Origin of the sequence: Chryseobacterium vietnamense (assembly GCF_031454475.1) — a bacterium.
GTDB classification, from domain to species: domain Bacteria; phylum Bacteroidota; class Bacteroidia; order Flavobacteriales; family Weeksellaceae; genus Chryseobacterium; species Chryseobacterium vietnamense.
On the sequence record NZ_JAVDQX010000002.1, the window covers coordinates 173,015 to 230,685 of the forward strand.

At 34.8% G+C, this 57,671-nt stretch carries 44 protein-coding genes, 7 tRNA genes and 1 other RNA gene (2 of these 52 running past the window's edge); 34 read left to right on the forward strand and 18 right to left on the reverse strand.

All coding sequences use genetic code 11. The annotated features are described in order from the left end of the window. The 8 genes from J2786_RS10055 to J2786_RS10090 form a co-directional block, all read left to right on the forward strand. On the forward strand, positions 1-955 hold the end of the coding sequence (locus J2786_RS10055) for a fumarate reductase/succinate dehydrogenase flavoprotein subunit (protein WP_047435492.1). 1,058 nt of this gene lie to the left of the window's left edge; 955 of the gene's 2,013 nt are visible here — the last part of the coding sequence; its start codon lies beyond the left edge, outside the window; the stop codon is at positions 953-955. A 23-nt stretch (positions 956-978) separates the two neighbouring features. Further along, positions 979-1,746 carry a succinate dehydrogenase/fumarate reductase iron-sulfur subunit gene (locus tag J2786_RS10060; RefSeq protein ID WP_034693080.1) on the forward strand — a complete coding sequence of 256 codons (768 nt, stop codon included), beginning with the start codon at positions 979-981 and terminating at the stop codon, positions 1,744-1,746. A gap of 306 nt (positions 1,747-2,052) precedes the next feature. Continuing rightward, entirely contained in the window at positions 2,053-3,594 is a 1,542-nt protein-coding gene (locus J2786_RS10065) for a TlpA family protein disulfide reductase (protein WP_142018009.1), read from the forward strand. A 108-nt stretch (positions 3,595-3,702) separates the two neighbouring features. After that, positions 3,703-5,115: a 23S rRNA (uracil(1939)-C(5))-methyltransferase RlmD gene (gene rlmD / locus J2786_RS10070; RefSeq protein WP_047435486.1), complete on the forward strand. Its 1,413-nt coding sequence runs from the start codon at positions 3,703-3,705 to the stop codon at positions 5,113-5,115. Positions 5,116-5,146: 31 nt separating this feature from the next. Then, positions 5,147-5,623, forward strand: coding sequence for a DUF6452 family protein (locus tag J2786_RS10075; protein ID WP_047435482.1), 477 nt, complete (start codon positions 5,147-5,149; stop codon positions 5,621-5,623). Then, positions 5,589-6,254, forward strand: a complete 666-nt coding sequence (locus J2786_RS10080; protein WP_047435480.1) for a DUF6048 family protein — start codon at positions 5,589-5,591, stop codon at positions 6,252-6,254. The genes J2786_RS10075 and J2786_RS10080 overlap by 35 nt, the downstream gene beginning before the upstream one ends. Before the next feature lie 180 nt (positions 6,255-6,434). Beyond that, entirely contained in the window at positions 6,435-9,470 is a 3,036-nt protein-coding gene (locus tag J2786_RS10085; RefSeq protein WP_047435478.1) for a reprolysin-like metallopeptidase, read from the forward strand. 167 nt (positions 9,471-9,637) lie between these two features. After that, entirely contained in the window at positions 9,638-14,068 is a 4,431-nt protein-coding gene (locus J2786_RS10090; protein WP_047435475.1) for a GEVED domain-containing protein, read from the forward strand. 135 nt (positions 14,069-14,203) lie between these two features. Here J2786_RS10090 and coaE read toward each other — a convergent pair whose 3' ends face one another. Genes coaE through ruvB form a run of 4 tightly spaced genes read right to left on the reverse strand, consistent with a single transcriptional unit; the run spans position 14,204 to position 17,413 of the window. After that, a complete protein-coding gene (gene coaE, locus J2786_RS10095; protein ID WP_047435472.1) occupies positions 14,204-14,833 on the reverse strand; it encodes a dephospho-CoA kinase in 630 nt (209 codons plus the stop codon). Positions 14,834-14,842: 9 nt separating this feature from the next. Beyond that, positions 14,843-15,709: an MBL fold metallo-hydrolase gene (locus J2786_RS10100; protein ID WP_047435469.1), complete on the reverse strand. Its 867-nt coding sequence runs from the start codon at positions 15,707-15,709 to the stop codon at positions 14,843-14,845. A 13-nt stretch (positions 15,710-15,722) separates the two neighbouring features. Further along, the gene (locus J2786_RS10105) at positions 15,723-16,334 is read right to left on the reverse strand and encodes an FMN-binding negative transcriptional regulator (protein WP_047435466.1); all 612 of its coding nucleotides are present in this window, start codon (positions 16,332-16,334) and stop codon (positions 15,723-15,725) included. Positions 16,335-16,390: 56 nt separating this feature from the next. After that, on the reverse strand, positions 16,391-17,413 hold the full coding sequence (ruvB, locus tag J2786_RS10110; protein WP_047435462.1) for a Holliday junction branch migration DNA helicase RuvB: 1,023 nt from the start codon (positions 17,411-17,413) through the stop codon (positions 16,391-16,393). Positions 17,414-17,672: 259 nt separating this feature from the next. Here ruvB and hutI point away from each other — a divergent pair, with 259 nt between their 5' ends. From hutI to J2786_RS10125, 3 genes are all read left to right on the forward strand, one after another. Beyond that, positions 17,673-18,896, forward strand: coding sequence for an imidazolonepropionase (gene hutI, locus J2786_RS10115; protein WP_310025018.1), 1,224 nt, complete (start codon positions 17,673-17,675; stop codon positions 18,894-18,896). Positions 18,897-19,230: 334 nt separating this feature from the next. Next, positions 19,231-20,151: a formimidoylglutamase gene (gene hutG, locus J2786_RS10120; RefSeq protein WP_047435456.1), complete on the forward strand. Its 921-nt coding sequence runs from the start codon at positions 19,231-19,233 to the stop codon at positions 20,149-20,151. Between the two features lie 138 nt (positions 20,152-20,289). Continuing rightward, positions 20,290-21,582, forward strand: coding sequence for an aldehyde dehydrogenase family protein (locus J2786_RS10125; RefSeq protein WP_047435452.1), 1,293 nt, complete (start codon positions 20,290-20,292; stop codon positions 21,580-21,582). A gap of 162 nt (positions 21,583-21,744) precedes the next feature. Here the strand turns inward: J2786_RS10125 and pyk are convergent, their stop codons facing one another. From pyk to J2786_RS10165, 8 genes are all read right to left on the reverse strand, one after another. After that, the gene (pyk, locus tag J2786_RS10130; RefSeq protein ID WP_047435450.1) at positions 21,745-23,190 is read right to left on the reverse strand and encodes a pyruvate kinase; all 1,446 of its coding nucleotides are present in this window, start codon (positions 23,188-23,190) and stop codon (positions 21,745-21,747) included. Continuing rightward, positions 23,183-23,656: an IPExxxVDY family protein gene (locus J2786_RS10135; protein ID WP_047435448.1), complete on the reverse strand. Its 474-nt coding sequence runs from the start codon at positions 23,654-23,656 to the stop codon at positions 23,183-23,185. Before J2786_RS10135 ends, pyk begins: the two co-directional genes overlap by 8 nt. After that, on the reverse strand, positions 23,634-24,398 hold the full coding sequence (rnc, locus tag J2786_RS10140; protein ID WP_047435446.1) for a ribonuclease III: 765 nt from the start codon (positions 24,396-24,398) through the stop codon (positions 23,634-23,636). The genes J2786_RS10135 and rnc overlap by 23 nt, the downstream gene beginning before the upstream one ends. 9 nt (positions 24,399-24,407) lie before the next feature. Next, positions 24,408-25,652: a beta-ketoacyl-ACP synthase II gene (gene fabF / locus J2786_RS10145; RefSeq protein WP_047435444.1), complete on the reverse strand. Its 1,245-nt coding sequence runs from the start codon at positions 25,650-25,652 to the stop codon at positions 24,408-24,410. A gap of 34 nt (positions 25,653-25,686) precedes the next feature. Next, positions 25,687-25,926 carry an acyl carrier protein gene (locus tag J2786_RS10150; protein WP_002976354.1) on the reverse strand — a complete coding sequence of 80 codons (240 nt, stop codon included), beginning with the start codon at positions 25,924-25,926 and terminating at the stop codon, positions 25,687-25,689. A 471-nt stretch (positions 25,927-26,397) separates the two neighbouring features. Then, complete coding sequence (locus J2786_RS10155; RefSeq protein WP_047435442.1) at positions 26,398-26,973, reverse strand: DUF6705 family protein; 576 nt, start codon at positions 26,971-26,973, stop codon at positions 26,398-26,400. 45 nt (positions 26,974-27,018) lie between these two features. Beyond that, positions 27,019-27,597 (reverse strand): DUF6705 family protein, encoded by a 579-nt coding sequence (locus J2786_RS10160; protein WP_047435439.1) that lies wholly within the window; start codon positions 27,595-27,597, stop codon positions 27,019-27,021. Between the two features lie 24 nt (positions 27,598-27,621). Then, on the reverse strand, positions 27,622-29,361 hold the full coding sequence (locus J2786_RS10165) for a hypothetical protein (protein WP_047435436.1): 1,740 nt from the start codon (positions 29,359-29,361) through the stop codon (positions 27,622-27,624). A gap of 785 nt (positions 29,362-30,146) precedes the next feature. On the opposite strand from J2786_RS10165, the gene J2786_RS10170 reads away from it, so the two are divergent. The 6 genes from J2786_RS10170 (at position 30,147) to J2786_RS10195 (ending at position 38,058) form a co-directional block, all read left to right on the forward strand. Beyond that, the gene (locus J2786_RS10170; RefSeq protein ID WP_310025035.1) at positions 30,147-31,478 is read left to right on the forward strand and encodes a phage integrase SAM-like domain-containing protein; all 1,332 of its coding nucleotides are present in this window, start codon (positions 30,147-30,149) and stop codon (positions 31,476-31,478) included. Continuing rightward, complete coding sequence (locus J2786_RS10175) at positions 31,475-32,677, forward strand: hypothetical protein (RefSeq protein ID WP_310025039.1); 1,203 nt, start codon at positions 31,475-31,477, stop codon at positions 32,675-32,677. The genes J2786_RS10170 and J2786_RS10175 overlap by 4 nt, the downstream gene beginning before the upstream one ends. 124 nt (positions 32,678-32,801) lie before the next feature. After that, on the forward strand, positions 32,802-33,071 hold the full coding sequence (locus J2786_RS10180) for a helix-turn-helix domain-containing protein (protein ID WP_310025040.1): 270 nt from the start codon (positions 32,802-32,804) through the stop codon (positions 33,069-33,071). A 9-nt stretch (positions 33,072-33,080) separates the two neighbouring features. Continuing rightward, positions 33,081-34,700 (forward strand): BT4734/BF3469 family protein, encoded by a 1,620-nt coding sequence (locus tag J2786_RS10185; RefSeq protein WP_310025043.1) that lies wholly within the window; start codon positions 33,081-33,083, stop codon positions 34,698-34,700. 180 nt (positions 34,701-34,880) lie between these two features. Further along, positions 34,881-35,711, forward strand: coding sequence for a DNA adenine methylase (locus tag J2786_RS10190; protein ID WP_310025045.1), 831 nt, complete (start codon positions 34,881-34,883; stop codon positions 35,709-35,711). Between the two features lies 1 nt (position 35,712). Then, positions 35,713-38,058 carry a DGQHR domain-containing protein gene (locus J2786_RS10195; RefSeq protein WP_310025047.1) on the forward strand — a complete coding sequence of 782 codons (2,346 nt, stop codon included), beginning with the start codon at positions 35,713-35,715 and terminating at the stop codon, positions 38,056-38,058. Positions 38,059-38,187: 129 nt separating this feature from the next. Here J2786_RS10195 and J2786_RS10200 read toward each other — a convergent pair whose 3' ends face one another. The 4 genes from J2786_RS10200 to J2786_RS10215 form a co-directional block, all read right to left on the reverse strand. Further along, the gene (locus J2786_RS10200; protein WP_310025049.1) at positions 38,188-38,955 is read right to left on the reverse strand and encodes a hypothetical protein; all 768 of its coding nucleotides are present in this window, start codon (positions 38,953-38,955) and stop codon (positions 38,188-38,190) included. A 537-nt stretch (positions 38,956-39,492) separates the two neighbouring features. Further along, the gene (locus J2786_RS10205) at positions 39,493-40,530 is read right to left on the reverse strand and encodes a phospholipase D-like domain-containing protein (protein ID WP_310025052.1); all 1,038 of its coding nucleotides are present in this window, start codon (positions 40,528-40,530) and stop codon (positions 39,493-39,495) included. A 131-nt stretch (positions 40,531-40,661) separates the two neighbouring features. Continuing rightward, a complete protein-coding gene (locus tag J2786_RS10210) occupies positions 40,662-41,144 on the reverse strand; it encodes a HEPN family nuclease (RefSeq protein ID WP_310025053.1) in 483 nt (160 codons plus the stop codon). Between the two features lie 70 nt (positions 41,145-41,214). Next, the gene (locus tag J2786_RS10215; protein ID WP_310025054.1) at positions 41,215-42,519 is read right to left on the reverse strand and encodes a hypothetical protein; all 1,305 of its coding nucleotides are present in this window, start codon (positions 42,517-42,519) and stop codon (positions 41,215-41,217) included. 1,150 nt (positions 42,520-43,669) lie between these two features. Here J2786_RS10215 and J2786_RS10220 point away from each other — a divergent pair. Continuing rightward, positions 43,670-44,194, forward strand: a complete 525-nt coding sequence (locus J2786_RS10220) for an antirestriction protein ArdA (protein WP_310025057.1) — start codon at positions 43,670-43,672, stop codon at positions 44,192-44,194. A gap of 178 nt (positions 44,195-44,372) precedes the next feature. On the opposite strand, the gene ssrA is transcribed toward J2786_RS10220, so the two are convergent. Continuing rightward, positions 44,373-44,774, reverse strand: a transfer-messenger RNA (tmRNA) gene (gene ssrA / locus J2786_RS10225). Positions 44,775-45,044: 270 nt separating this feature from the next. On the opposite strand from ssrA, the gene rpsU reads away from it, so the two are divergent. From rpsU to J2786_RS10300, 15 genes are all read left to right on the forward strand, one after another. Beyond that, positions 45,045-45,242, forward strand: a complete 198-nt coding sequence (gene rpsU, locus J2786_RS10230) for a 30S ribosomal protein S21 (protein WP_034693154.1) — start codon at positions 45,045-45,047, stop codon at positions 45,240-45,242. Positions 45,243-45,320: 78 nt separating this feature from the next. Then, entirely contained in the window at positions 45,321-46,208 is an 888-nt protein-coding gene (locus J2786_RS10235) for a phage lytic cycle repressor MrpR family protein (protein WP_047435431.1), read from the forward strand. Further along, positions 46,205-46,495 (forward strand): HPF/RaiA family ribosome-associated protein, encoded by a 291-nt coding sequence (locus J2786_RS10240; RefSeq protein ID WP_047435429.1) that lies wholly within the window; start codon positions 46,205-46,207, stop codon positions 46,493-46,495. The genes J2786_RS10235 and J2786_RS10240 overlap by 4 nt, the downstream gene beginning before the upstream one ends. A gap of 109 nt (positions 46,496-46,604) precedes the next feature. Further along, positions 46,605-46,678, forward strand: a tRNA-Thr gene (locus J2786_RS10245). Between the two features lie 18 nt (positions 46,679-46,696). Further along, positions 46,697-46,777 (forward strand) — tRNA-Tyr (locus tag J2786_RS10250). Positions 46,778-46,865: 88 nt separating this feature from the next. Then, a tRNA-Gly gene (locus tag J2786_RS10255) sits at positions 46,866-46,938 on the forward strand. 91 nt (positions 46,939-47,029) lie between these two features. Beyond that, positions 47,030-47,103, forward strand: a tRNA-Thr gene (locus J2786_RS10260). Between the two features lie 20 nt (positions 47,104-47,123). Next, positions 47,124-47,204: transfer RNA gene (locus J2786_RS10265), tRNA-Tyr, on the forward strand. Positions 47,205-47,291: 87 nt separating this feature from the next. Then, positions 47,292-47,364 (forward strand) — tRNA-Gly (locus J2786_RS10270). Positions 47,365-47,406: 42 nt separating this feature from the next. Continuing rightward, positions 47,407-47,478, forward strand: a tRNA-Thr gene (locus J2786_RS10275). 248 nt (positions 47,479-47,726) lie between these two features. After that, complete coding sequence (locus J2786_RS10280; protein ID WP_047435426.1) at positions 47,727-48,407, forward strand: response regulator transcription factor; 681 nt, start codon at positions 47,727-47,729, stop codon at positions 48,405-48,407. Beyond that, complete coding sequence (locus J2786_RS10285) at positions 48,408-49,772, forward strand: sensor histidine kinase (protein ID WP_047435423.1); 1,365 nt, start codon at positions 48,408-48,410, stop codon at positions 49,770-49,772. A 215-nt stretch (positions 49,773-49,987) separates the two neighbouring features. Further along, positions 49,988-51,229 (forward strand): TolC family protein, encoded by a 1,242-nt coding sequence (locus J2786_RS10290; RefSeq protein ID WP_082002038.1) that lies wholly within the window; start codon positions 49,988-49,990, stop codon positions 51,227-51,229. A gap of 4 nt (positions 51,230-51,233) precedes the next feature. Further along, entirely contained in the window at positions 51,234-52,319 is a 1,086-nt protein-coding gene (locus tag J2786_RS10295; RefSeq protein WP_047435915.1) for an efflux RND transporter periplasmic adaptor subunit, read from the forward strand. 69 nt (positions 52,320-52,388) lie between these two features. Further along, entirely contained in the window at positions 52,389-55,487 is a 3,099-nt protein-coding gene (locus J2786_RS10300) for an efflux RND transporter permease subunit (protein WP_047435419.1), read from the forward strand. 80 nt (positions 55,488-55,567) lie between these two features. On the opposite strand, the gene J2786_RS10305 is transcribed toward J2786_RS10300, so the two are convergent. Beyond that, entirely contained in the window at positions 55,568-57,067 is a 1,500-nt protein-coding gene (locus J2786_RS10305) for a DUF4394 domain-containing protein (protein ID WP_047435416.1), read from the reverse strand. Between the two features lie 321 nt (positions 57,068-57,388). Here J2786_RS10305 and tuf point away from each other — a divergent pair, with 321 nt between their 5' ends. Further along, positions 57,389-57,671: the 5' end (the start) of an elongation factor Tu gene (gene tuf / locus J2786_RS10310; RefSeq protein WP_034693176.1), read on the forward strand. Its footprint extends 905 nt past the window's final position; 283 of the gene's 1,188 nt are visible here — the first part of the coding sequence; the start codon lies at positions 57,389-57,391; its stop codon lies beyond the right edge, outside the window.

Here is a 57,671-nt window from a genome sequence, read left to right on the forward strand (position 1 = left end):
CGGAATTGAAAATAATGATACTCAGGAAGGTGTTTACCTGGATTTCTCTACTGAGATCATGAAAAAAGGTAAAGAAGCCGCTATCGAAAAACATATTCATAATCCTACAGATCAGCAGATCTATGATTTAGGTAAGAGCTGGGTAGAGGAGAAATACGGTAACTTATTCGTGATGTACGAAAAAATTACTGCTGATGATCCTTACAAAACTCCAATGAAGATCTATCCTGCAGTTCACTATACCATGGGTGGTGTATGGGTTGATTATAACCTTCAGTCTACAATCCCTGGATGTTTCGTAATCGGTGAGGCTAACTTCTCAGATCACGGAGCCAACAGACTTGGGGCTTCTGCATTGATGCAGGGTCTTGCTGACGGATATTTCGTACTTCCTTATACTATTGCGGATTATCTTTCTGCAGATATCAGAACAGGAACTATTCCTACTAATTCAGGAGCGTTTGACGAGGCTGAAAAAGGAATTAAAGATAAAATTGATTTCTTCTTAAACAATAAAGGAACTCATTCTGTAGATTATTTCCACAAACAATTGGGGAACATTATGTGGAATAAAGTGGGGATGGGAAGAACTCCTGAAGGATTAAGAGAAGCAATCAAGGAAATTGAAGAAGTAAGAAACAATTTCTGGAAAAATGTAAAAGTACCGGGAGAAGGAGAAGGTATGAACACTGAACTTGAAAAAGCATTCAGAGTAGCAGACTTCCTTGAACTTGGACAATTAATGGCTATCGATGCACTACACAGAAATGAATCTTGTGGTGGACATTTCCGTGAAGACCATTCAACTCCGGACGGAGAAGCGGAAAGAGATGACGTAAACTACAAATACGTCGGAGCTTGGGAATATCAGGGTGACGATATCAACGCTGAAGTGTTGCATAAAGAAGAGCTGATATATGACAACATCGAGGTTAAAACTAGAAGTTATAAATAATCTCCAACCTAAAATATAACATTATGAGTGCAAAAAAAGGCTTACATCTTACGCTGAAAATTTGGAGACAAAAAAATAGTAAAACTAAAGGTCAGTTTGAGACCTATAAAATATCAGATGTATCTACAGACTCTTCATTTTTGGAGATGTTGGATATCCTGAACGAAAACTTAATTAACGAAGGAAAAGAACCTATTGCTTTCGACCACGACTGTCGTGAAGGAATCTGCGGTATGTGTTCTCTTTACATCAATGGTAGAGCTCACGGGCCTGATACGGGTATTACAACTTGTCAGCTTCACATGAGAATGTTCAAAGATGGCGAGACAATCGTTATTGAACCTTGGAGAAGTGCTGCTTTCCCTGTAATCAAGGATTTGATGGTAGACAGAAGCGCATTCGACAGAGTAATGGCAGCTGGAGGGTTTATTTCTGTGAATACTTCCGGTAATACGCTGGATGCTAACGCAATCCCTGTTCCTAAAGAAGATGCAGATAAAGCAATGGATGCTGCTGCTTGTATCGGTTGTGGAGCTTGTGTGGCTACCTGTAAAAACGGATCTGCAATGTTATTCGTTGGAGCAAAAGTTTCTCAGTATGCATTACTTCCACAAGGTAGAGTAGAAGCTAAGAGAAGAGTTCTGAATATGGTGAAAGCTATGGATGAAGAAGGATTCGGAAACTGTTCAAACACCGGAGCATGTGAAGTAGAATGTCCTAAAGGTATTTCTCTTGAAAACATCGCAAGAATGAACAGAGAATATATGGCTGCTCTTGCAGATCAAGGATAGAATTGATTCAAATACATAAAAAATCGCCTTCATTTCTGGAGGCGATTTTTTTATGTGAAAGATGATCCTGTTAAAGTTTGTTAACTTATTAGCTGATCTTCGTTATTCTTTATTTATTAAGTATATATTTGGAAGGTAATTGAATCGTTTCTGAAAAAACTTTCAATACTTTTTACCTTCAGAAAGATGGTCTTCAATAATTGGAATATCCCTTTTGAATGGTAATAAGAAAATTTTTAAAAAAAATAATTAGAGTGAATTAACAAGCCCTAAAAAGCGTATTTTTGTGTAATATTAAAAATTGAAATGAAAAAATATCTTTTATTGTTTATCATCACATTCTTTGTGATGTCTTGTTCAAAAAAAGTAGAAGTAAAAGGAAAAATTACTGGAAGCTCACCATTAGAAAGAATTGAATTTGTAGAAGCTTCAGGAGTAGGAACCCTGCCTTTGATTAATATAGGTCTTGATAAAGACGGAAACTTTTCAGGAAATTTTGATGCTCCTAAAGATGGAATGTACGTAATCAATTACGCTGGCAGACAAAGCCTGATCTATCTTGAAGGTGGGCAAAAAGTGAATATCTCAGGAAACGGAGCTACCTTCCCAAATGAATATGTGATTACCGGAGATGCTAAAAAGAATAATGATTTCCTTACGGCAAGCATGAAGTTTCTTGCAGAATATGGGGGTAAAGTTAATCTGCCTGTATTAATGAGTGGAGATGAAGCTGCATTTTTGAAAGGAATGCATAAAATTGAAGCAGATATTAATAAAAATGTAGATGACCTTGCAAAGAAAAATAATCCAAGTAAAGGATTGTTGGAATGGAAGAAAAACGATGTGAAAGTAACCATTCTTAACTTGCTTGCGAACTATGAAATGTCTCACGGTCCAATGTCTGGAAATCCTTCTTTCAAAGCTTCTAAGGCTTTCAAAGATTACGAAACTCAGCTAGAAACAGACAAAGATGCAATGGTGAAAACCATTCCTCTTTACAGACAATACCTTCTTGTAAAAATGACTCCTGATTTCCAGAAATATGCTGAAGCAAACAGCAAAGGAAAAACAGGGATTACAACTTCTGAGATGTTCGCTCAGTATTTAAAAACAAAAAAAGATTTATCGCAAACTGCAAAAGATTATCTTCTTGCCTTTGTAATGGCTCAGGCTGATATTCATCCAACGACTCCGGCTGCCAATATTGACAAGATTAAAAAGATCATCGATTCAGATATTAAAGATGCTACTATTAAAAGTGATCTTTTAAAAATGCAGGTTGCCATTACAGGACTTAAAATAGGGGATGCAGCTCCTGAAGCATCATTAGCAAAACAAGACGGAAAATCATATCAGCTTTCTGAAAACAAAGGAAAACCTTATATGTTATTCTTCTATGCTTCATGGAATCCTTACATCAGCGAAGCTACAGTTCCTGTATTAAAAGAAGTAGTAAACTTTTATAAATCTAAAATGAATTTTGTGTTTGTAAACGTTGATGATACAAAAGACCAATTCATTAAAACAAGTAATTCTTTATTAAAAGGAATTCAGGGAGTAAATGTATATGGAGAAGGAGGATTGAACTCAGATATTGCTAAGAAATATGGAGTATACGGATTCAAATTACCTTGCTTTGTAATTATTGATAAAGATGGTAAAATTGCCAGCAGATCTTTCGTAAACCTTGGTGAGCAGGAATTGGTAACGATTCTTGACAAGCAGACAGGCCTTTCGGCTCCGAAAGTAGATCCTAATGCACAAATGCAGCCGCAACTGCAGCTTGATCCATCTGCAATGCAGCAAGCGCCACAGCCAGCAAATCCACAGCCGGCGCCAACAAAATAATAAACTTTAACACAGTATAGAAACCTTATCTTCGGATAAGGTTTTTTTTATTGTATTTTTGCAAACTGGAACGTAAAGGTTTCAATTAGGAAAATAGAAAATTTTAGAATGAGTAGGAAGAAAAAAAGAGATCTGACTCTTGAAAATATAAAATTGTTGACTGCCGGAGCAAAAGGCGTAGCAATAGGAAAAACAGAGGAAGGTAAAACGGTCATGGTGACAGGAGCAATTCCAGGAGATATTGTGAATGTGAGAGTGAAAAAAGCGAAGTCAAAATACTATGAAGGCGAAGCGATTGAAATTCTTGAAAAATCACCGTACAGAGTAGAGCCTAAATGTATTCACTTCGGTACTTGCGGAGGGTGCAAATGGCAGAATATGAGCTATGAAAAACAGCTTGATTTTAAACAGGAAGAAGTATATAACAATATTAAAAGAATCGGAGGAATTGATGAGTTTGAAACCGTGCCAATTCTAGGATCTGAAGAACAGTATTTTTATAGAAACAAAATGGAGTTTTCTTTCTCCAATGCAAGATGGCTTACTCAATATGAAATCAGTTCCGAAGAGAATTTCGGGAGCAAGGACGCTTTAGGTTTCCATATTCCGGGAATGTGGAGCAAAATTCTTGATTTGAAAGAGTGTTTCCTTCAGGAAGATCCTTCCAATGCTATCAGATTGGCTGTAAAAGAATATGGCGTTAACACTGGCCTGGATTTCTTTGATGTGAGAAATCAGGAAGGTTTCCTAAGAACCTTAATGATGAGACAGAACTCAAAAGGAGAGTGGATGGTTCTTTTTCAGCTTTATAGAGAAGAAAAAGAAAACAGAGAAAAGCTTTTCGAATTCTTATTGGAAAAATTCCCTCAGATTAAAACGTTGGTATATGCCATCAATCCTAAACAGAATGACTCTATCTATGATTTAAATATCAATGTGTATTTCGGAGAAGGTTACCTTATGGAAGAAATGGACGGGCTGAAGTTTAAGATAGGACCGAAATCATTCTTCCAGACCAACTACAAACAAGCGTTGGAACTGTATAGAAAAACATTGGAATTTGCAGATCTGAAAGGTGATGAAGTAGTGTACGACCTTTATACAGGAACAGGGACAATTGCTCAGTATGTAGCAAGAAATGCAAAACAGGTAATCGGAATAGAATCTGTACAGGAAGCAATAGATGCGGCAATAGAACATGCTGCATTGAACGGTTTAACAAACACAACATTCTACTGTGGGGATATGAAAGATATTTTCAATGATGAATTCATGGCCAACCACCCTAAAGCAGATGTATTAATTACAGATCCACCAAGAGACGGAATGCATCAGAAGGTTGTAGAACAGATCCTTAAGCTTTCACCGGAAAAAGTAGTTTATGTAAGCTGTAATTCAGCAACACAGGCCAGAGACCTTGCTTTGATGAAAGATCATTATACTTTAGTAAAAATATTACCGGTTGATATGTTCCCGCAGACACACCATGTAGAGAACATTGCATTACTGATTAAAAAATAAATTTATTTAAATTTGAATTTCAAATCTTAATATGAAGTACTTTAAATTTCTCATAGCAATCTGCTTTTTAGGAATGCTTGTTTCCTGTGGAGGCGACGATGATATTTGTGAAAGTGGAGAAGGAACTCCCAGAATGAAGGTGGCTTTCAGATCTATGGATAGTGGAAAAGAGAAGACACTGGATACCCTTTATGTAGCCGTAGACTATGGTGCCGGAAAAGTACAGTTGGGTAAACTTGCAAAAATTGATTCCAGACTCATTCCTTTGCGGGTAGACAATTCGCCTTATACAGATGTTTATTTCAAACTTACATATGATGGTGCAGAGTCTAAAGTAAGGATTAAGTATACTACAAAGTCAACTTATGTATCTCCGGGATGTGGAATCAAAAAGTCATATGAGAATTTAAGTTCAGAATTATTAACTCCTAATCCGGTACTAAAACTGGAGGCCGGGCAAAATCAAATAGAGAATGAAGACAAGACTAATCTTTACCTTTCTTTTTAGTTTATTTGGAATAATAAGCTGGGCACAAGACAAAAAAAAGGAAGCAGAGAAGAAGGTTCACGAAAAATATGAGCCTAATTTTATGGTTGGCCTTGATGTATTGAATACCGGAGCCGGATTTTTTTCGGATAGAAAACTGTATCAGGGATTTATCTCTTCAAAGATCAGGGGAAATGTTCATGCCATTGCAGAAGCGGGTTTTGAGAAAAACGTATATCAGAAGAATGGATATGATGCTAAAGCAAACGGTCCTTTTGTTAAGTTAGGAGCATTCTATATGCTTGCAAAAGATGCTGAAAATGAATTCAATGGATTTTATGCCGGAGGAAAAGTGGCAGGATCATTTTATAATCAGGAATATATGGCGGTTCCCGTTCGTGGATTTGGGGGAAGTAACTCCTCCGAAGCATTTCCTTCATCCTCTCAGTCTTCTTTCTGGCTGGAAGGAACTATAGGAGGAAGGGTGCAGTTATTCAGTTCCAATTTTTATATAGATGTAAATCTTCAGCCAAGATATATGGTATATACTTCCAAGCAGGATGACATCTCTCCCATGATTGTTCCCGGTTTTGGAAAAAGCTCTTCAAAGTTTAATATGGGATTTGCATGGAATATCGCTTATAAGTTCTAGAAATATTATTCCTAAACTTTTACAATAGATAAAATACAAACTTTAGAATATTCTAAAGTTTGTATTTTTTTTAATGAATATGCTTGTTGGATGTATAATATTAAAAAATATTAAGTTATTTTATCTCTGTGAGTTGTAAAATAGTTATATTTGGCGGAAATTATAATTGTGTTTTAATTTATGAAAAGAGTATTTACTGCTTTAATGTTTACTTTTATAGGAGGGGCAGTGTTCGGGCAATGGACACCCACTTCTCTTAAAAAAGGAGACGATAACAAAAGAAGTACAGGATTTAGAGTAGATCAATCTAATGTAAGAGGTAACGGGTACTATAAATTGGACCTGAACTTACTGAGATCTCAGCTGAAGAATGCACAGGAAATGGGAACAAATGCCACTCCTGTAGTAATTTCTCTTCCTACCATGAGTGGGAAGATTGAAAGGTTTAATGTATACAGTTTTCCAGTAGTTGTAAAAGAACTGGCAGATAAGTATGAATTAGGATCTTATGTTGGAACAAGTGTAGATGACCCTACCAAATACTTAAGATTCAGTATCGCTCCTAATGATTTTCAGTCAATGATTATCCATGGAGATAAATATGAATTTATAGACCCTACATCCGCAGATAAAACAGTGTATGCTGTTCATCCTAAAACAAAAAAGGAAAAGAACGGTTTCTTATGTTCTACAGATGAATCTCCTGCTGCTAAAAAGGAAATAGATGCTCTATTGAAAAATGGACAGTCGTTCTCTAATCAGCCAACAACTTTTAACAAAAGTTCTGACAAGAAATACAGAACAATGAGACTGGCAATGTCTGTTACAGGTGAGTATACGCAATACTTTATGACCCTTGCCGGGGTACCTGCTACTGCTACCGATGATCAGAAAAGAGCTCCTGCGCTTGTTGCCATCAATAATACTCTGACCAGAGTAAATGGAGTTTTCGAGAAAGATTTTGCATTGCATTTGAATTTACAGAATTTTCCGGGTGTAATTTATATTGATCCGAATAACGATCCATATGCAGCTGCTGCAACGGGATCACAGGGAGCCTGGAACACACAGCTGCAAGCAGCTTTGACAGCCAATGTTGGAAATGAAAACTATGATATCGGACACTTATTCGGTAAATCCGGAGGCGGAGGAAACGCAGGATGTATCGGATGTGTATGTATTAATCCTACATCTTCAGTTCCTAAAGGAAAAGGTTCAGGATTTACTTCTCCGGCAAACGGAATTCCATCAGGAGATAGCTTTGATATCGACTATGTAGCTCACGAAATGGGTCACCAGTTAGGAGCTAACCATACTTTCTCTCATAATCTTGAAGGAAGCGGGGTAAATATGGAACCTGGTTCTGGATCTACCATTATGGGATATGCTGGTATTACGGGTCCTGATACAGATATTCAGGCTAACTCTGATCCTTATTTCCATAAAGCAAGTATCGGTCAGGTTCAGGCTAACTTAATTGCAAAAACCTGTGATGTAGAAACTACCGTTACCAATAATCCACCGGTAATTACTGATCTGCCAACATATACGATACCTAAAGGAACTGCTTTTGCATTAACAGGTACTGCTACAGATCCTGAAAATGATCCAATGACTTATTCCTGGGAAGAAGTAGATGATGCTGCAGTTTCTATTGATAAGTATAATTTAGGAAATACAATCTCGGGAGCTTCATTCAGATCTGCTGCTCCAAGTACAAGCCCTACAAGATACTTCCCGAAATTTACATCTGTAATGAACGGAGTACTAAATAATGCAAACAATACCTGGGAAGCGGTATCTACTACTGCAAGAACTACAAATTTTGCATTAACTGTAAGAGATAATAATTCCAATGTAGCTCAACAGCAATCTGCTTTTAAAGTTCAGACTATTGTTGTAGGAGATAATGGTCCTTTCAGATTAGCGAACCAATATGCTGATGTGAATACCCCAACTCCGGTTCAATGGATTGTTGCAAATACTAATGCAGCACCTTATAATGTTACAAACGTAAAGATTGACTATACTACAGATAACGGAACAACCTGGACTGTACTATCTGCTTCAACACCTAACGACGGATCTGAAAACTTTACTTTCCCTTCTTCATTGAATGGTCAGACTATTAAAGTAAGAGTTTCTTCAATAGGAAATGTTTTCTATGCAGTAGGACCTGTTACTATTGCACCTCTATCTGCTTGTAGCAGTGCTGCACCAACTAACGTTGTGGTAAGTAACATCACGGTGTCTTCAGGAAGTGTATCTTGGATGTCTTATACCGGAGCAACTTATAAGGTACGTTACAGAAAAGTAGGAACAACAGTTTGGACTGAAGCTGATACAGCGGTTCCTTCTATCAACCTGAGTAATCTGATTGATGGTACAACCTATGAAGTTCAGGTAGCCTTAGTTTGTGGAACAACAGTAGGTACATATTCTACTTCTGTAAACTTCAGTACACCAGCACTTACTTATTGTACAGCTGCTACAGCTAATGCAAACTATGAGTATATTGCAAATGTAACCCTTGCCAACGTAAATAATACTTCTTTAAATAGTACCTATACAAACTATACAACGAATTCAGCTCTTCAGATTAACTTAACAAAAGGAAATACTTATCCTATGTCTGTTACTGTAGGTAATCCTGATGTTGCAGATTATGACGCTGTAGCAGCATTTATTGACTTTAATAAGGACGGAGTTTTCAGTGATTCAGAAAGAGTATTGAATTATCCGGTGACTTTAACACAGCCATCAACTGTAGTAAGCGGAAACGTAACGATTCCAAGTAATGCAGTGGAAGGACAGCCATTAAGAATGAGAGTGGTAGCATTTTTCGTAGGTGCTGGTACTGGAAACGGAAATGTTGGTCTGTCATTACCTGCAGAATATGTATGTGATGTTAATTTCCAATATGGAGAAGTTGAAGACTATAACGTAGTGATAACAGGTAACCTTGCTACTTCTGAAAATGCTGTTAAAAATAATGGTATTCAGATTTATCCAAACCCTGCAACTGATGTTCTAAACATTACTAAAGTTTCAGATAAAGCAACATATAAAATCTATAGTGCTGCCGGACAATTAGTAGATAGAGGAAATATCAATAATGGAAAGGTTAATGTTTCAGCTTTAGTTAAAGGTGGTTACATTATTACAATAGATGATAAAGGAATTGAACAATTCAAATCTAAATTTATCAAAAAATAAAGATAACCTTTAAATATTAGTAAATCCCCGGGAAGTCCCGGGGATTTCTTTATTTAGAGCATAAGTAATGAATTTGTTATTTTTTTCTAAAAAAAACATAAATGTACTTATAAATTAATAATAAAAAATGATTAGATTTGTGTGATTAATATTATAATGAAAACATTATGAAGAAATTCTTTACCTCTTTAATTCTGTTTCTCTGTTTGATTTGCACAGGCTTTGCATCCAAAGTCTCGGCTCAGGCAGGCCAGATCGGGACAGGAACGGGTACCTCAGTGTATCTCCCCATACGTTCCTATTATGGGTATAGTTATTCTCAGCAGATTTATACTGCTGCTGAACTTACGACTGCTATAGGTACGTCGAACTATATCACGGCTATAAAGTTTTATTCCACCACCGTTGCAGCCTCTCAGGCTGTATATAAGGATTGGGTGGTATACATGGGAAACACAACCCAGAATAACTTTGCCTCCAATACAAGCTGGATTCCGGTAAGTTCCATGACTCAGGTGTTTGACGGAGTTTTGCCTAACTTAACTAACGGAAGCTGGGTAACTCTTCAGCTGGCTACACCATTTTTATGGAATGGAACAGACAATCTGGTAGTAGCTGTCAATGAAAAAACTCCGGATTATGCATCTTCTCCAGGTACCGCTTGGGGATCTTATAATGCTGGAGCAAACAGGGGGATCATCTATTATGAAGATACTGCAAATCCAGACCCTGCAGCACCTCCTTCTGCAAAAGACAGACTTGCAGATATTCCCAGAATACAGTTGGAAAGCCACCCGCTTCCAGCCTGTTCAACAGCTCCACCTACCAATATTACAGTTTCAAACCTGACAACAACTTCTGCTAATATAGGCTGGTACCTTTCTGCAGGTGCCACTTATGTGGTAAGATACAGACCTGTATCAGGAGGACCTTGGGTTACAATCAATGTGACAACTCCTTTGGTCGGAAACCAGGTTATTACCGGATTAACTGAGCAGACTCAGTATGAAGTTCAGGTAGCCACTATCTGTGGTGGTACACAGGGAGCATTCTCTTCCAGTGTCAACTTTACAACTCCTGCACTTACTTATTGTAACTCCGGTGCTACAAGTACCTTTGTTGATGGATATATCAATCAGGTTTCTGTTAATGCACAAGGAGCTCCGTCTATGTACAGTAACTCTGGTCAGAGTGGCTATACAGATTACAGTACGGATCCTACAAGAGTGGTTACTTTGGTAAGAGGAGGTACTGCTTCCGTTTCAGTTTCAAAAACGTGGCCTGGCTATCAATACGGCTTCTTAACAGGAGTTTGGATTGACTTTAACCGTAATGGTGTTTTTGAAGCAACAGAAAGAGTGCTTACTTCACCAAGTAATACAACTACTCCGGTTACCGCTACATTTACAGTACCCAATGGAGGTGGTGTATACACAGGAAACCTGACTACAAAAATGCGTGTTGTATTAAATGAATACAGCCCTATTAGTGCTTGTGGAACCTATTATTATGGTGAAACTGAAGACTATGCAGTAAAACTTATTGATTTGGCAGGATGTTCTACAGCACCGCCATCTAATATCATGGTTAATAACGTAACTCCTTCTTCAGCGAATGTTACTTGGACATCTACTACAGGAGCTACTTATATCGTAAGATACAGAGTTTCTCCTTCCGGAGCATGGCAACAGATAGCAGTAAATACACCATTAATCAGTAACCAGCTACTTACAGGATTATTGGAGCAGACTGCATATGATGTACAGGTAGCTACTGTTTGTGGAGGAGCAACAGGTGCATTCTCACCAACGGTTACCTTTACAACACCGGCGCTGACTTACTGTACAGCAGGCCCTACAAGTAATACTGCAACAAGCGGATATATTAATAATGTAACTGTTACTCCTACGAATACTCCTATTATGATGAGTAATTCAGGATCTGACAATTATAAAGATTATACAGCGGATGCTACAAGAGTAGTAATCTTTGAAAGAGGTTCAGCAAATAATAAAATTTCTGTAAACAAATACTGGCCAGGTTCTCCTACTTCATATGGAGTTTCAGCCTGGGTAGACTTTAACAGAAACGGAACGTTTGAAACCAGCGAGAGAATTCTTAATACTACCTATAATACAACTACTCCGGTAACAGCTACATTTGCAGTGCCTACCGTTGCAAGTGGTAACGTATATACAGGAACACTTCCTACCCGTATGCGTGTAGTAATGAGATATTTTGATAATGCTAATCCTTGCGGTACATTCACCCAGGGAGAAGTAGAAGATTATGCAGTAAAATTTGTAGATGCTCAACCTTGTTCTACAGCTGCTCCAACAAATATTACCGTGAACAATATCGGTGCTACTACAGCAACGGTATCATGGGTTGCTACTACCGGAGCTACTTACAACATCAGATGGAGAGTTTCTCCAAGTGGAGTTTGGCAAACAGCTACAGTTCCTGCCGGTCAGAACTTCTATGGAATCACTGGTCTTACAGAGCAGACCAATTATGATGTTCAGGTTTCTACAACTTGTAACGGTTCTACAGGATCTTACTCACCAACAGTAACATTCACAACACCTCCATTATCTTATTGTCCAATGACAGGTACCGGTACGAATGATCATATTTCGAATGTAACAGTTACCTCTTCGAACCTTGGAGTTCCGCCAATGAATAATACTTCGGTACAGACAAATTATATCAGCTATACTACTCCGGAGACTCTTATTACACTAGATGTAGATTCTCAGAATAATAAAATCTCTGTAGCAAAAGGCTGGACAGGTGCAACAGGTAACGATGCTGTAACTGCTTGGATCGACTTTGACAGAAACGGACAGTTTACTGATGCCGAAAGAATTTTAGTTTCTCCAGCTAATACAACGACTCCGGTTACTGCTACTTTTGCAGTTCCTTCAACAGCTTACACAGGACCATTAACAACTACAATGAGAGTTGTACTGAAACGTACAAGTGCTCCTGTAATGTGCCAGAACGCAGTAGATGGTGAAGTAGAAGACTATAGAGTAAGAATCAGACCTTGTAGCAATGCAACTCCTAATGCTCCAACATTTACAACAACACATACAACAGCTACTGTAACAATCACAGGAGCAGGAGTAAGCTATGTGGTAAGATACAGAGTTCAGGGAACATCAGCATGGACTCAGGTATACGCTTCTGCACAATTGGGTAACCTTCCGTTAGTAATTAGTGGATTGACGCCAGCTACTACTTATGAAGTAGAGGTAGCAGCTATTTGTGGAGATATCGTTGGAACAGCAACGCCAATCAAGACATTCACAACAAGATGTGATCCTACTCCTCCGAATGTAACGATAAGTAACATTACTCCAACAACAGCATTGATTACTTGGTCTCCGCTTGCAGCAAGTTCTACGTATACAATGAGATGGAGAAAAGTAGGTAGCACAGGTCCATGGAATATTGTCAGCTTACCGGCAGCTCCTGCGAATACTTATGTATTAGGAAGTGCAACTCCTTTGGAGCCATATACAACTTATGAAGTACAGATTGCTAACCAGTGTAACGGTGAGTCAACGCTGAACCCATATTCAAATCCTAAAGTATTTACTACAGAAAGAATATGCCAGATTCCGCCTCCAGGATTAACAATTACTCAATTGCTTCCTACATCAGCGGCCATCCAGTGGGATCCGTTCCCGGGAGCAACATATGTTCTTAGATATAGAAAAGTAGGTATTCCGAGCTGGACAGAAGTACCGTCGTTAGTTAATAACCTTGTATTGACAGGTCTTACAGAATTAACGAAATATGAAATGCAGGTAGTTAATATCTGTAGCGGTACACCAGGAAATTACACTCCTCCATATTACTTTACGACTCCTACAGTAATTTACTGTAAGATGAAAGCTGAAAATTCTACAGGTGAGCATATTTCCAAAGTTACAGTGAAGCCTACAGGTAAGAAAACAATGGAGAATGAATCCGGAGCATCTACTTATACAGATTATACAGGAGTTCCTAAAACATTTATCGAGATGATCCAGGGTTCAACTGACAATGAGATCATCATTGAGAAAAAATGGACAGGAACTACTTACAACGAAGGAATCGCAGTTTGGATTGACTTCAACAGAAACGGAGAGTTTGACATCAACGAAAGAGTATTTACTTCTTCACCAAATTCAAACAGCCCTGTTTCAGGTAAATTCAACGTACCGGCAGATGCTTTTGTAAGTATGACAGACTATAAGTATGTAGTGATGAGAGTAGCCATGTCGAGAGATGGTATCCCTGTAAACTGTGCTGACTTCAAAAACGGAGAAGTAGAAGATTACACGGTAAGAATCTCTAAACCGACTGTTGCTAATCCAATTGATCAGACAAGTGTCATGATTTATCCTAACCCGGTAAGCTCAGTATTGTTTGTGAAAAATGTTAGCAAGAGAGCTAAATATAAGATCTACAATGCTGCAGGACAGGTTATCGCTGACGGTATCTTACTTAACAACCAGATCAACGTAAGTAGATTGATTAATGGTGTTTATGTAATTGATATTGATGATAACGGTACTACTACCCAAAAGAAATTTATCAAAGAATAAATTATTTAAATTTCAAATAGAATAAGCCTCCATCTGGAGGCTTATTTTTTGTAAAAGATCCCGGATGAATCCATCCCTTCAGGAAATATTTTTGCAGAAAAAAACTCGTTAGAAAAGGTTCTAACGAGTTTTTATTTATTCAATATTGAAGATCACTTTTTCAGTTTCTTCTTTTAATTCTTCCAGATTGGTATTATTGTAGATGATGCAGTCTGCCATTTTAATTTTATCCCTTTCAGGCATTTGTTTTTCCATGACAGCTTCTACCTCACGGTAGGTTTTATTATCCCTGTCCATTACTCTTTTGATCCTGATGTTATCCTCGGCTGTTACCAGAAGAGATTTATAACATTGCCTGTTAAGCTTTAGTTCAAACAATAAAGCTGTTTCTTTAAAAACTAGATACTTGCTCTGTTTCTTAAGCCAGTTTTCAAAATCAATTTTTACAGCAGGATGAATAATTTCGTTCAACTGCTGAAGCAGATCTCTGTTATTAAAAACCTTATCTGCTACAAATTTTCTGTCATACAATCCGTTTCCATCATAAGCATCTTCACCAAGAAGTTCTTTGATTTTTATTTTCAGATCTTCACTCTCATTAACTATAGCTTTCGCTCTGTCATCGGAATAATAAACCGGAAAACCGAATTCCTCTATAAAGCGCGCTACTGTGGTTTTACCGGAACCTATTCCTCCTGTTAAACCAATGATCTTGGGTGCTGGTTCCGGTTCTGTCTGCTGTGTTTCTGAATGTAATTCTTCCATAATTAAAAATTAATATCCAAAAACATCATTAAAGCTAAACGTTTCATCAAGTCTTACCCCTTTATCGGTCATTTTAAGGCTGGCAAGCTCGTTATGGGCGTCATGTTCAAAGAACAATAAATATTCGTTGTCTACACACTGCTTAAGGAATTTTCCTTTTTCTTCCAGTGTTAAAAGAGGTCTTGTATCATAACCCATCACATATACCTGGTTGATATGTCCCGCTGTTGGAATAAGATCCGCAGCAAAAACAACTGTTTTTTCCTGATACTGGATTACCGGAAGCATTTGTTTTTCGGTATGTCCGTCTACGAAGATAACATCCATTTTCAGATCAGGTGCAAAACCGTAGTTCCCGGTAGTAGGAAGCGGTAGAAAGTTAAGTTGCCCACTTTCCTGCATGGGCATAATATTTTCCTTCAGGAAACTTGCTTTTTCTCTTGCATTAGGCTCTGTCGCCCACTGCCAGTGATTTTCATTCGTCCAGAAGTTGGCATTTTTAAAGGCTGGTCTGTATCCGGTTTTATCGTCATTCCATTCTATAGCTCCACCACAGTGATCAAAGTGAAGGTGAGTAAGGAATACATCCGTAATATCCTCCTTTATAAAGCCATATTTTTTAAGATTTTTATCAAGCGTATCATCTCCCCAAAGAGAGTAGTGACCAAAGAATTTATCATCCTGTTTGTTGCCAAGACCACAGTCTACCAGGATCAGTTTTTTTCCATCTTCAATAAGCAGAGAACGGGTTCCCAGCTCGATCAGGTTTTTTTCGTCTGCAGGGTTCGTTTTTTCCCACAGACTCTTCGGGACGACTCCGAACATAGCACCGCCGTCCAGTTTAAATTTTCCACATTGTATTGGATATAACTTCATATGTATATTTTGATTATTTCTTTATTAATTTCATTTTCTCCGCAATTTTTCTTGCATTGTCATCAGATTGTTCAAGTTGGCTGATAATATTATTAAAATCAGTCTCTTTTCTGTTCTGGGAAAGTTTTTGTTTAATAAATATTTCGGTAGGAAGTATTTTAATTCCAAAGGCCCCCTTCATTTCCTTTTCCACAAATTCCCTTCCCATATCCTTCACCATCATCGGACATTGCTGAAAACTTTCGTATTTGGACGTTAATTTGTCCAAATGAGCATAGAGCTCATCATGATTCATTATTTCAACTTTTCCGTGAATCTGTACTGCCTCATAATTCCATGTAGAAACATTAATATGATCATACCAGCTGCTGGAAATATAAGTATGGGCTCCCAAAAAGTCACAAAGAACTTCATCACCATCTTTTAAAGTTTTTGCCTGAGGATTAGCTCTTGAAATATGAGTTTCAATATAGGCTTTTTCAGGATCATCTTCATTAAGCATCATCATAGAATGAGTTGCCCGTATCTTATCAACGGAAGAAATCAGTAATGCAAAAGAATTTTCTTTGATAATCTCTCTCATCAAATCATAATCTTCACTTCTGTATAATTTAGGTATAAACATAAACTAATCAATTCTCATTAACCTTAACCTTTGAACTTTGAACTCAAAACTTTGAATTAAAATAGCTCTCCCGGGTTTTTAGGTCTTGTAATATTCAAATGTTTGTAAGCCTTATCGGTAACTTCCCGTCCTCTCGGAGTTCTGATAATAAATCCTTCCTGGATCAGAAACGGTTCATAAACTTCTTCCAGTGTTTCAGGATTTTCAGCAATAGATGTAGCCAGAGCAGAAATACCAACCGGTTTTCCTTTGAAGTTTTCAATCATGACACGCATGATTTTATTATCCATTTCGTCCAACCCAAATTCATCCACATTTAAAGAATCCAGAGCATATTTGGTAATCTTGATCTCAATCTCACCATTTCCTTTGATCTCTGCAAAATCACGTACTCTTCTCAGCAATGCATTGGCAATCCTCGGTGTTCCCCGGCTTCTTCTTGCAATTTCTATCGCCGCATCTTCATAAATAACAACTCCTAAAACCCTTGCACTTCTCTGAATAATGGTTGACAAAAGTTCAATAGAATAATATTCCAGCCTGCTTTGAATCCCAAATCGCGCAAGCATTGGTTTGGTAAGCATACCACTTCTTGTAGTAGCACCTACAAGAGTAAAAGGATTCAGACCAATCTGTACACTTCTGGCATTAGGACCTGTTTCCAGCATGATATCAATCTTGTAATCTTCCATTGCAGAATACAGATATTCCTCTACAACAGGAGAAAGCCGATGGATTTCATCAATGAAAAGAACATCATTTTCTTCCAGATTGGTTAGTAAACCAGCTAAACTTCCGGGTTTGTCCAATACAGGGCCAGAAGTAACCTTGCAGTTTACCCCAAGCTCATTAGCGATAATATTGGCTAAAGTAGTTTTACCAAGTCCTGGCGGACCGTGTAATAAAACATGGTCCAGTGCTCCGCCACGTCTTTTCGCAGCGGTAACAAAAACCTCAAGGTTCTCCAGCGTTTTTCTCTGTCCCGCAAAATCTTTAAAGCTCTGCGGACGGATCTGTTCTTCCTGCATCAGCTCCTCTCGTGAGTAGTTTTCCTTATCTGGATGTAAAAAATCTGGCATTAATTCATTTCATTTACTTCAAAGATAGCAAATTTAGACAAAGGTTGAAGGGCAGATTGAGAAAACGTTGAGATTGATAGAGAGGTTTAAGCCAGCGTTGAAAATGAGAACAGCTAAGATTTAAATAATTGGGATATTTTAAGTATTTTTGAGAGAAGAAATTATTAATAAAAATTAATGAAATTTTGAATGTTTGGAAAAAGGAGATTGATATAAAATGGATCAGCATATATCTAAACATCGCATTAACTTTAAACTAATGAAATTAATAGGACCATTCAAGCAGGTGGTAACACTTGCTAACTTACCGTTAAGAGGAAAGCTTTCCGATGAGCAGCTGGAAATTATTGTAGACGGAGGAATTGTATTAGATCAGAACACCATCCGGAAAGTTGGAAATTTTGAAACTTTAAAAACAGAAAATCCTACGATAGAAATTGAACACATTGAAGGAGAACAGGTTGTTCTTCCGGCCTTTGTAGATTCACATACCCACATTTGTTTCGGAGGAAACCGTGCTAATGATTTTGCCATGCGAAATGCAGGGAAAACTTATCTTGAGATCGCGGAAAGCGGCGGCGGAATCTGGAGTTCTGTACAGCATACAAGAAATGCTTCAGAAGAAGAATTATTAAAAACATTAGTTGAAAGAATCAATTTTTTGGTTGATCTGGGAATTACAACTATTGAAGTGAAGAGCGGTTACGGTCTGGATGTGGAAAACGAGCTGAAAATGCTTAGAATAATAAAAAAAGCACAGAATGAGACTAAAGCCACTTTAGTTCCTACCTGTCTTTCAGCTCACTTAAAACCTAGAGATTTTGAAGGAACCAATCCCGAATATCTTGAATATATCATCACCGAAATTTTACCAAAAGTAAAAGAAGAAGAATTGGCGGGCAGAGTTGATATCTTTATTGAAAAGTCTGCTTTTCAGCCGGAAGAAAGTAAAGAATTCTTACTTAAAGCAAAGGAACTAGGCTTTGAAATTACCGTTCACGCAGATCAGTTTACCCCGGGAAGCTCAAGAATTGCAGTAGAAGTAGGAGCGAAGTCAGCGGATCATTTGGAAGCAACAATCGATGAGGATATTCAGTTTTTGGCTGATTCTGATACCGTAGCAACTGCACTTCCGGGAGCGAGCTTAGGGCTAGGTGAGAAATTTACTCCAGCAAGAAAATTATTAGATGCTGGCGCTATAGTAGCCATTGCAAGTGACTGGAATCCGGGATCGGCACCCATGGGAAATTTAATTACCCAGGCGTCTATTTTAGCAACCTTCCAAAAGCTTACAACCGCTGAAGTGTTGGCAGGAATGACTTTCCGTGCTGCTTTTGCATTGAATCTTGAAGACAGAGGACAATTGGAAGCAGGGAAAAAAGCAGATTTTGTCACTTTCAAAACTAATAATTTCCAGAATATTCTGTATAATCAGGGAAGCTTGAAAGCTGAACTTGTTTATATTGATGGAAATCCAACATAAAAGTATTGTTTTGAAGGCAATTAAAAATTTTATAATTTATTTGGTATTACTTGTAGTATCTTTAAATATAACTGTTTTTTTGCAATCCCTTTGGAATAATGGTGAAGTAATAAAAGAAGTGAAGGTCTCAGGAATATTTTATTCTGGATTGATTTTTATATCTTTTCTATTAACAGCTCTGTTATCTTTTTATTTTTTTATCAGAGCCATATTTTGTATTTTACAGATAACAAAAAGTGCATTCGTTATCTTGACGGGTAAAAACGAACAATTAAAGAAATAGTTTAATTTGATTGCACTTTAAAAGCAACCTACAAATTGGAATTATTTAATAATGAATAATATTTGGCAAGGCAGATTGGATGGAGAAGAACTTCTCTATCACAGATTATTTCAAAGAGTTAAAGAAGAACGTAATTACGACAATATTGCTGCAGGAGATTTTGCATTGCATGGTTTTGCTGTAGATGAAGGAGTAAGGAGAAACAAAGGCCGTCAGGGAGCGAAAGATGCTCCGGATGTGATCAGGAAAAATATGTCCAATTTTCCGGTAATTCTTCCTGACTTTTCAATGCTTGACTTTGGAAATGTTACCTGTGAAGACGGTAATCTGGAAAATACTCAGAACAATCTTGCCAAAAATGTTTCAAAAGTTCTTTTAAAAGGCGGAAAGTCACTTGTACTTGGCGGAGGTCATGAAGTGACATATGCTCATTATTTAGGTGTTAAAACAGCCTTTCCGGAACAGAAGATTGGTATTATTAATATCGATGCTCATTTTGATAACCGACAGCCGGAAAATGGAGTAGGACCAAGCTCAGGAACAGGATTCTGGCAGATTGCTCAGGAAGGTCCAATCAATTCTCTGCATATAGGAATTCAAAGAAACTCCAATACGTTGAAGCTTTTTGATACCGCTCATCAGTATGGGATGAAATATATCCTGGCAGATGAACTGTTTTTTGAAAATCTTAGCTCCATCTACCAGCGCATTGATGAACTGCTGGAGAGTGTAGATTATGCCTATCTTACCATTTGCATGGACGTCTTCAATGCATCAGTGGCTCCCGGAGTTTCTGCTGCAGCATATAATGGTATCTTTGCAGATACAGCCTTTATGCATTTTTACAGACATATCTTAAAAAATAAAAAATTGGTGGCGCTGGATGTGGCGGAAGTAAACCCTTCTTTCGATATCCAGGACAGAACAGCAAGGCTTGCAGCATGTCTTGTGAATGAATGGCTAATGATGTAAGATAAAGTTATATTCTTCCGATAGAGAAAATCATTATTTTATTGACCCTTAAGGAATGGAATTTGCTAATTTCACCGTGCTTTTAAAATAAAAGCGCTCATAAATTCATTAGCTGAATTTAAAACAGAAATTTATATTATGGAACAATTAATTGAAAGCAAGCTTATTAAAGCAGATAAAGCGTTTTCAGTGTGGAGAAAAGTGCCGTTTGAGGAAAGGCAGAAGTTAATTGCAAAAGCAGCGGAAATTTTAAAGAATAATTCGGAGAAATTTGGGAAAATAATTACTACAGAAATGAATAAACCCATTTCAGAATCTATTGCTGAAGTGGAAAAGTGTGCTTTAATGATGAATTATTATGCCACTGCTGAAAATATATTAAAACCAGAAAAAGTTGAATCCGAGTTTGCTTATTCTGAAGTTCATTATGCCCCGAAAGGAGTAATCTTAGGGGTTATGCCATGGAACTTTCCTTTCTGGCAGGTATTGAGATTTGCTACTCCTGCCATTTTAGCTGGAAATACAATTGTTTTGAAACATGCTTCAATTTGTTTCGGAAGTGGAAATGCCATTGAAGAAGTTCTTCTACAGGCAGGTTTTCCGGAAGGTATTTTTCAGAATCTTGAAGTAGGGCATAAAGCTGTAAAGGAAATTCTTGAACATGATGCTGTAAAAGGAGTAAGCCTTACAGGCAGTGGAAAAGCCGGAGGAGAAGTAGCTTCCATCGCGGGTTTAAATATTAAAAAATCTTTACTTGAATTAGGCGGAAGTGATGCTTTTATCATTTTTGATGATGCAGATCTTGAAGCAGCCGCAAAAGCAGGAGCAAAATCCAGACTTCAAAACTGCGGACAAACCTGTACTGCAGCAAAAAGATTTATCATTGATGAAAAAATTGAAGACCAATTTTTACCCGTTTTCATTGAAGAATACAAAAAATATGAAATTGGTGATCCATTAGATAAAGAAACTAAACTGGCAGGAATGGCAAGACCAGATCTTGCTGATGAATTGGAAGCGCAGTTCAACAGAGCATTGGAAAACGGTGCTGAAATCATCATTCCTCTGGAAAGAATTTCTGAAAATGAATTTAAACCTGGTTTAATAAGAGTTCAGGAAGGAAATCCTATTTTAAAAGAAGAGCTTTTCGGGCCTCTGGGTATGGTTATGATTGCAAAAAATGAGGAAGAAGCTTTACAGATGGCCAATGATATTCCTTTCGGGCTTTCCAATTCGGTATGGACTAAAAATAAAGACCGTCAGCTATTCTTCATTGCAAACCTTGAATCAGGAACAGTTAATATCAACCGCATGACGAGCTCTGATCCACGCTTTCCATTCGGAGGATCAAAAGCTTCCGGATATGGAACAGAACTATCCTTATTAGCTTTAAAAGAGTTTGTAACGGCAAAGACCATTGTTGGTAACTAAGATCTGTACAATGTCATTCCGGGGAACCGAGGAATCTCAGAGATTCTTCACTTCACTCCGTTTCATTCAGAATGACAAATTATCACATATAAAAATGAAAATCCCGGAAATTAATTTCCGGGATTTTTTTATGCTTTTGCAAAAAGTAATTTTGCTTATTGCTTATACCGTAGTCAGTCTCAATGTATTTGTTTTTCCACCTTCATACGATGGAGTAGCATTGATGTTGATTACAAAGTCTCCGGTCTCGATATAACCATAGTTGTGCGTTAACATATTTACCTGAATGATCGTTTCATCCGTAGATTTCTTCATATCATAGTAATAAGCATGAACACCCCAAAGAAGGTTCAGCATCGTAATGACTCTTCTGTTACCACTGTATACGATGATGTGAGAATTTGGTCTGTGGGCTGCAAGCTGGAATGCGGTGTACCCGGAGTGAGTAAGTGTTACAATTGCAGAAACGTTTGTTGTTTTAGCGATTCTTACTGCTGCAAGACAAACCCTGTTGGTAATGAATCTTTCATCGATACAGTTATAATCTTTCTCGATAGGCTCATTTTTGTGTTGGTAGAAATGAGTTGTTTCGATATTCTTTACAATTTTAGCCATGTTTTCCACAACCTGTACCGGATATCTACCTACTGAAGTTTCTCCGGAAAGCATTACAGCATCAGCTCCATCCAATACAGAGTTGGCTACGTCATTTACTTCCGCTCTTGTTGGCGTTAAGCTGTTGATCATTGTTTCCATCATCTGAGTGGCAATGATTACCGGCTTGGAGTAAAATCTTGCTTTTTCTACCAGGTTTTTCTGGATCGCAGGAACTTCTTCCATTGGAACTTCTACTCCAAGATCTCCACGAGCTACCATTAATCCGTCACATTCAAGAAGGATTTCCTCAATATTTTTTACCCCTTCAGGTTTTTCAATCTTCGCAATAATCGGAGTTTTGAATTTACCGTTTGGATGGGCTTTGATAAGCTCCTTCAAGTCGATAATATCCTGAGCATGGCGCACGAATGATAAAGCAATCCAGTCAACTTCCATGTCAAGCATGAAATTAGCATCCTGAATATCTTTTTCTGTTAATGCAGGAAGAGAAACATTTGTATTAGGTAGATTAACTCCTTTTTTAGAACTTAACGGACCTCCCTGAATAGTTTTTGCCTTTACAGTATCCTTTTCATTGGTTTCGATAACCTCCAACATTAGTTTCCCATCATCAATAAGGATTCTTTCTCCCACTTTTACATCCTGTGGAAACTGTTGGTACGTCATGTACACTTTAGTGGAATCTCCCTCCATCTTTTCATTGGTGAAAGTTAGAATATCACCTGGATTCAGATAAGATCCTTCCTTTACAACTCCCACTCTCAGCTTAGGACCCTGAAGATCTCCCAAGATTCCTACAGAATAACCATACTCATTGTTTAGCTCTCTAATTATTTCAATATTTTTTCGAACTAAGTCGTAATCTGCATGTGAAAAATTTATTCTGAAAATATCAACACCCGCTTTCATTAAATCTAACATAACTTCCTTCGACGATGAAGCAGGGCCTAGTGTTGCGATAATTTTTGTCTTCTTTAAATACTTATTCATAATACTGGATAATTTGATAAAGTTCCTCTTCAGAACTCAATGTATAATCTTGAATTGGAAACACAAGATTTTCAGGGAGCAAAATTACGGAAAAATCAGGAAACTGTTCCGAACTATGCAGAATATATTCCACATCTACCTGATTATTTAATAAAAATTTAATGTTTTCTTCTTCTGTAAAGAGTTCTGTCTGAATTTTTTTTTGCTTACTTTCAGAAGATTTATTGGAAATGAAGGTAAAACAAGTCTTTGTATACTTATGATAGGCTTCAAATCTTGGGAAAAAATAATCATAATATCCCCCGTGAAAGACAAGATCTTTCTTTCTTGAAAAATTGAGGTTGTTTTTTTGATTTATTTTGTAGAAAAACTCGTGAGCAGGTACATCTTTGGCTAATCTTACCAATCCTATGGCAATATCTTCAAATTCTATATCATCAAGATCATAAAGTTTTTGAATTTCCAAGTATATTTTCTTTTTTGTTTAAAATATAAAATGCCCTCTGTGCTGCTTTTTCCTCTGCTTTCTTCTTGGAAGTCTCTGTTGCATTAGCAATTTTTTCCTCTCCCAGCCATACATGGCACCTGAATACGACAGATTTATTAGCCTGTATCTCCTCGCAGGTTTCGTACTTTATGTTGACCTTCTTCTTTTGACTCCATTCAAGAAGGAGACCTTTATAACTTACAATTTTGTTTTCAAGTTTATTGATCTCGGAAGGGGTCAGCAATTTTTCCAGAATAATCCTCTTGCAGGCATCATAATGGAAGTCTAAATAAACGGCACCGATTAAGGCTTCGAACAAATTTCCAGAGATATTTTCTCCCAAAGCTGATGAGCTGTTTTGCTTTTGCAAAAGGCTGGTAAGCTTGAGATCTTCTCCTAATTTATTGAGGTTTTTCCTATTAACAATCTTAGATTTCATTTGTGTCAGATATCCCTCGTTAGCCTGAGGATAAGTCTGGAACAAATGACAAGAAATAATTGTACCCAAAACAGAATCTCCCAAAAATTCAAGCCTTTCGTAATTGCTGTCTTGATTTTTAGAAGAATTTTTTAAAGAAAAAGCTTCGCGGTAAAGAGCTATATTCTGTACCTCTGTACCCAATACTTTTCTAAGCTCGGTACTGAGAAAATATTCTCTCTCCGTTAATTGTCTTTTTCTTTTTTTGAGAAGGAATTTAGAAAAGTATTTCTGTAACTCCATTCATTGAATTTAGATTTTCTTAAATAGAACGCAAGCATTATGCCCGCCAAATCCAAAAGTATTGCTCATGGCTACTTTTACATCTTTCTTCACAGCTGTGTTAAACGTAAAGTTTAGACGGCTGTCAATATTTTCATCATCAGTAAAATGGTTGATGGTTGGAGGAACAGTACCATGAATAATAGTTCCCAATGCAGCGATAGCTTCAATAACACCTGCAGCACCTAAAAGGTGACCAGTCATTGATTTTGTAGAATTAATCTGAATGTCATAAGCATGTTCGCCTAATAATTTCGAAATTGCATTGGATTCTGCGATGTCTCCTAATGGAGTAGAGGTACCATGCATGTTGATATGATCTACTTCATCAGCAGTTAAACCTGCGTCTTCCAAACAACTTTTCATTACCAGATAAGCGCCAAGGCCTTCAGGATGTGGAGCAGTCATGTGATGTGCATCAGCACTCAGACCTCCTCCCAGTAATTCTGCATAAATTGTAGCACCACGTTTTACAGCGTGCTCATATTCTTCAAGAACGATACAACCTGCGCCTTCTCCTAATACAAATCCATCTCTGTCTTTGTCAAAAGGTCTTGAAGCCGTTTTAGGATCGTCATTTCTTGTAGAAAGTGCCATCATTGCGTTGAATCCACCGACACCACTTGCTGTAACGGCTGCTTCAGAGCCTCCGCACACAATCACGTCTGCTTTTCCTAATTGGATCAGCATTTTGGAATCAATTATAGCATTTGCTGAAGATGCACATGCAGATACAGTTGTATAGTTTGGTCCATGGAAACCGTATTCAATTGAGATATGCCCTGGAGTGATATCCGCAATCATTTTTGGGATAAAGAAAGGGTTAAATCTCGGAATTTCCGTATTCGCCCATCCTAACACTTCAGTTTCAAAGGTCTCTAATCCTCCGATTCCAGAACCCCAGATTACACCAACTCTGTTTTTATCTACATTGTCTTCAATAATTCCGGAATGCGTTACAGCTTCTCTTGCTGCAACAAGTCCCAATTGAGTATTTCTGTCCATTTTTTTAGCCTCTTTCTTATCGAAATGCTGTAACGGATCGAAATTTTTTACCTCGCAAGCGAACTTTGTTTTAAAGTTTGTGGCATCAAAAAGAGTAATCGGAGCGGCACCGCTCTCACCTTTCACAAGATTTTCCCAGTATTCTTTTGCATTATTTCCTATTGGTGTTATTGCTCCAAATCCGGTTACAACTACTCTTTTTAATTCCATAAACTTTGTTTAATTTCTTTTTTGTTGAAGAATATTATTTATTTACTACTTCTTCGATGTAAGCGATAGCGTGTCCTACAGTAGTAATTTTTTCAGCTTGATCATCAGGGATCTGAATGTTAAATTCTTTTTCAAATTCCATGATTAACTCAACTGTATCTAGTGAATCAGCTCCTAAATCGTTAGTGAAGCTAGCTTCAGGAGTTACTTCTGTTTCTTCAACGTCAAGCTTATCAGCGATGATAGCTTTTACTCTTGATGCAATGTCTGACATAGTAAATTATTTTTTTAATTGTTAGATGGTGCAAATATATAAAATTCTTTACGATAAAACATTTTTTTAGTCTTTTTTGTGGACCAGAAGCTTTTATTTTGGGTTGTTTGGTTTTAGTCTTTTCGTTTTCAGTGGTTTATATTTGGTGTAAATGATGAATGAAGAAGCAGAACTTTATATTTGATTATACTGATCAATTTTTTAAGAGATTAATATCTTGATTTAAGTGAAAGTTTATCTGTTATCTAACGTTCCTGATTTAAAAGAGCAGTATGGAATTCTTGAAAGGCAGGAACAGGTTAGAGAAATTTTGAAAATATACTTGAACGTCACATAGTACTATAAATATTTTTTAGCAATATGGAGTAATAATGATAAGTATTCTCAAAGTTGCTTATAATAAAAAAATGATTGGTTCTACCACATGCAAGTAAAGCCAATCATTTTTTTAGTTAGAGATATTAAACGTAATTATTGTTTAGTGAAAATCAAATCTTTTGTTTCCGGAAGATAAATGGTTGTATCTAAAGTTGAAGGACATTTACTTTCTGTTGTTGTAATATCATTTGGACGATATTCCCATGAGATTTGATTAGAATTGAGTTTCTTTAAAATTATTTTACCCCAACCTACATTACAATTTGTACCAGAATATACAAAAATTATTTCATTTTTAGTGGGTTTTGTTCCAATACTATATAATTCTATTTTAGATGTATGATCATTTTGTGTGTCTTGTAAGATATTTCCAGATGAGTTTTTGACAATATATTTTACGATTAAAGCATCCATATAGTAGCTTTTCTGGGCGCTATTTTCTATTTTTTTATCTTGTTTAGTGATGTATAAGAAAATCTCATTACCTTCAAAAGTTGTCTTGTAAGTACCTATATAGGGAGCTAATTCATTATTTAAATCTTTTAGATAAGAGTTTTGTGGAATTTCTTCATAATCTGAATTTAGAGGAAATACTTGTTGTGCTTTACAAGATATAAGACTTAAAAATAAGATTAGAATTACTACTATTTTGTTATACGTTGTTTTCATATTTCATCATTGTAAAAAAGACTGCCATTAAGACAGTCTCTATCATTATTGTTTAGTAAAAATCAAATCTTTTGTTTCAGGAAGATAAATGGTTGTATCCAAAGTTGATGGACATTTACTTTCTGTTGTTGTAATATCATTTGGACGATATTCCCATGAGATTTGATTAAAATTGAGTTTCTTTAAAATTATTTTACCCCAACCTACACTGCAATTTGTACCAGCATAGTTAAATGATACCTTAGTGCCATTTTCTGTTACCCATAAACTGTAAATAGTATGCAGTAAATCTGGTTGAAAAACTTTATTTTGTGTATCTTGTAGAACAGCTCCAGAAGAATTTTTTATGATGTATCTTATAGATAAAATATCTTTATAAATCTGTTTTCCCCTAGTGTTGAAAAGTTTATCATTTTCTTTAGAAATAAAAAGAGTAATTTGATTACCATTATATGTAGCTGAGTATGTACCCGTAAAAGATTGAAGTTCATTATTTGTATCCTTTAAGTGTGATAAATTAGGAATATTATCTATTGATGTTAATAATGGGAATGTCAGCTGAGCTTTACAAGATATGATATTCAGCATTACTAAGATAAGAGCTATTTTATATACTATTTTCATTTTTTTATTTTTTATAGATTAATTTTATGGACATGGTGTTGCTGTAATTGAGCCTGAATTATCTTTTGTCACATTATATACAGTTCCGTTAGACTCTACACGCTGAAGGACTATTTTGTTATCAAGTCCGATATTTGTCAATGTATCAAAAAACAATTTTTCTAATCCTTTTTCATTCAAATCGCCTGCTGAATTAATATAAGTACTCCCGTTTAAACTGGTATTGGTTAATTCGCTTTCTTTAGTTTGATAGTCATTCTTAAACTGTGCCATTTGTGCAGGTGAATATACAAAATTTCCTAATTCTGTTCCTGTACCTGCATAACGTATTACATAATGTATTTCTTTTTTTCCACCAGGGCAAGTATTGCACCATTCTGCTGCTATCATTCCAAAATACGCATTTCCCACACCATCATTTACACTTTGTGCTGCTGCAAATCCAAATAAGGTATCTACAATGTCATAAGGCGAAAGTATGTGTATCCCCGATGCTGTATGATTGTGGTATCCTCCATAGCCGTCTGTTGTATCATTGAATTTAACCTGATGAGATAAAGTGACATCGGCAGGAACGACTGTTCCGTCTTTTTTCTCTTTAAAACCTATTTCTCCTGTTTTTGGATTGATGAGAGTTTTCTGTGCCTGTGCTTTTACATTGGAAATGCCTTGTTGAATATTAGATTTGTTTAGTGTTGTTTTTGTTCTCTCACAAGGAGTATCCAAAAACTGGTTATAAAATTGTTCCCAGGTTGCATTGGGATTATTTGCAAAAAATTGCTGAGCAAAATTGAGCTTTGATTCAAATTCTTTCCATATAGTAATTGTGTTTGTTCCTAAATTTCCCAAACTTTTAAAATATCTAATACTCCAATGTAGCAATTGCGTATTATTCTGATTTAAATTATTATAGAAATAAGAAAGTAATTGACCACCTATGTATTGGTTGTTTTGAATATAAGTATATTCTTCTGCCGAAAGTTCTGGAAATCCAGCTTCATTCAACATATAATTAAAGCTGTCCTGAATAGACATTTCGCTAGATGTAGTGCTGCCACCGCTGTCACCGCCACCATCATACATTCCCATGTTGGGAAAACCTTTTGGAGGCTGTCCTCCGCTTGGACAAACCTCTGTAATTTCTACAACATAATAAGGCTTTTCACTTGCGACACATTGTGCATACTGAGATGGTGTGTGATTATCCCCGTTGCAGTTTACTTCTATAAGGTTAATGCTGTATGAACAAGCAACTTTACTTGCTGTTGTATTTTGCTGTGCGGTTTTAGGAGCTAAAGGCACTCCGTTCACAAGCTCCCTTGTTCCCATTGGTCTGCTGTTCATAGCTGTATATTCAACCGTACCCGTGAAATTATCAATCTGATAGTTTTTTGTTAAATCAGCAGGTTTATATTTTGCTGTAAATCCTATACTTTTATTTTCATTATCAACACTATATACTAAAACATCTGATGACCTATCTAAATGTCTGATTACCGTACTGTAAGAAGTAACATTATGCTGTGTAATTACTGTTACAGTTGCTTCATCAGGTAGGGAAGAGAAAAAGTCTTCGTTTTTGCTGTAAAAATGTGAAGGGTTGTTTTTTATCTCAGTAAGATAATTTTTGAAAGCTAAAGCTTCTTTTAATTTAATAGTTTTCCTGAAATCTGATTGAATAGTGTCGTTTTCAGTAAGTTCAGTCCTACAGCCGAACATAAGGAGGGTTAATGCCAAAAGCATTAAAAAATTAAGTTTTTTCATCAAATTTATTTTTTAAAGTTGCTAATCTATTCTTTTTTTTAAAATTTTACAATGAATTTTTGGTTAAAATATATTTACAAATCTATAGCTGCAAAGCGACAAAACCTGTCGTATAATATTTTATTGTTTGGTTAAAGTCTTTTTTTTTCTCTTCAAATTTTCGCGATTAGTGTGTTTAAGTTGGATTTGAAAGTGATATAATAAGATAAGGATTGATATATGTATTGGTACTATGTAGCAGATCAATATACTGTCAATTGTTGTCCTTGAGATTCATGATAGCACTTTCATTTTTGCTTATTATAAATGTTACAGCGCATTTTTTACCGTTTGAATCCATGCGATAATAATCCTGCGCCAACTAGCATCAATATATTGTGTTGGTTTGAAATCAGGAATTCTGTATGTTTCCAGTGGATTTAAATGTACTATGATTCTTTGCTCATCGGTTTTGTATTCTATCAATCAGAAGGCGATATAAAAACGTTTGGGAATAATTTTGGGAACAAAAATAAAAAAAGAGAAAATGTAATTATTTAAAATTTAATAAATTACAAATTCTCTTTAACTTAAATAGTGGAGTTGGAGGGATTCAGACTGGTGTTAATTGCTAAATTTTATTCAATCTTAATCAATTTAATTAAATATTAACTTGATGATTATCAGTTATTTTATTGTGTTTTTGAATTGATAATATTTAATAAAGTTGAATGGTATTGAGAAATTGTTGTCTAAATGTTGTCTAATTTATTTTGATGTGATAGATTTGTATTAAACAATTTATCATGGCTAAAGTTCAGTTCTTAATTCAAGGAAAGAGTTCAAGCAATCCAGTCTATCTTCGATTCTCTTTAGGTAGAAAGTTTGATGCTAAGCGAAAGACAGGGTTTGTATGTGATGTTAAATCTTGGAGTACTACAACAGGTTTCCCTAAACCAATCGATCCATCACACAAAAATCTGAAGAGTAATTTGCAAAAGATGGAAGTCTTTATTTTAGAACAATATAATCAAGATTTTGTAAACGGAGTTCAAATTAATCATGAATGGTTAGAGAATAAGATAGATGTTTTTAGCGGAAGAGTTGAACCAGAGCAAAAAGATTACTTGATAGCATACGGGGAATATTATGTCGAACAATTACCTTATGTAGTATCTGCAAAAGGTAGAAAAGGAGTAAGTGATAGATCTATAAAGAAGTATCGAACAATTGTAAATAAGCTGATTGAGTTCCAAAAATATAAGAAAAAAACATTTCTCTTAAAAGATGTAGATTTAAATTTCGGTAAAGACTTCGTAAGATTTTTAATTGATACGGGAGCAACGAATGAAAATACAGCAGGTAGATACATCAAATTTGTCAAGACGATTATTTTAGACGCTCGAAAGAATGGTCATGATGTAAACCACCAAATTGATAATGTGAAAGGCTTCACTGTTTCTACTCCGATAAATCCACTGTCAATTGATGAAATCAACAAAATAAAGGATACTGCATTTTCAGATGAGAAATATAGTATAACACGAGATTGGTTTGTTATTGGTTGCTATGTGGGGCAAAGAGCATCAGACCTGTTCAGAATGACCACTAAGATGGTACAAAAGATTGGTGATTTTAATTTTATTGTTATTACACAAGAAAAGACTAAAAAATTGGTTCAGATTCCTATTCACCAAGAGGTTAGAAATATTCTTAGTAAGTACAATGGTGAATTTCCTCCTTTGTTCTCAACAAATATCGACACAAATACAACTCTTTTTAATAGGTACATTAAAAAGGTTTGCGAAAAAGCGGATATTGATGAACTTGTTGAAGGTAACTTATTTAATAAAGAAACAAAGAAAGGAGAAAGAGGGTTTTATCCTAAATGGAAATTAGTATCATCACATGATTGTAGAAGGAGTTTTGCAACAAACTTCTACGCCAAAAAGGAATATCCGACACCATTATTAATGAATATTACGGCACATTCTTCAGAAAAACAATTCCTTGATTATATAGGACAAAAATCAATTGATCAATCAATGCAACTTGCTGAAATTTGGAGTAAACAAGAAAATGATACTGTAAAAGAAGGTAAATTAATACTGTTGAAAACTGGATCTGATAACTTATGAATATAGAAGCTATAATAATAAATGATGTCGATTGGCTTGTGGCAAGTAATGAAATAAATCAATCTGATACAGATAAATTGCTTAGTAATCTTAACAATCTACTGTTTTCTAATGATAGTGACAGTAAAAGGTTTGGTGTTCTATTGAAGACCAAAATTGTATCCAAGCTGTTTAATGAAGTAATAGAGTTGGAAAACAAGATTTCAACTTTTGGCAATAGCAGGTCAAAGAAAGAAGAAAAAAGAAAGTTGACGATCAAAAATGATATTTTAAGCAACCTAATAATAATTATATTTCAAACCTATTCCGATTATTTGAATGATAGCAAAGAGTATAGAATTTTTGAGAATAATCATATTCGGAAAATAGGACAAATTTCTCAAAACTTCTTAAATGGAAATATTAGCACGGAAAATCCATTTCCTGAATATTATGATAAAAAGAATGCTGATAAGATAATAACGGAAATTAAAGAATATTATAAAAAAACTTTTTTAAATCCAGAAAATACATTATTTGTAAAAACAAAACTAACCCAGCTATCAGAATCTTTGAAATCTAAAATATCAGATGTTGAGAATGAAATTATTATTTGGAATAGGAGAGGGGAAGAATATAAAAGAGAACTTTTGTTGTTTTCAATGGAGAAATCTGAAGAAAAAGATCGGCTTTTTGATTTATATGATTGCGAAATGTCTGGAATAATGAATCTGTTTCATTACAAACAAGATTTAATGAGACTTTACAATCACATTGTAGAAGAGTATCCGTTTATCAATTCAAAACCAATAACAATATCAGATATTACTGTTTTCGGAGATTCCAATATTCATGCTGTTAAACGTATTTATTTAGAGTTTTCTGATTTCATTGATAAAACAGTAAGTGAGAATGATTTTGTTCAAGCTTTTATGGATTTACCAATTACTAATAAAATCAAACTTGTCAACGGAAGTCTGTCTGATTATGCTTATTTAATTAAAGAATTGAAACCATTCTTTATTAGGAGAATCGGAGAAAATGCAGGAATTTACAATCAATGGTGGTCAGATCGATTTTTATTTTCAGGAAAGGAGAAGAATAGCAAAAGTATTAGTAATATGATTTCCGGATTACATACTGGAAGAGCAGCTTCAAAAAAGGCAGCAACTAATAATATTGTTAATTTTTTAAAGTCATCCTACAATCATCCTACATGATTTATTGTATTATAATATATTTTATTGATAATCAATATGTTTAAATAGCGTTCTCGGGGACGCTGTTTTTTTTGATCCCACATATCCTTCACTCCCTTTGTATCAGTATTTAAAATGAAAAATAATGATAACAAAAAGAAAAAATGAATTAGAAAATTCATTTAATATTAGCAATAATGATTTTAATGTATCTGAAAGATCAGATAAGCATTTAGAGCAATGTAAACTGAATAAAGGACTGTTGACAAGAGAAGAAACAGCTAAATTTTTTCATGTTGATTTGAGTACACTCCACAATTGGAAGAAAAAAGGAATTCTAATGCCTGTTGGTATAGGTGGTCGGGTTTATTACCGTATGTGTGATATTAATAAAGCTTTAACACCACTCAATTAAAGCTTTATTATGATAAATTACTTTAATAACATATACGATCCAATCGTAAGAGGAGAGATAGATATATATGATTTTCTGGATAGGGTTAAAAGCCCAGATACAGTGATCAAGTATAAAATTGAACAAGCAAGGAGTTACCATTCTTTCGATAAAGCTGAATACAACCTTATCAAGGGACAACTTCCTTGCTTTACCTTGAATTTCAGTTTTAGAGATAAAAAGCTAAATAGCAATATTGATGAACCAACAGGCTTTATTTATATTGATGTTGACGGAACAACGGAAATTGATTTAAGCAATAAATATATTCTTGCTTCATGGTTATCACTCTCAGGGACAGGGAGAGGAGTTCTGGTTAAAGTTGATGGATTAACATTTGAAAATTTTAAAGATGTTTATAAAGCTGTAACATCATTGCTTAATGTAAAATCAGATATTAGAGCTAATAAAGCAACACAATATTGTGTACATAGTTATGATAAAGACTTATATTTTAACGAAGATTCAAAGAGTTTTGATTGTAGTCAGTTTTTTAATAATGAAAAAAATCTCCCCATTTCAAATAATATCTATAAAGAAAAAAGAGATAATATCATAATGGGGGGAAATGAAAGATTAAGATTTAATAATATTTCTGATTATGACTTCAAGGGGCAAGATTCTATTGTGTTCTGGGAAGAAAAAGAAAGTATTGCTGAAGTTTATATACCAAATATAATTCAAGAAGGGAATAGAGAGTCATGTTTAAGTGCAATGGCTTACCAGCTTATAGCATTAAATCCACAAATCACTCAAGATGATTTATTTAATTATATTTCATTTATAAACCAAAAGAAATGTTTTCCACCTCTTCCTGAAAAAGAGATAATAAAAATTGTAAATAGCAAAAGTAAATTACACAATATAAAACCTATATTGAATAAAAAGAGACGAATCGTTTTTAATCCTGAAACTAAGTTAAATAGGAAACAGAAAATGTTAAAAGTAAATCAGGTTATAGTGTATGATGAACATGGCTTCTATGATTTAGGTAGAGATACCAAATTAAATTATGCTCAGGTATTCGTTCCTTTTAAAAAGATTTCTAAAGGTAATAGAGAGAATATTTTAAAAAGTATAACATATCAATTGGTTGCTTTAAATAAAGATGTGGATAAGAGAGTTTTATTAAAATTTCTTTACTCTGTCAACAGTGGTAAAATGAATCCACCTTTAGAGAACAATGAGTTAATGGAAACCTTTGAAAAAGTTTACCGACAGTTAAATGTTATAGAACCAATAATTAATGCTAAACGCAGATTCATTTATGATAAAACAAAAAAACTTAGTCCAACTGATAAAAGAAAGCTAAACTTAAAAAAAATTAATCAAGATCGTAAAGATAAAACCATATCGGAAATACTGAATGTTATGCAAGATTGGGATTATAGCCTGAATGGTAAGATAACGATCAATAAACTTTGTGAGGCGACAGGTAAGAATAAGAAAACAATCCAAACTTATTACAGGGGTTTGAAAACTGAGATTTCTGTCAAAAATTTTAACAGTTTAGAAGTTTTTAAGAAGGTTATAAAAGGAAATCCGTTACTAAGAGATTTGGATGATTTGATGAGATATGATTTAATGTGATATAATAAATAAAATTAATTAGCTAAGTGCGGATAACCTTTTTTTTAATTCAAACAATTAATGTAAATTGCGGAAAATCACTAACCATGGAAAATTATAAACTTAAAAAAAATTGCATTTATTTAAAAATTAAAGCTGTCAATAATATTTTTAAATATTATTTTGAAAATTAAGATGGATATGTCGCAAAAAAAAAATGTTGGTAAAGAAAAAAAAATTAATCCGTTTTTAAGATGGGCAGGTGGGAAAAGATGGTTTTTAAAAGAACTTGACAAATTAGTAACGATTGAAAATTTTGGTAATTATCATGAGCCATTTGTGGGAGGTGGGTCTGTCTATTTTCATTTTAATCCCCAGAATGCAATTATTTCAGATTCCAATGAAGAGTTAATAAATACTTATATAAACGTAAGAGATAATATTGATGATGTAATAATTTTTTTAAAGGAATTTAAAAATACAGAAGAATTTTATTATTCAATTAGGAAGACAAAATTCAATGATGAAATAATGGAGGCAGCTAAATTCATCTATCTTAATCAAACATCTTTCAATGGTATATTTAGAGTTAATTCTAAAGGAGAATATAATGTCCCCTATGGACATAGGGATAAATACAAATTTGATTATGAAAATCTTTGTGAGGTTAACATTTCTTTACAAGGCACAGTTGTCGAATGTTGTGATTTTGATTCTTCTATTGAAAACATTCAAAAAGGGGATTTAGTATTTCTTGATCCTCCTTATACAGTAGCACATAATAACAATGGTTTTATACAATACAATCAAAAGATTTTTTCTTTAGAAGATCAATATAGATTAGCTAAATTTATTAATGAACTTAAAGAAATAGGAGCATTTTATATTATGACTAACGCAGCTCATAATTCAATTAAGGATATATTCAATAATGGAGATCGGATGTTTGAATTAAATCGATCAAGTCTTATTGGAGGAAGAAATGCGATAAGGGGTAAATATTCAGAATTAATCTTAACAAACCTGTTGTAAAATGGCATATATCGATCATATTAAAGTCATCGAAATTGAAAAACAGATTACAAATGATATTTCATTTTTAGGACGATTATATAAAGCAAAAAAAAGTGACTTTCAAACAATTAGTGTTGATCATTCATTAGTAGATGGCTATTTGGCAGATGGATGGGAAATTAATGGAAAACCATTAAGAACTAAAACAAAACTAAAAAAATCAAAATCACATTCTAAGAAATTTGAAGATGATATATGGTGTCAAATGTATGAGTTAGGTTATAGAAATTTAAATATAGACGAAAATCTATATTTATATTATAATAACGATGAAAAGAAGCAAATCGATGTTTTGGCTATCAATGAAGAAACAGCATTAATTATTGAATGTAAGTCGAGTGAAAAACTTAAAAAAGCACCAAGTTATAAAGATGAATTCGAGTTATTAGCTCAAAGAATAAATGGATTTAAAAAAACTTTACAACAGATTTACGGAAGAGATATAAAGGTTAAATATATTTTCGCAACACGAAATTTAAGGATTGAATCTGATGGTGAGGATGTTAAACGTTTAGATTCTACTAATTCATTTCTTTATAATAATAATACATTCAATTATCTTAATAGTTTAATTAAAAACTACAAAGGAGTTGCCTTTTATCAATTTTTAGGGTTGATATTTAAAAATGAACTTATCAATAAGGAAAAAATTGAAATTCCAGCCGTAAAAGGTGATATGGGAACAAAAACATATTATATGTTTTCAATTGAACCAGAATTATTATTAAAAATGGGGTTTATATTACATAGAACCAAAGTAAATGAGTCTGAGTTTCCTACATATCAAAGGCTGCTTGTACCTAAGAGGTTGCCAAGTATAACGAAGTTTATTGATGAAGGGGGATATTTTCCTAATTCTATAATTATTAACTTCAGTAATAAGAAACATAAAACTTATTTTGAATCTAGTAATAAGCTTAGTAGTTCTAACTCATGTTTTGGTACGCTTAAAATCCCTAATAGCTATGGAATAGCATATATTATTGATGGTCAACACCGTGTATATGGATATGCTAATTCAAAATATAAAACAACAAATACAATTCCTGTAGTTGCATTTGATAATTTAGATACTAGTGAACAGTTAAAGATTTTTATGGATATTAATGAAAATCAAAAAGCGGTAAGCCCTAGTTTAAGATTGGATCTTGAAGAAGATTTATATTGGGACTCAGATAGAGCTGATTCTAGAATTAAAGCTTTAAGATCTTCTATAATAAAAGAACTTTCTAATAATCAAAATAGTCCACTGTTCGAAAAAATATCCGTAGGAGAAGATAAATCTATATTAGCATTTAAACCATTTTCAAACGCATTATCTGCTTGTGATCTACTACCCAAGGCTAAAGGGAATCAATTTACAGATGATGCTCATACATATTCTTTGTACAATGTTTCAAATCACGATCATGCAAAAGAAATGGTTAGATGTAAAAAAAGGATCTTTGAGCTTTTAACAAAGTGTTATGATTTTGTAGAACAGAATTATAGTGATTTATTTTATGATGAAAAATCTTTTATTTTTTCAAACAGAGGAACTTATGCATATATATGTTTGATCGATAGTATAAATAAATTCTTAACAGATACTAAAGAACTAACTAAGGAGGAAAATGAGAAAATTCGTTTTGAAAAAATAAAACCATATTTAGATTCATTGTTTAATTTTATTAGAGACGAAATAAGTGAGGATGAAAAAAATGCACAATTAAGTTTACTCGGTTCAGGAGCAGATACAAAATGGTTAAGGTTTTTTCAAAGTATAGTTCACAAGAAGCACAAAGAGTATTTACCTACTGAACTTATTGATTGGAATGAAAGACAAGATGAGCAATTGCAAAATAAAGGAAGATCATTAGGAATCGATATTGAGAAGAAAATGAAATCCATTGTTTTAAACAAAATGGAGATAATATATGGAGATAACTGGGAGCTTGAGATAAATAGTATAAAAAGAGAATGTTTAAATCGAGCAGAACAGGAAAAAGAAAAATATTACAAAGAGGGTTTAGGTACAAAAGAGATACACTGGACAGAAATGTTTAATATCAACGATTACAAAACAATTATTGAAAAATATTGGAATAAAAAACCAGAAATACCACCGACTGGATTTACTACCTTTGAATCTGATTTCTCTATAGATATAGGAGATGGTAAAGGAAGTAAGGCGAAAGCTTTAAAATGGATTTCTTTCTTTAACTCTTATCGTAATTTGTGGGCACATGAAGGAACAAAAGAGAAGAGATTAAATAAGGATGAAGTTGATTTTATTGAGAAAATATATAGTCATTTTTATAGTTAAATAATTAGTCCAAAATGCTGTAAAAATTGGTAAATTAGGGTAAGATAGTAACTTACCCTAATTTTTTATCATATACACTTCACGGGGTAGTGTCAATTTAAAGTTTATAACATGTTCAAGCTATAAAATTTATTTTTTTGATAGTCTAACTACAATATTCAGCATCTTATCAAATAATTCTTTTGAATTAGTTTCATTTAATTCACCATTCTGGGCTAATAATGAAAACTGTTTTCTGTAGGTTTGATATTCGTTATTGTTTGATCCGTAATGCATTATTTTAAGATCTAGATCAATAATCTGAGATGAATATCTTTCTAAGATTTGTGCGCTCAATTGCTGTTTTGAAACATCACTAGTTGGATATTCTTTAGAATTATAATTTGATGTTGAAGTTGTATTTTTAATAATTGTATTCAATGAATCATACAGCCATTGTATCACGCGATTAGTTTCATTTGCTAAAGAATAATTTATTCGAGTACGGTTAATCTCATTAACACAATTTTGCTGAAACGTATCATAAATAAGTTTCCTCTGTTCGTACGATAAATCTAAATTATTGATTTGATCAGAGATAGTATTAACAGCGTTTTGTAATTGCTGTACATTGTAATTATAATTATTTTGTTTCGTCGTCATAGCATTTCCTAAAGCAGAAATATCTAATTTCGCAGGTTCTCGATATTGTGTTGGCTGCCTAGATTGAGAAGTATTATTTGTTGTATAATATTCCCATTGTTTTGAGAAACTGTTATATTTTTCATAACCAGTCATATTTCCATTTGAATCAAAATATTCATATCGGTTCTGAAATGAGTTAAACTTTTTTGTGGCAGTTTGAGAAAAGCAAAGTTGTCCAAGCAAAATGCAAACAGAAAATATAAGTTTTTTCATAAGTGATTTTTTGTATCACTCAGTCCCAAAGTGAAAAGGTTATTAATGCAGAAAGCGTGGGACTAAACTCAATCTGCAATAGGGGGCTCTGGTAAGCCTGTAACACAAACAAGAATAGCCCACGCCATATGACGTGAGCATCAACTGTTTATTCCGTGTTACATTTTGAATTTACCAGATTCCCTATAACAGAATAAAAGCTAACGCTTTATATTTTTTCGATAAAATTTGAGGTGCTAATATAAGAATTTTTGTAATTATATGACCGTTTTCTTTAATGGAAATACAACGGTTCGTACATCATCACCTATGAAAAAAGAGACTATTATCAAAGTCCTCTTCTATCTGTAATAGCAGAAAAAGCTAATGAAGCTGGAGTTATCCTTAGCTAGTCGACGGGTTAAACAGTGTTTTATGTTGTTGGCTTTACAAGCTCAACGTTTTGGGTATTGCCGAAGGCAGGGATAGGAAGTACAAATGTTGAATTTTAGATTTTAGCCCCGCTTTTAGCAATATCTTGTTAGCGGCTGGCAGTTATCAAATACTATTATAATAATTTGCCTCAAGAGAGTTCCCCGTTTGAATACTTAATACTTTTACATTTAATACACCTTTAATATCGATAGAGAATTCTACTTTTATGCTTGCCTTTCCAGCAGGTAGAGGTGGCAAGTCTTTTATTAGAATTTTTCCTAGCAACAAGTTTTTGCTTGCTTGTGGGTTATCTCCTTTGTATGTGTCTACACTAATTTGCGTCTGATTGTCGTTGACTGTATAAAACATCGAACTTTGAGTGATTGGTGCGTTCTCTCCTTTCTTTAGGATGATTGCAAATCTATCGTTAACGTCACCTATTCTAGAACTTATTCCATATGCCATTTTTGTAATAGGCGAAATATTTTGTTGAAAATTGACTTTATTACTCGGAATAACTGACTTTACATTAGTCTTAAGCTCTTGAGCTTTTACTGAAGCCATTTGTACAAAAGAAATGTTAGTTGCATTAATAACCTTTGCTTGCTCAATCAGCTCTAATCTATTGAGATTAATTCCACGAATTAAAATGTCATTAGCCAAATACTCTTTCTGTGAATAAATGTCTAATCTCGAGGGGAGCATTTCTAAGTACTTTATTGCTTCCTTTTTTTGAACTAAGGTGTCTATTATTTTATTAAACTCACTGGAGTAGCTTTCTATATAATTCTTGTCAGTTAACAAAACTTCATTTTCATAATTTTTGAATTCTGCATAATAAGTCCAATTGTAGGAACCAGAAAGGACACAGCTTTCGTCAATGATGCAAAACTTATGGTGTACAGGGTTTTCAAAGGTCGAATAAAATAATTTGCCACCTTTATCAATGAAGACAGAAAAGTCTAACCCAAAAGGTCCATTATTGATGTAATCATCTAGTATTACTAATGATATTTCAATTTTCCTGTCCAACAGCGTAATTAGCTCAGTGAAAATCTCTTCGTTTGTAAACCATGCTACAGCAATACAAACTTTCTTTTCAGCTTGTTTCAATCTTCCTATAATAATATTTTGGATACCGTCAAAATATACCTCTGTCATGAATTGAATTATGTCTGTTTTGGTTGCCGCTAACGGAAAAAGTATTGGAGAAGTGCGAGCTAAATAGGGTTGAAAGTTCAGCTAAAAAATGCTTTCCGCATTTTGCCAATACAATGTTAGGCAACGTTTTTTTAATTATTTTTTATTTTTTTATATTCCTGAATGTTTTTAATTTGCCAACTACTATAATATCTTATAAAATTGGCTAATTCAGAAGGAATAAATTCTGCAATTTTAGGATTTGTTTCAGTGGAATCATCACGAAATATTATTTTATTAATCTCATTGGTATTATGGTCTGATTCAAAATCAAAATTTAGGTGTGCAATTGAGTGACGCAAATCTATAATCAATTCTCTAATTGTTTTATATTTTTCTGAAATAAATGAATTTGGAATTCCCATTTCTTTTTTTAAATCAGTAAAAATTCTGTCAGTGGGAATAACTGAATAAAATTTCTCCTTCGGAAAAACAATTAAAGCAAGTAAACTGTTTGTAAGTAAGGTTACTTCAAATCTTTCATTTATATTAATTTGATGTTTTAATATTTCGTATTGTTCTATTATTTTTACTGTTCTTTCGATATAATCGATATCAAAGTCTTTGTATTCCATAAATATTTTTGCTTTTCAATTTTGTACATAACCCCGCATTTTGCCAATACAATGTTAGGCGATGTGATATTTAAAGTCCCCTGATTTCAAAAAAACTTGTTATTTCATCTTCAATCAATGCCGAACATTCTGCCCATTCATCAAAGTCTTCTGTATTATGTGGTGTATTTTTGTAAAGAAAATTTTTATCATAACCTTTAAGGAATAATGGAGTATCAGAAAACTCATAATGAGGTACAATTTTAAGTTCATAGAGTGCTCTTGAAATTGTTATCTTTTCAAAACCAACACCCAATTTATGAAATAATTGTCTTCCTTTACTGATTTCTTCCTCAAAAATACGTCTGAAATTGTTTTGACTTTGTATTTCATTAAGTATTTGATCAGATTCTTTTACAATCGAGTCATAGAATTGCTCGTAGTTTCCGAGTTTTGATGCGTCAAGAATATCTTCAACTGAAATAATTTCTCTATTATAAAAGCTTTTATAATTATACAAGAGGTTCATGAAAATAAATCCGTAATCGAAGTTTTCTATTAAGAATGGAATTTCATTTTTCCAAGCGAGATAATTATCAGGATTAATGTACATCTTATTAATTAATTCAGAAGGCATATTCAATGCAACAGTTGCAAATACAGAAGAAGTTTCTATAGCTTTTGCAATATCAACTATGTGAAATACATTTGCAGTTAAATGTACAGCAACATTATATACTGCTAAGTTTTGATTATAAATTAAATCACAAATAAGTTCTCTATTGAAGTTTATATGTTCAACAAGTTTTACATCTTCAGATTGATTTGCAATTGAGATTGCCCTTGTTCTGATTTCCTCAAATGTAGAATTTGTTTCTAATAAACTTACAATTGATAACGGAACTCTAGCAATTGGTTCTTCTGTGCCATCGTTCTTTGTAAATCTAAACATAATTATGGGAGAACTTGGGTCTGAATTTCCATTATTATCAAATTTATGAGCAATAACAGTTTTAGACAACCATGGTTTATCCCCTGTTTTAAATCTATTTGTGGAATAAATTTCGCTATAATAGTCTTTGTAAAATAATCTTTTAGAATCAATAGAATATTCAACTAATTTATTATAATTCAAATAATCTAAGCTTAACCTTGTATCTATTGCTTTGCCAAACTTCAACATATATTTTTGTCCCCACAATGTTGCAATGTGATCAATATAATGTCTAGTTTCGTGCAAAATTATAGATCTTTTTATAGAACTTTGTAAATCTTTTGGATCATCATTTATTTTAAAAAATTCTTCTGTTGATAATTCACATAATGTTATTTTAAAATTGGAAGGATTATAAAATGCAATTTCACTATTTATTGCTGGAAATATATTAGTATTCATTAAAAGTTATTGTTTTTTTTTATCATATCGCCTAACTTTCTAATTTACGTATTGCGTCAATAATAATAATAGATATTGCATCATTTTTTTTAATCTTTATGAATTAATGCATAATGATCTGATTTACAAAGATGAAAAATAAAGTGGTTTTTTATACTTTTTTTTGTATGGTCGCATGTTTATGATTAAAATACGCTAATGGAAATTATATCATATCTGTACTGTGAGAAACTGAGGATATAAATCTATCTGCAATAGTTTTATAGTAATTTACAGTTTCCTTTGTTATTATACATTCGCTGTAAACTACAAAATTTGATTCATTTTGTAAATTTTTACAGGTCTATTGCGACTTAGGTAAGTAATCTTTATAGTTTTAACGGGGGTGCAAAAAACAAGAATCATAACAAGTGTACTTTTGTCAATATATACCTACCTATTTGCCCCAAAATGAAAAAAGTCTCTCGATAAAATAAAAGACTTTAAAAACACAAATGATGAAAAAAATATTTTTCTGGGACTGATCTATCATCTTTTGTTGGTTTGCGCAATCCTAACGAGCAATCTCTTCAAACTACCATAACAGGAGTGTTTACAAAGAATCTGCTACATAGTACCTATATATACTACCAATTTATTTCAATATTTCTCACTCTCTAATTCACTTCTAACAACCCTAAAACCAATATTTCGGGTAACTATGGTAGAAGGTTTCAGGTTTTCTGGTTCAATACTTCAATTACGGCTATACAGGGAGAATGTATAATACTTAGGTTACTATTTACACCACCCGCCAAATTTTTGCTGTAAAAATACACCCCCTATACCGTATCTCAAAAATTTTATATAGGCATCGGGGCTGTACCTACTATACGGATTTAACACCCCGTCAGCGAGGTTTTTTCGTTGCGCCCCCTGTCAAATATTTTTGTTTTTTGACGGCTGTTTTCATTTTCCTGCGCTTCGAGTGGTTAAAAAGTGCCTGAAATCCTTGTGTTTATGGGCTTTTTGTTGTATATTTATACATCTTTACAAGCTACTTTTAGCCTTGTTTCTTTGTGTACAAGGTTCAATATAAAACAAAATGCCTAGCTGTCTCGAACACAACTAGGCGAATCAATAAATTTTAACTACACTAAAACTTATCGACATGACAAAGTTAACAAATTGTCTTGATACTGCTAGTATCTATTGTGGCACATATGCCAAGTATAACAACGGAAATCTTTACGGTAAATGGTTAAATCTTTCTGATTATTCAGACTATGACGAATTACTTACGACAATGTATGAACTTCACTCTAATGAACAAGACCCCGAATTTATGTTTCAGGACTACGAATGTCCGATTCTAGAAAAACTAGGATTATTGAGCGAGTGTCATATATCAAAAAATATATATGAAGTATTTGAACAAATCAATGATTCAGGACATGATGTAGAAGTTTACGAAGCGTGTTTGGATTGTTTAGGTAAAATGGAGTTTCAAAGCCTTTATGACTATGTAAACAATTTTTATTACGGCGAATTTTCGAGTGATGAAGACTTTGTACAATGGCTTTATGAAGATGATACTTTTAATATTCCTAATTGGGTTGTGATTGATTGGGAAGCAACAGCACGGAGTATAATGTTTGATCATTTTGAAAGTAACGGACATTATTTTAAATCGTAGTATATTTGTGTTGTTGCAAATTTATTGTATTCTTAAAATTCAAATAGGTTTAATTAAGATCAAATAGATTTAAAAAAGTACATTTTAAAAATTCGGGTACAACTTTGGGTACAAAAACAAAAAAGAGAAAATGTAATTATTTAAAATTCAATAATTTACAAATTCTCTTTAGCTTAAAAAGTGGAGTTGGAGGGATTCGAACCCTCGTCCAAACAAGCAATACATAAGCTTTCTACATGCTTATTCTACCATTGGTTTTCGACTGGAAGCAGAGGATAGACACCCAACTACCAGCTTATCTTCTGAAATTTTCGAGCTTTAGCCAAAGCTTCTAAAGCCTTATTTCTGCATTCCTATATCCCAGAATCAAACGCCGCAGAACAGAGCATTTGTGGAATATCTTGCTTCCCTACTGAAATCTTCGGGAAAACGCTTGATCTACTATACTTCGATATTAAGCTGCAAGAGCGAACTCTTCGTTGCCAGTTAAAATTTTGTAGCAAGGGATTATAGAGATCGCGCTACGGTTCTCTGCATGCTTACTTACCCATTGGTCTTGCTGTCGAAACCAGTCAACCCCATGAATAAAGTGAATGCAAAGATAATGCTTTTTGTTTACATTTCATTAATATAGATTGTTTTAATAAAATTTAGGAAGTGAAACGATTAACCTGAAGGTAGTAAGGCTTGAATATCCAGTCATTGTGGATAAAAATATTAATGTTGGCTAATGGGCTTTAATACAAGGTTTTTTAACGGATTTGAGGTAGAGTAGTGATTGTTTATTGCAATATATTTTGTGTTCTCATAAAAATTGTCTACTTTTGCAATCCAAAATGAGATGTAAAATATGTTAATAATTCCAGTAAAAGATGGTGAATCCATCGACAGAGCTTTAAAAAAATACAAGAGAAAATTTGATAAAACAGGAACTGTTCGTCAATTAAGATCTAGACAACAGTTTATTAAGCCTTCTGTAACTTTGAGACAAGCTAGACTAAAAGCGGCTTACAAACAAAGAGCGCTTAGCAAAGAAGAGCAGGCTTAAGATTTTTTCTTAACCATATATTAATTCACTTCTTAAATTCTTATATTTGAGGAGTGAATTTTTATTTTTATACCTATGATGCTGGAAAAGTTTTTAGAATACTTACAATTCGAAAAAAGATATTCTCCTCATACCATCACAAGCTACAAAAAAGACCTTGAAGACTTTTCCCATTTCTTCCTCCGAACAGAATCTTCTGACAATTTAGCCACGGCAGACAAAAAGATCATCCGAAATTTTATTGTTGAACTGAGTGAAAATGACATTTCCAAAAGAAGTATCAACAGAAAATTATCTTCTCTCCGCAGTTTTTATCTTTTTCTTTTAAAAATAGGGGAGATTAAAGTTTCTCCCACCGAAGGGATCTCTTCCCTGAAGTTTTACCCTGAAAAACAGATCCCTATATCTAAAGAGGAAATGCAGGATCTGAATGAAAGAATCTTTGAACAGGTACATGATGTGCTTGAAAAATGTATTATGGAAGTTCTTTATCAGACAGGAATGCGTAAAGCGGAACTTTGTGGCCTGATATTTGAGAATGTTGACTTATATCAAAATGAATTAAAAGTAATAGGAAAAGGGAATAAAGAAAGGGTAATTCCCATTTCCGATGAACTGTCTGAACTCCTTAAAAGTTATCTGGAAATAAGAAATCCGCAGACAGAATTTAAATCATATTTTTTCGTGAATAAGAAAGGGAAAAAACTCAACGAAAAATTTGTTTATGTGGTAGTTAATAAGTACCTTAGTCTTATAACAACGAAAGAAAAAAAAAGTCCTCACATCCTTCGGCATAGCTTTGCTACTCACGTTTTGGATAATGGGGCGGAGATCTCCAAAGTGAAAAAAATATTAGGGCATTCCAGTCTTGCCAGTACTCAAGTCTATACGAATGCTAATATTGAACAATTGAAAAAAGTGTTTAATCAGGCTCACCCTCGAGCATCAAAAAAAGAAGAATTATGAAGATTTCAGTACAATCAATTGGTTTAACTCCACACGAACCACTAGAATCACACATCGACAAAAAAGTAAGCAAATTGGATACCTTCTATGACAAGATTCAGGAGTGTAAGGTATTTTTGAAAGTTGAAAATAATGCTGATAAAGCGAATAAAACTGCTGAGATTATTTTGGCCGTTCCGGGAGACGATATCGTAGTAAAGAAGACATCCACCAGTTTTGAAGAAAGTTTGGACCTTTGCGTTGATACTGCTAAAAAGCTACTAATCAAGAAAAAAGAAATGGCTTAGAAAAAAAAGTTAAAAAAAGTTTATAAAATATTTGAGAATTCAAAAAATCCGCTCTATATTTGCACTCGCAAAAAAGGAACAGCGATCTTTTGAATTCTTTTTTATATTTGCCTCCATAGCTCAGTTGGCCAGAGCACGTGATTTGTAATCTCGGGGTCGTGGGTTCGAATCCCTCTGGAGGCTCATAAAATATAAACTTTTGGGGAGATTCCAGAGTGGCTAAATGGGACTGACTGTAACTCAGTTGCTTCGGCTTCGTAGGTTCGAATCCTGCTCTCCCCACTTTATATTTTTATAAAAAAAACTTGCAAGATTAAATAAGTTTTCTTAGTTTTGCACAGCGTTTACCAATAGTTTTGGAAACAAAATTGCGGAAGTAGCTCAGTTGGTAGAGCGTCAGCCTTCCAAGCTGAATGTCGCGGGTTCGACCCCCGTCTTCCGCTCAAAAAAATACCTCAATAAGAGTTGTTTTTTTTTTAACACTGAAATGTGTAGAGTAGAGTTTCTCGATCAGTTTCAGTTTTTTATTAAAATGCCTCCATAGCTCAGTTGGCCAGAGCACGTGATTTGTAATCTCGGGGTCGTGGGTTCGAATCCCTCTGGAGGCTCATTTTAATATAAAATATCTGGGGAGATTCCAGAGTGGCTAAATGGGACTGACTGTAACTCAGTTGCTTCGGCTTCGTAGGTTCGAATCCTGCTCTCCCCACATTTTATATTATAAAAAAAACTTGCAAGATTAGATAAGTTTTCTTAGTTTTGCACAGCGTTTACCAATAATTTTGGAAACAAAATTGCGGAAGTAGCTCAGTTGGTAGAGCGTCAGCCTTCCAAGCTGAATGTCGCGGGTTCGACCCCCGTCTTCCGCTCAACAGAAAATCACGCTACTTAGTGTGATTTTTTTAGTTGATGCCGACTTAGCTCAGCGGTAGAGTGCTTCCTTGGTAAGGAAGAGGTCACGGGTTCAAGTCCCGTAGTTGGCTCTCGATTTTCCCGAATTTCTTCGGGATTTTTTTATGCCCAAATTTTAGGTTAGAAAATAAAGGCAACCAAATTTGTTCCTAAAGATATATTATCGTTAAACACCTGATTAGATAAAAATACTCATTGATTCATCTTAACATTTCAACTGAAATTTTTAAAGATCAATTAAGATAGGTCATGAATTTTACTTCATCTTTACAATCACAATCATAAAATTTTCGTTAAATTCGTGTAAAATAAATTTTTGATGAATATTCTTTTATTGGAAGATGATCTCATTCTGTCTGCAGAACTTTGCAGATTTTTAGAATCAAATAATTTTAACTGTGATAAGATCTATGACGGGGAAACCTTTCTCCGCCAGATAAAAAATAGTACGTATGATCTTTATTTACTCGATATTAATGTCCCTAAAATAAATGGGCTTGATGTCTGTCAGACGATCCGTTCTTTTGATAAGAATACTCCCATCATTATCATTTCTGCCTATGGAGATATCTCTGATAAAAAAGATGCCTTCACCAGGCTGGCTGATGATTATCTTGTAAAGCCCTTCCAGTTTGAAGAACTTTTACTGAGAATCAATTCGCTGCTAAGGAGAAAAGCGCCTTCTGATAATTCCGATCAGGATATTCTAAGAATTGATGATCTTATTATCAACAAAACAGAACAGAAGGTATATCGTGGAGGAAATGAAATAACCCTTACCTTGAAAGAATTCCAGTTGCTGGTTTATCTTGCCGAAGCGCAGGGAAGAACTGTTTCCAAGCAACAGATTACAGAACATGTGTGGGAACACAATTTTAATACGAATACCAACACTGTAGAAGTTTATATCAATTTTCTGAGGAAGAAGATTGATAAAGATTTTAAAATAAAACTGATCCACACCCGTTCAGGTTTTGGATACTACCTAAGCCCATTGTAAATGTCTTTAAAAAGAAAGATAGCTTTGACGATAAGCATCGCCTTTTCATTATTATTTGGAATGGTGATGGCGGTCATTTATTTATCTTTTAACGATTTCAGAAGAGATGAGTTTAAAGAAAGATTCAGGCAGAGGCTCGAATTCACTTCCCATTTCATTTCAAAATCCAAAGACTTTGAAGAAGAAGCACCCGTTTTCTTTAATGAAAATTCAGATAACATTCTTTTGAATGAAAAGATTTTAATTTTCAACGAAAAGAAAGAATTGATCTACAGTACAATCAAAGACCGGAATGTTATCTGGGATAGTGCTATGCTTAAAGAACTGGATAAAAAGAAGATCATCTATACGGAAAAAACTGTTCCGGAAATCTATGCGGCACTCAGGAATATCAACGGAGAAAACTATTATATCCTTACCAGTGCTTTTGATACCAACGGAAAATCCAAATTGGGGTATCTTAAATATCTTTTGATCACAGCTTATGTGATGAGTACCATGCTTATTGGTTTCTTCAGCTATTATTTTGTAGAAAAGTTTCTGCGTCCTCTGGAAGACCTGAACAAAGAAATTTCTGAAGTTACTGCTCATAAATTAACCAAACAAATCCCGGTAGAACAATCCAATGATGAAGTAAGTGTTCTTGCCAAATCCTTTAATACCATGATTGGAAGGCTGGATGATGTATTTCAGTCGCAAAAGGATTTTACTGCCAGTGCTTCGCATGAGATCAGAACTCCTATCACCAGAATGGCGTTTCAGCTGGAGAATCTTATTAAGTTTGAAGAGCATTCTCCGGAAACACTATCTTCTTTAAAGCAGATCCAGAGGGATATATATCAACTATCAGACCTGACAAACTCTCTTCTGCTGCTGACAAAATTCGATAAAGAAAATATTCAGAGCATTTATGAGGAAGTAAGAATTGATGAAGTCATCTTTGAAGCTTTCGAAGCGGTGGAGAAAAGTTATCCACAACTTAAGCTGGATTTTCTGATCAATGAAGATAGTTTTGAAAATGCTTTTCTGACTATAAAAGGAATTCAGTCACTATTGGTCATTGTATTTATCAACTTGTTTAAAAATGCGGCAGTGTATTCAGATAATACAGAAGTAAATGTTTTGATTACTGAAACCAACGATAACCTTTCTGTGGAAGTTATTTCTCATGGTAATACTATTTCTGAAAATGAGCAAGCTAAACTGTTTGAAGCTTTCACCAGAGGAAATAATGCACAGAATATAGCAGGATCAGGATTGGGGCTCAGAATTGTCAAAAGGATTCTGGAATATCATGATGCAGATATTGTATACTCTTCACCTGAAGATTACATGAATAAGTTTACATTATTTTTTAAAAAATAAAAAAAAGCAACTGATACGAAAACAGTTGCTTTTTTTGTTAAACTCCCGATTGAGATTTTTAATATAAATTCAATGGTGGGGGAAAAAAATACTGATTTTGTTTGGTGTTTTATGGTATAAGCAGCCTGTTCATGCCTATTTTAATATTTTTTTAAGCGTCATTTAAGTTTCTTTTAATAGCATCAGAGCAATTTTGTATTTTAAAAAGAAAAATAATGAACAGAATTGCAGTGCTGTGCCTCGCCGTTTCCTCATTCATGGCGGCACAACAGCAGATGTCTCTTTTGGAATGCGAAGAAGCCTTTCAGAAGAACAACCTCCAGCTGCTCGCCGAACAATACAACATCAATATGGCTGATGCAGATATTCTGCAGGCTAAAATCTGGGAATTACCTCAATTAAGCGGACAGTTTAATGCTTATAATCCGCAGGACAAAAAATTTTTTGATGTAGGACATTCTAAGGGAGCAGGGATTACCCAATTGATTTATATGGGCGGTAAAAAGAAAAATGAAATTGCTTTTGCCAGATCCAATAAAGAACTGGCCCAGCTTCAGTTTTCACAATTACTGGTAGATTTAAGATCTCAGCTGCGCTCTGCCTATTTCAATCTTTATTATGAAAAACTAAAACTGGAAAATACCAACAGACAACTGGGGTATATGAATGATCTCCTGGATGCTTACCGTGTACAGTCGGCCAAAGGAAATGTTTCCCTTAAAGATGCTGTCAGATTACAGAGCATAGTCATCCAGCTGAATCATGATAAGCTGGAGATTAATAAAAACATTCTTGATTTTGAACAGAATCTGAAAGTTCTGACAGGAGTTACAGAAGAGATAGAGCCTACGATGTCTGAAACCGAAGCTAAAGAAGCTCTTGCAGCACAGCCTTTCGGTGATGAAGAAGAACTGAAAAGCAAAGCCCTGGAAAATAACGCAGATTACCGATATAATTTGAAACTTATTGATAACAGTAAGTTGTATGCCCAGTGGCAGAAATCATTGAATGTACCGGATGTTACCGTCGGTGCGGCATGGGATCAGGCAGGAGGAACTTTTAATAACGAAGCAAATCTGACCTTGGGAATTCCTTTGCCATTATGGAAAGCCAATCAGGGAAATGTAGTAAAAGCAAATTATGCCATCCAGCAGAATCAGAAAAATGCAGATTTTCAAAAACTGACTCTGGAAACTAAAGTTCAATCGGCATACAAAACCTGGAAGGCACAATATGATCAGCTTCTGGATGTAAAAACTACAGACCTTCAGAATATGGAACTTGTTTACAACGGAATGCTGAACAATTTCAGAAAAGGAAATGTCAACCTGATTGAATTCACAGACTTCATGGATAGCTACAGGGAGACAGCCCTTCAGATCTATGATATGAAAAATGAAATCATGCAGTCGGCAGAACAGCTTAATCAACTAGTACAAACGAAAATCTTCTATTAAAATGATGAAAACATATATTATCCCTTTATTAATGGTTATTTCATTAATAGCCTGTTCAAAAAAAGAGGAAGAGAAAAATATTCATGTAAAAAAAGGATTCGAGCTCAGTAACACGATGCTGAATTCTATTTCCCTGGCAAAAGTTGAAAAAAGAAATATAGAAGATGAGTACAGCTTTTACGGAAAAATCTCAGCAGACAAAAACAGTTATATAGATGTTTACCCTTTGGTAGGAGGAAATGTAATGAGTGTTAATGTAGAATTGGGTGACTATGTAAGAAAAGGACAGGTTTTAGCCACTATCAGAAGTACTGAGCTTGCAGAAATTCAGAAGGATGTAAGTGATGCAAAAACAGATCTTGTAGTGGCAAAAAATAACCTTCGTGTTGCAAAAGAACTCTATGAAGGAAAGCTTAATACAGAAAGAGATGTCCTGGAAGCTAAAAGCCAGTTACAAAAAGCAGAAGATCAGTTGCAGAGAGCGGCGGCAGTAAGTACGGTTTATAATGTGAAGACCGGAAATATATACAGTGTTGTAGCACCTATCAGCGGTTATATTGTTCAGAAAAGTATCAATAAAGATATGCAGCTGCGAAGTGACAGAAGCGATAATATTTTTGATGTGGCCAATACTACCAATGTATGGGCAATTATGAATGTCAACGAATCTGATATTGATAAAATAAACCTGGGGATGAAGGCTCAGGTATCCACTCTTTCATATCCGGACAAAGTTTTTGACGGAAAAATTGATAAAATATTCAAAATTATTGATCCGCAAACTAATGCCATGCAGGCAAGAGTAGTATTGGACAATGCCAACGGACTTTTGATCCCGGAGAGTAAAGCCACGATAAAAGTTTCCAGCCTGGAAAGCAACGCTACACTTACCGTTCCATCCAAAGCTGTGATTTTTGATGATAATAAAAGTTTTGTAGTGATTTTTAAATCCAGAACAGATGTAAAGATCAGAGAAGTCAAAGTATTAAAGCAGGTAGGTGATGTCACCTATATTGCAGACGGTCTGAAAGAAGGAGAAGAAGTGATTACCAACAATCAGCTGCTGATCTACCGTTCGCTGAACAGCTAGTCTTATGAAACCAGTAGGAATATGTACTTTTTTCTTTAACGGCTTTTTTAGGTCATCAATGTATCTATCATGAATAAATTCATAAAAAATATAATCGCTTTTTCATTAAAAAATAAAGCATTTACCTTTATTTGGGTAGCGATTTTAGCCATCTCCGGTTTTATAAGTTTCAAAAATATGCCTATTGAAGCTTTTCCGGATGTAACCAATACCCAGATTGTCATCATCACCCAATGGAATGGACGTAGTGCAGAAGAAGTAGAACGTTTTGTCACTACACCCATCGAATTGGCGATGAGCCCGGTTCAGAAGAAAACAAGTGTAAGAAGTACCACAATGTTTGGGCTTTCTATTGTTAAAATTCTGTTTGACGACGGGGTGGATGATACTTTTGCCAGAAATCAGGTCAATAACCAATTAAGAACCATTAACCTTCCTGATGAGGTAGATCCCGAAGTACAGCCGCCCTACGGGCCAACCGGTGAGATTTTCAGATATACGCTGGAAAGTAAAACAAAAGATTCCCGTGCATTGCTTACCCTGCAGAATTGGGTGATAGACCGGGCACTAAGAGGAGTTCCAGGGGTTGCGGATATTAATGTTTTCGGAGGACAGGATAAAGTCTTTGAATTAAGTATCGATCCGAGAGCATTGGATAAATACAATCTGACGCCGCTTCAGGTGTATGATGCTGTCACCAAAAGTAACCTGAATGTAGGAGGAGATGTTATTGAAAAAAACGGTCAGGCTTACGTGGTAAGAGGAATTGGTTTGGTGAAATCTGTAGCAGATATCGGAAATATTACCATTCAGAATGACAGTGGAAATCCTGTTTTGGTAAAAAATGTAGCCGAAGTTCATGAAAGCTCTATGCCCAGAGTAGGACAGGCTGCCCTGAATCATCATGATGATACGGTGGAAGGAATCGTTGTCATGAGAAAAGGAGAGAATCCGAGGGAAGTGCTGGTAGGAGTGAAGGCTAAAATTAAAGAACTTAACGAAAAAGTCCTTCCAAAAGATGTGAAAATGGTGACTTTCTACGACCGTGACAATCTGATGGACTTTACAACGCATACCGTAATGCATAATCTTATTGAAGGAATTGTACTGGTAACAGTAATCGTTTTGATTTTTATGGCCGACTGGAGAACCACTCTGATTGTTTCCATCATCATTCCTCTATCCTTGCTGTTTGCGTTTTTATGTTTAAAACTGGCCGGGATGAGCGCCAACCTGCTTTCGTTAGGTGCAGTAGACTTCGGGATCATCATAGACGGAGCCGTCGTCATGGTGGAAGGGCTATTCGTAATGCTCGACCATAAAGCGAAGCGGTACGGAATGGAGAAGTTTAATAAACTGGCAAAAGGAGGCTGGATTAAGCAGACCGGAACCGGATTGGGAAAAGCAATCTTCTTTTCGAAATTGATTATCATTACCTCCCTGATTCCTATTTTCTCATTTCAGAAAGTGGAAGGGAAAATGTTCTCTCCTCTGGCATTTACATTAGGATTTGCATTAATGGGAGCATTGATATTTACATTAACATTAGTTCCTGTTCTTTCTCATATCCTTTTAAATAAAAACGTAAGGGAAAAAAATAACCCGTTTGTTAATTTCTGGGACAGAATTGTTTTGAAAGGTTTCAATTTAACCTTCAGGCATAAAAAAATAAGTATGATTGTGGCAATTTCCTTCTTAGCGGTCACTTTATTTTCTGGTAAATTCCTTGGAACAGAATTCCTGCCTCAGTTGAATGAAGGATCATTGTGGATCACTGCAGAAATGCCGATGAGCTCCTCATTAAAAGAATCTCTGAAAACAGCTGACCTTTTAAAGAAAGATATCATGAGCTTCTCTGAAGTAACAGATGTTCTTGCACAGACGGGAAGAAGTAATGACGGAACCGACCCCAACGGATTTGGTTTCGTACAGTTTGCCGTAAACCTCAAGCCAAGAGAAGAATGGAAACGTAAGATTACTTATGATGAACTGATCAATGAAATAGATAAAAAGCTTAGAAGTTACCAGGGAATTACCTTCAACTATTCGCAACCGATTTCCGATAACGTAGCTGAAGCCGTGGCAGGTTTTAAAGCTGAGAATGGAATTAAAATCTACGGTGACAACCTGGAAACTCTGGACAAATTAGCCCATGAAGTTTTATTAAAGATTAAAGATGTACAAGGCGTAAAAGATCCGGGAATTATTAAAAATATCGGCCAGCCGGAAGTAAGTGTGGTTCTGGACAGAGATAAAATGGCTGCGTACGGAGTAATGCCTGCGGATGCACAAGCCGTATTGGAAATGGCATTTGGAGGAAAAACAGCTTCTGAAATGTTCGACGGGGAAAGAAAATTCCCGATCCGTCTTCGTTATTCACAGGAGTACAGAACCAATGAAAATGATATTGCTGCTTTGATGGTTCCTACACAGGATGGAGCAAAGATTCCGTTAAAAGAAATAAGCACCATTGTTAAGGATAACGGAGCCGCATTTATTTACAGAGACAACATCAAACGATATATCGGGGTCAAATTCTCCATTCGTGACAGAGATTTGGGAAGCACCATTGCGGATGCCCAGAAAAAAGTAGAAACGATTGAACTTCCGGACGGCTATTCCGTAGGATGGACAGGTCAGTTTGAAAATCAGCAGCGTGCTTCACACAGGCTGGCACAGGTAGTACCAGTGAGTATTCTGATGATTTTCTTTCTGTTGTTTATCCTGTTTGGCAATATGAAAGATTCTCTTCTGGTATTGGCGAACGTACCTTTTGCTCTGATTGGAGGTATTATCGCTTTGCATGTTACCGGAATCAATTTTGGAATCTCTGCCGGAGTAGGAATGATCGCTCTTCTCGGAATTTGCATCCAGAACGGGGTAATTCTTATCACAGAGTTCCATCAGAATGTTAAAGACGGGATGGATATCGATACTGCGATATTAAATGGGGTGAAATCCAGAACGAGACCTGTTATCATGACAGCATTGATGGCCTCCATCGGGCTTATGCCGGCAGCCTTGTCTACAGGAATCGGATCGGAGTCTCAGAAACCTTTGGCCATTGTCATTATCGGAGGACTGATTACAGCTACAGTACTTACCCTGCTTATTTTTCCTATTATTTTCTGGATCTTTAACAGGACAAAAAAGCTCAGTCAAATTTAAATTATCTTTCATTTATATTAGTAAGAAGCGCGGAAAACAAAGTTTTCCGCGCTTCTCGATTATTGAAATAAAGAATGAGTTTAAAATCCTAATCCCAGTGTAAAAGCTTTTACGGTATTGGGATAATCGGAAACAGAAGTGGCTGCTCCTGTCATTGTATTAATAGAGTAAATTTTTGTAGATAAACCTACAGATGCTATTAAGTAAGCCTTTTGGCTCATACTTCCAATATCAAAACCATTAGCATTGGTAATGTTGATTCCCAAAGAACCTGTTTCAGCTAAAGTTCCGTTATTGGGTGGGTTTTGCTGATATAATTTATCAGTATTATGATCAATCACAAATAAGGTAGTTGAGGTAGCTCCGGCAAAGTTGTTGGTATAGGCCGCTGCACTTATCATTGGACTTCCCGGATTCAGTGTAAGATCTGCAGCAGCAATTGTTCCATCGTTAGGATTCAGACGGAGATTTTGTCCTGTATTACTTACTACTCTTATCCTGTCAACTGTTGGATTGAAGTCAAAACCAAAATCGGTGCCTGAAAGCAATGTAGAAAATGGAGATGCTCCCACAGCAGTAGCGGCACCTGTGCCTAAGTTAATTGTATAGATTCTGCTTGAGCTTCCCAAAGCATACAATTGTCCGTTCGCAGGACGGAAATCTATGCCTAAAATACTCTCACCGCTTTGTAATCCGGCCACTGTTTTAGAAACAGGCATAGGATTGTTGGGATTGAAAATCTGAAGATTATTTGAATTGTCAATGGCATAAGCTACCGGTTCTGTAGGAATGGCAATATCAATGATTCCCTGCTGGAGTGATCCTATTGAAGTTATTTTACCATTATTCAGATCCAGAACATGTAATTTATCATTGAATGCTAAAAGAGCAGTACTGTTATCATATTTGATGTCAAAAGCAGATTGTCCTGTAAAAGTCGTTCCAAGATTTCCAACCTCTACTAAAGTTCCATTATTGGGAGGATCTTGCTTGTATAATTTTCCCAGCATCGGATCAATATCATATAACACAGTAGTGGCAACCCCTGCTTTACTGTTGGTGTAGGCTATTCCTGTTATGGAAGGGTTTCCTGTTCCGTTAATATTGATATCCGTAGCTGCAGCAGCTCCCGTTTCCGGATGTAAACGCAGATTTTGTCCGGTGTTACTTACTAAACGAATTCTATCAACAGTAGGGTTGAAATCAATAGAAGCAATTGCTCCTGATATTGAGGGAGTAAATGCTGTTGAACCTACCATTCTTGCTGAAGCATTAGATACATTGATAATATATAATTTGCTTGCATTTGATAAAGCATATAACTCTCCTGTAGCAGGTCTGAAATCTATGCTCAGCAATTTTTCTCCGGAGGCAACACCTGTTACCGTTGTTTTTGAGGTGAAAGTTTTTGGATTGTTGGAATTAAAATAAACCAGCTCATTCATGGCAGTTATTCCATATACCATAAGATCCGGACCCTGAGGTATATTTTCTGACATCATGTTTTCATCTGAATTATCACATGAAAACAGGGTTGTAATGGCTATCAGAGCCCAATACATGTGTAGTAGTTTTCTCATAATATTAATTTTTAGTTGTTATTTTTATATGTACGAGAAAAAAGTAAGAATGGATTTGCGAGCAGAATGATCAGTTTTTTTTCTTGTATATTGTATTAATAATTAACGAGATAGTTCTTATTTTTAATAAAACATTTCTAAGGATTTTTTCAATCCGGAAAAATGTGTAAATTTGCAGTCTCAATACGTTGAAATATAAGGTTTGTCCTTCACTGGATGAGAATATTGAAAGTTTTTTTAATAAAAAGTTTTTGGTATTTAAAAATTCATTATATTTGCACACCGAAAATTTGAAAAACAATAAATAAATAATTTTAAATCATGGCAAAGGAAACGTTTAATCGTAACAAACCACACTTGAACATTGGTACTATTGGTCACGTTGACCATGGTAAAACTACACTTACTGCAGCTATCAGTAGTGTATTAGCTAACAAAGGTCTTGCTGAGAAAAAAGACTTCTCTGCTATTGACTCTGCTCCAGAAGAAAAAGAAAGAGGTATCACTATTAATACAGCTCACATCGAGTACGAAACTGAAAACAGACACTATGCACACGTTGACTGTCCAGGTCACGCCGACTATGTTAAGAACATGGTAACTG

Coding starts and splice junctions, on each gene's coding strand:
- J2786_RS10060 (WP_034693080.1), top strand. CDS start 979: ATGAGTGCAAAAAAAGGCTTACATCTTACGCTGAAAATTTGGAGACAA.
- J2786_RS10065 (WP_142018009.1), top strand. CDS start 2,053: ATGAAAAAATATCTTTTATTGTTTATCATCACATTCTTTGTGATGTCT.
- rlmD (WP_047435486.1), top strand. CDS start 3,703: ATGAGTAGGAAGAAAAAAAGAGATCTGACTCTTGAAAATATAAAATTG.
- J2786_RS10075 (WP_047435482.1), top strand. CDS start 5,147: ATGAAGTACTTTAAATTTCTCATAGCAATCTGCTTTTTAGGAATGCTT.
- J2786_RS10080 (WP_047435480.1), top strand. CDS start 5,589: ATGAAGACAAGACTAATCTTTACCTTTCTTTTTAGTTTATTTGGAATA.
- J2786_RS10085 (WP_047435478.1), top strand. CDS start 6,435: ATGAAAAGAGTATTTACTGCTTTAATGTTTACTTTTATAGGAGGGGCA.
- J2786_RS10090 (WP_047435475.1), top strand. CDS start 9,638: ATGAAGAAATTCTTTACCTCTTTAATTCTGTTTCTCTGTTTGATTTGC.
- coaE (WP_047435472.1), bottom strand. CDS start 14,833: ATGGAAGAATTACATTCAGAAACACAGCAGACAGAACCGGAACCAGCA.
- J2786_RS10100 (WP_047435469.1), bottom strand. CDS start 15,709: ATGAAGTTATATCCAATACAATGTGGAAAATTTAAACTGGACGGCGGT.
- J2786_RS10105 (WP_047435466.1), bottom strand. CDS start 16,334: ATGTTTATACCTAAATTATACAGAAGTGAAGATTATGATTTGATGAGA.
- ruvB (WP_047435462.1), bottom strand. CDS start 17,413: ATGCCAGATTTTTTACATCCAGATAAGGAAAACTACTCACGAGAGGAG.
- hutI (WP_310025018.1), top strand. CDS start 17,673: ATGAAATTAATAGGACCATTCAAGCAGGTGGTAACACTTGCTAACTTA.
- hutG (WP_047435456.1), top strand. CDS start 19,231: ATGAATAATATTTGGCAAGGCAGATTGGATGGAGAAGAACTTCTCTAT.
- J2786_RS10125 (WP_047435452.1), top strand. CDS start 20,290: ATGGAACAATTAATTGAAAGCAAGCTTATTAAAGCAGATAAAGCGTTT.
- pyk (WP_047435450.1), bottom strand. CDS start 23,190: ATGAATAAGTATTTAAAGAAGACAAAAATTATCGCAACACTAGGCCCT.
- rnc (WP_047435446.1), bottom strand. CDS start 24,398: ATGGAGTTACAGAAATACTTTTCTAAATTCCTTCTCAAAAAAAGAAAA.
- fabF (WP_047435444.1), bottom strand. CDS start 25,652: ATGGAATTAAAAAGAGTAGTTGTAACCGGATTTGGAGCAATAACACCA.
- J2786_RS10150 (WP_002976354.1), bottom strand. CDS start 25,926: ATGTCAGACATTGCATCAAGAGTAAAAGCTATCATCGCTGATAAGCTT.
- J2786_RS10155 (WP_047435442.1), bottom strand. CDS start 26,973: ATGAAAACAACGTATAACAAAATAGTAGTAATTCTAATCTTATTTTTA.
- J2786_RS10160 (WP_047435439.1), bottom strand. CDS start 27,597: ATGAAAATAGTATATAAAATAGCTCTTATCTTAGTAATGCTGAATATC.
- J2786_RS10165 (WP_047435436.1), bottom strand. CDS start 29,361: ATGAAAAAACTTAATTTTTTAATGCTTTTGGCATTAACCCTCCTTATG.
- J2786_RS10170 (WP_310025035.1), top strand. CDS start 30,147: ATGGCTAAAGTTCAGTTCTTAATTCAAGGAAAGAGTTCAAGCAATCCA.
- J2786_RS10175 (WP_310025039.1), top strand. CDS start 31,475: ATGAATATAGAAGCTATAATAATAAATGATGTCGATTGGCTTGTGGCA.
- J2786_RS10180 (WP_310025040.1), top strand. CDS start 32,802: ATGATAACAAAAAGAAAAAATGAATTAGAAAATTCATTTAATATTAGC.
- J2786_RS10185 (WP_310025043.1), top strand. CDS start 33,081: ATGATAAATTACTTTAATAACATATACGATCCAATCGTAAGAGGAGAG.
- J2786_RS10190 (WP_310025045.1), top strand. CDS start 34,881: ATGTCGCAAAAAAAAAATGTTGGTAAAGAAAAAAAAATTAATCCGTTT.
- J2786_RS10195 (WP_310025047.1), top strand. CDS start 35,713: ATGGCATATATCGATCATATTAAAGTCATCGAAATTGAAAAACAGATT.
- J2786_RS10200 (WP_310025049.1), bottom strand. CDS start 38,955: ATGAAAAAACTTATATTTTCTGTTTGCATTTTGCTTGGACAACTTTGC.
- J2786_RS10205 (WP_310025052.1), bottom strand. CDS start 40,530: ATGACAGAGGTATATTTTGACGGTATCCAAAATATTATTATAGGAAGA.
- J2786_RS10210 (WP_310025053.1), bottom strand. CDS start 41,144: ATGGAATACAAAGACTTTGATATCGATTATATCGAAAGAACAGTAAAA.
- J2786_RS10215 (WP_310025054.1), bottom strand. CDS start 42,519: ATGAATACTAATATATTTCCAGCAATAAATAGTGAAATTGCATTTTAT.
- J2786_RS10220 (WP_310025057.1), top strand. CDS start 43,670: ATGACAAAGTTAACAAATTGTCTTGATACTGCTAGTATCTATTGTGGC.
- rpsU (WP_034693154.1), top strand. CDS start 45,045: ATGTTAATAATTCCAGTAAAAGATGGTGAATCCATCGACAGAGCTTTA.
- J2786_RS10235 (WP_047435431.1), top strand. CDS start 45,321: ATGCTGGAAAAGTTTTTAGAATACTTACAATTCGAAAAAAGATATTCT.
- J2786_RS10240 (WP_047435429.1), top strand. CDS start 46,205: ATGAAGATTTCAGTACAATCAATTGGTTTAACTCCACACGAACCACTA.
- J2786_RS10280 (WP_047435426.1), top strand. CDS start 47,727: ATGAATATTCTTTTATTGGAAGATGATCTCATTCTGTCTGCAGAACTT.
- J2786_RS10285 (WP_047435423.1), top strand. CDS start 48,408: ATGTCTTTAAAAAGAAAGATAGCTTTGACGATAAGCATCGCCTTTTCA.
- J2786_RS10290 (WP_082002038.1), top strand. CDS start 49,988: ATGAACAGAATTGCAGTGCTGTGCCTCGCCGTTTCCTCATTCATGGCG.
- J2786_RS10295 (WP_047435915.1), top strand. CDS start 51,234: ATGAAAACATATATTATCCCTTTATTAATGGTTATTTCATTAATAGCC.
- J2786_RS10300 (WP_047435419.1), top strand. CDS start 52,389: ATGAATAAATTCATAAAAAATATAATCGCTTTTTCATTAAAAAATAAA.
- J2786_RS10305 (WP_047435416.1), bottom strand. CDS start 57,067: ATGAGAAAACTACTACACATGTATTGGGCTCTGATAGCCATTACAACC.